The sequence below is a fragment of the Proteus genomosp. 4 str. ATCC 51469 genome (genome assembly GCF_003144375.1).
Lineage (GTDB): Bacteria > Pseudomonadota > Gammaproteobacteria > Enterobacterales > Enterobacteriaceae > Proteus.
The window spans coordinates 57,672-115,342 of record NZ_PENV01000002.1; the positions used below are offsets into that span (position 1 = coordinate 57,672).

At 35.1% G+C, this 57,671-nt stretch carries 57 protein-coding genes and 1 pseudogene (2 of these 58 cut by a window edge); 21 read left to right on the forward strand and 37 right to left on the reverse strand.

Going from position 1 to position 57,671, the window contains the following annotated elements:
• Positions 1-128 carry the start of a LysR family transcriptional regulator gene (locus DK866_RS02445; RefSeq protein ID WP_109407866.1) on the reverse strand. Its footprint begins 751 nt before the window's first position, so only the first 128 of its 879 coding nucleotides appear in the window; its start codon is at positions 126-128; its stop codon lies off the left edge, out of view.
• 170 nt (positions 129-298) lie between these two features.
• On the opposite strand from DK866_RS02445, the gene bla reads away from it, so the two are divergent.
• Positions 299-1,195 carry a class A beta-lactamase gene (gene bla, locus DK866_RS02450; protein WP_109407597.1) on the forward strand — a complete coding sequence of 299 codons (897 nt, stop codon included), beginning with the start codon at positions 299-301 and terminating at the stop codon, positions 1,193-1,195.
• A gap of 506 nt (positions 1,196-1,701) precedes the next feature.
• Here bla and DK866_RS02455 read toward each other — a convergent pair.
• On the reverse strand, positions 1,702-2,166 hold the full coding sequence (locus DK866_RS02455; protein WP_036936508.1) for an Lrp/AsnC family transcriptional regulator: 465 nt from the start codon (positions 2,164-2,166) through the stop codon (positions 1,702-1,704).
• A 161-nt stretch (positions 2,167-2,327) separates the two neighbouring features.
• Between DK866_RS02455 and DK866_RS02460 the strand changes: the two genes are divergently transcribed.
• Positions 2,328-2,939, forward strand: a complete 612-nt coding sequence (locus tag DK866_RS02460) for a LysE family translocator (protein ID WP_109407598.1) — start codon at positions 2,328-2,330, stop codon at positions 2,937-2,939.
• Positions 2,940-2,996: 57 nt separating this feature from the next.
• Here the strand turns inward: DK866_RS02460 and DK866_RS02465 are convergent, their stop codons facing one another.
• Positions 2,997-3,566 (reverse strand): HutD/Ves family protein, encoded by a 570-nt coding sequence (locus DK866_RS02465; protein WP_109407599.1) that lies wholly within the window; start codon positions 3,564-3,566, stop codon positions 2,997-2,999.
• 115 nt (positions 3,567-3,681) lie between these two features.
• The gene (locus DK866_RS02470) at positions 3,682-5,097 is read right to left on the reverse strand and encodes a PLP-dependent aminotransferase family protein (RefSeq protein ID WP_109407600.1); all 1,416 of its coding nucleotides are present in this window, start codon (positions 5,095-5,097) and stop codon (positions 3,682-3,684) included.
• Between the two features lie 130 nt (positions 5,098-5,227).
• On the opposite strand from DK866_RS02470, the gene DK866_RS02475 reads away from it, so the two are divergent.
• The 5 genes from DK866_RS02475 (at position 5,228) to DK866_RS02495 (ending at position 9,843) form a co-directional block, all read left to right on the forward strand.
• A complete protein-coding gene (locus tag DK866_RS02475) occupies positions 5,228-6,562 on the forward strand; it encodes a cytochrome ubiquinol oxidase subunit I (protein ID WP_109407601.1) in 1,335 nt (444 codons plus the stop codon).
• A complete protein-coding gene (gene cydB / locus DK866_RS02480) occupies positions 6,552-7,559 on the forward strand; it encodes a cytochrome d ubiquinol oxidase subunit II (protein ID WP_109407602.1) in 1,008 nt (335 codons plus the stop codon). Before DK866_RS02475 ends, cydB begins: the two co-directional genes overlap by 11 nt.
• Positions 7,540-7,701 carry a DUF2474 domain-containing protein gene (locus tag DK866_RS02485; protein WP_072068259.1) on the forward strand — a complete coding sequence of 54 codons (162 nt, stop codon included), beginning with the start codon at positions 7,540-7,542 and terminating at the stop codon, positions 7,699-7,701. Before cydB ends, DK866_RS02485 begins: the two co-directional genes overlap by 20 nt.
• A gap of 525 nt (positions 7,702-8,226) precedes the next feature.
• Entirely contained in the window at positions 8,227-8,610 is a 384-nt protein-coding gene (locus DK866_RS02490) for a DUF805 domain-containing protein (RefSeq protein WP_088495407.1), read from the forward strand.
• A 387-nt stretch (positions 8,611-8,997) separates the two neighbouring features.
• A complete protein-coding gene (locus DK866_RS02495; protein ID WP_109407603.1) occupies positions 8,998-9,843 on the forward strand; it encodes a siderophore-interacting protein in 846 nt (281 codons plus the stop codon).
• 101 nt (positions 9,844-9,944) lie between these two features.
• On the opposite strand, the gene phoH is transcribed toward DK866_RS02495, so the two are convergent.
• A complete protein-coding gene (gene phoH, locus DK866_RS02500; protein WP_109407604.1) occupies positions 9,945-10,730 on the reverse strand; it encodes a phosphate starvation-inducible protein PhoH in 786 nt (261 codons plus the stop codon).
• A 350-nt stretch (positions 10,731-11,080) separates the two neighbouring features.
• Here phoH and DK866_RS02505 point away from each other — a divergent pair, with 350 nt between their 5' ends.
• Entirely contained in the window at positions 11,081-11,524 is a 444-nt protein-coding gene (locus DK866_RS02505) for a methyltransferase family protein (protein WP_109407605.1), read from the forward strand.
• Positions 11,525-11,539: 15 nt separating this feature from the next.
• Here DK866_RS02505 and DK866_RS02510 read toward each other — a convergent pair whose 3' ends face one another.
• Positions 11,540-12,523 (reverse strand): endonuclease, encoded by a 984-nt coding sequence (locus DK866_RS02510; protein ID WP_109407606.1) that lies wholly within the window; start codon positions 12,521-12,523, stop codon positions 11,540-11,542.
• A gap of 253 nt (positions 12,524-12,776) precedes the next feature.
• Here DK866_RS02510 and DK866_RS02515 point away from each other — a divergent pair, with 253 nt between their 5' ends.
• On the forward strand, positions 12,777-12,959 hold the full coding sequence (locus tag DK866_RS02515) for a hypothetical protein (protein WP_036912881.1): 183 nt from the start codon (positions 12,777-12,779) through the stop codon (positions 12,957-12,959).
• 4 nt (positions 12,960-12,963) lie between these two features.
• On the opposite strand, the gene DK866_RS02520 is transcribed toward DK866_RS02515, so the two are convergent.
• From DK866_RS02520 to DK866_RS02550, 7 genes are all read right to left on the reverse strand, one after another.
• Complete coding sequence (locus DK866_RS02520; RefSeq protein WP_176694679.1) at positions 12,964-13,437, reverse strand: threonine/serine exporter; 474 nt, start codon at positions 13,435-13,437, stop codon at positions 12,964-12,966.
• On the reverse strand, positions 13,428-14,231 hold the full coding sequence (locus tag DK866_RS02525; protein ID WP_109407607.1) for a threonine/serine ThrE exporter family protein: 804 nt from the start codon (positions 14,229-14,231) through the stop codon (positions 13,428-13,430). Before DK866_RS02525 ends, DK866_RS02520 begins: the two co-directional genes overlap by 10 nt.
• Positions 14,232-14,621: 390 nt before the next feature.
• A complete protein-coding gene (locus tag DK866_RS02530) occupies positions 14,622-15,044 on the reverse strand; it encodes a hypothetical protein (protein ID WP_244179642.1) in 423 nt (140 codons plus the stop codon).
• A gap of 240 nt (positions 15,045-15,284) precedes the next feature.
• Positions 15,285-15,722: a universal stress protein gene (locus DK866_RS02535; RefSeq protein WP_109407609.1), complete on the reverse strand. Its 438-nt coding sequence runs from the start codon at positions 15,720-15,722 to the stop codon at positions 15,285-15,287.
• Positions 15,723-15,788: 66 nt separating this feature from the next.
• On the reverse strand, positions 15,789-16,127 hold the full coding sequence (locus DK866_RS02540) for a hypothetical protein (RefSeq protein ID WP_109407610.1): 339 nt from the start codon (positions 16,125-16,127) through the stop codon (positions 15,789-15,791).
• Between the two features lie 114 nt (positions 16,128-16,241).
• Positions 16,242-16,670 carry a universal stress protein gene (locus tag DK866_RS02545; protein WP_036912874.1) on the reverse strand — a complete coding sequence of 143 codons (429 nt, stop codon included), beginning with the start codon at positions 16,668-16,670 and terminating at the stop codon, positions 16,242-16,244.
• 142 nt (positions 16,671-16,812) lie between these two features.
• Positions 16,813-17,697 (reverse strand): NAD(P)H-hydrate dehydratase, encoded by an 885-nt coding sequence (locus tag DK866_RS02550; protein ID WP_109407611.1) that lies wholly within the window; start codon positions 17,695-17,697, stop codon positions 16,813-16,815.
• Between the two features lie 263 nt (positions 17,698-17,960).
• On the opposite strand from DK866_RS02550, the gene DK866_RS02555 reads away from it, so the two are divergent.
• The 4 genes from DK866_RS02555 to DK866_RS02570 all read left to right on the forward strand — a co-directional run bounded on the left by DK866_RS02555 (position 17,961) and on the right by DK866_RS02570 (position 21,203).
• On the forward strand, positions 17,961-18,182 hold the full coding sequence (locus DK866_RS02555; RefSeq protein ID WP_036936466.1) for a DUF2594 family protein: 222 nt from the start codon (positions 17,961-17,963) through the stop codon (positions 18,180-18,182).
• Positions 18,183-18,911: 729 nt separating this feature from the next.
• Positions 18,912-19,274 (forward strand): hypothetical protein, encoded by a 363-nt coding sequence (locus tag DK866_RS02560; RefSeq protein ID WP_006536483.1) that lies wholly within the window; start codon positions 18,912-18,914, stop codon positions 19,272-19,274.
• A gap of 315 nt (positions 19,275-19,589) precedes the next feature.
• Positions 19,590-20,567: a porphobilinogen synthase gene (hemB, locus tag DK866_RS02565; protein WP_072064069.1), complete on the forward strand. Its 978-nt coding sequence runs from the start codon at positions 19,590-19,592 to the stop codon at positions 20,565-20,567.
• A 171-nt stretch (positions 20,568-20,738) separates the two neighbouring features.
• Positions 20,739-21,203 carry an HIT family protein gene (locus tag DK866_RS02570; RefSeq protein ID WP_109407612.1) on the forward strand — a complete coding sequence of 155 codons (465 nt, stop codon included), beginning with the start codon at positions 20,739-20,741 and terminating at the stop codon, positions 21,201-21,203.
• A 107-nt stretch (positions 21,204-21,310) separates the two neighbouring features.
• Here the strand turns inward: DK866_RS02570 and DK866_RS02575 are convergent, their stop codons facing one another.
• The 11 genes and pseudogenes from DK866_RS02575 to betI all read right to left on the reverse strand — a co-directional run bounded on the left by DK866_RS02575 (position 21,311) and on the right by betI (position 34,550).
• On the reverse strand, positions 21,311-21,655 hold the full coding sequence (locus DK866_RS02575) for a low molecular weight protein tyrosine phosphatase family protein (protein WP_109407613.1): 345 nt from the start codon (positions 21,653-21,655) through the stop codon (positions 21,311-21,313).
• Positions 21,656-21,657: 2 nt separating this feature from the next.
• Positions 21,658-21,876, reverse strand: a complete 219-nt coding sequence (locus DK866_RS02580; protein ID WP_109407614.1) for a hypothetical protein — start codon at positions 21,874-21,876, stop codon at positions 21,658-21,660.
• Positions 21,877-22,018: 142 nt separating this feature from the next.
• Positions 22,019-23,209 carry a hypothetical protein gene (locus tag DK866_RS02585; protein ID WP_162556969.1) on the reverse strand — a complete coding sequence of 397 codons (1,191 nt, stop codon included), beginning with the start codon at positions 23,207-23,209 and terminating at the stop codon, positions 22,019-22,021.
• A 26-nt stretch (positions 23,210-23,235) separates the two neighbouring features.
• On the reverse strand, positions 23,236-25,158 hold the full coding sequence (locus tag DK866_RS02590) for a hypothetical protein (RefSeq protein ID WP_109407616.1): 1,923 nt from the start codon (positions 25,156-25,158) through the stop codon (positions 23,236-23,238).
• A complete protein-coding gene (locus tag DK866_RS02595) occupies positions 25,136-27,253 on the reverse strand; it encodes a hypothetical protein (RefSeq protein WP_109407617.1) in 2,118 nt (705 codons plus the stop codon). The genes DK866_RS02590 and DK866_RS02595 overlap by 23 nt, the downstream gene beginning before the upstream one ends.
• A 289-nt stretch (positions 27,254-27,542) precedes the next feature.
• A pseudogene (locus tag DK866_RS02600) lies at positions 27,543-27,614 on the reverse strand (IS200/IS605 family transposase); the annotation flags it as partial.
• Between the two features lie 231 nt (positions 27,615-27,845).
• A complete protein-coding gene (locus tag DK866_RS02605) occupies positions 27,846-29,123 on the reverse strand; it encodes a cytosine deaminase (RefSeq protein ID WP_109407618.1) in 1,278 nt (425 codons plus the stop codon).
• Positions 29,113-30,363, reverse strand: a complete 1,251-nt coding sequence (gene codB, locus DK866_RS02610; protein ID WP_109407619.1) for a cytosine permease — start codon at positions 30,361-30,363, stop codon at positions 29,113-29,115. Before codB ends, DK866_RS02605 begins: the two co-directional genes overlap by 11 nt.
• 365 nt (positions 30,364-30,728) lie before the next feature.
• Entirely contained in the window at positions 30,729-32,408 is a 1,680-nt protein-coding gene (gene betA, locus DK866_RS02615; protein ID WP_109407620.1) for a choline dehydrogenase, read from the reverse strand.
• 39 nt (positions 32,409-32,447) lie between these two features.
• Positions 32,448-33,923, reverse strand: coding sequence for a betaine-aldehyde dehydrogenase (betB, locus tag DK866_RS02620; protein WP_109407621.1), 1,476 nt, complete (start codon positions 33,921-33,923; stop codon positions 32,448-32,450).
• Positions 33,924-33,947: 24 nt separating this feature from the next.
• Entirely contained in the window at positions 33,948-34,550 is a 603-nt protein-coding gene (gene betI, locus DK866_RS02625) for a transcriptional regulator BetI (RefSeq protein WP_109400562.1), read from the reverse strand.
• A 209-nt stretch (positions 34,551-34,759) separates the two neighbouring features.
• On the opposite strand from betI, the gene DK866_RS02630 reads away from it, so the two are divergent.
• Positions 34,760-36,802, forward strand: a complete 2,043-nt coding sequence (locus DK866_RS02630) for a choline transporter (RefSeq protein WP_109407622.1) — start codon at positions 34,760-34,762, stop codon at positions 36,800-36,802.
• Between the two features lie 62 nt (positions 36,803-36,864).
• Here DK866_RS02630 and DK866_RS02635 read toward each other — a convergent pair whose 3' ends face one another.
• Positions 36,865-37,479: a LysE family translocator gene (locus tag DK866_RS02635; RefSeq protein ID WP_109407623.1), complete on the reverse strand. Its 615-nt coding sequence runs from the start codon at positions 37,477-37,479 to the stop codon at positions 36,865-36,867.
• Between the two features lie 202 nt (positions 37,480-37,681).
• Here DK866_RS02635 and DK866_RS02640 point away from each other — a divergent pair, with 202 nt between their 5' ends.
• Together DK866_RS02640 and DK866_RS02645 are read left to right on the forward strand one after the other, a co-directional pair.
• Complete coding sequence (locus DK866_RS02640) at positions 37,682-38,557, forward strand: LysR family transcriptional regulator (RefSeq protein ID WP_109407624.1); 876 nt, start codon at positions 37,682-37,684, stop codon at positions 38,555-38,557.
• Positions 38,558-38,715: 158 nt separating this feature from the next.
• Complete coding sequence (locus DK866_RS02645) at positions 38,716-39,873, forward strand: pyridoxal phosphate-dependent aminotransferase (protein ID WP_109407625.1); 1,158 nt, start codon at positions 38,716-38,718, stop codon at positions 39,871-39,873.
• A gap of 73 nt (positions 39,874-39,946) precedes the next feature.
• Here DK866_RS02645 and DK866_RS02650 read toward each other — a convergent pair whose 3' ends face one another.
• The 8 genes from DK866_RS02650 to DK866_RS02685 all read right to left on the reverse strand — a co-directional run bounded on the left by DK866_RS02650 (position 39,947) and on the right by DK866_RS02685 (position 47,704).
• Entirely contained in the window at positions 39,947-40,846 is a 900-nt protein-coding gene (locus DK866_RS02650; protein ID WP_109407626.1) for an endonuclease/exonuclease/phosphatase family protein, read from the reverse strand.
• 235 nt (positions 40,847-41,081) lie between these two features.
• Positions 41,082-41,642 carry a fimbrial protein gene (locus DK866_RS02655; RefSeq protein ID WP_109407627.1) on the reverse strand — a complete coding sequence of 187 codons (561 nt, stop codon included), beginning with the start codon at positions 41,640-41,642 and terminating at the stop codon, positions 41,082-41,084.
• An 18-nt stretch (positions 41,643-41,660) separates the two neighbouring features.
• Entirely contained in the window at positions 41,661-42,656 is a 996-nt protein-coding gene (locus DK866_RS02660; protein ID WP_109407628.1) for a fimbrial protein, read from the reverse strand.
• A gap of 18 nt (positions 42,657-42,674) precedes the next feature.
• Positions 42,675-45,263, reverse strand: coding sequence for a fimbria/pilus outer membrane usher protein (locus tag DK866_RS02665; RefSeq protein ID WP_109407629.1), 2,589 nt, complete (start codon positions 45,261-45,263; stop codon positions 42,675-42,677).
• Positions 45,264-45,296: 33 nt separating this feature from the next.
• Positions 45,297-45,989: a fimbria/pilus periplasmic chaperone gene (locus DK866_RS02670; protein ID WP_109407630.1), complete on the reverse strand. Its 693-nt coding sequence runs from the start codon at positions 45,987-45,989 to the stop codon at positions 45,297-45,299.
• A gap of 24 nt (positions 45,990-46,013) precedes the next feature.
• Positions 46,014-46,589, reverse strand: a complete 576-nt coding sequence (locus tag DK866_RS02675; protein ID WP_244179643.1) for a fimbrial protein — start codon at positions 46,587-46,589, stop codon at positions 46,014-46,016.
• Between the two features lie 27 nt (positions 46,590-46,616).
• Positions 46,617-47,177, reverse strand: coding sequence for a type 1 fimbrial major subunit FimA (fimA, locus tag DK866_RS02680; protein WP_109407632.1), 561 nt, complete (start codon positions 47,175-47,177; stop codon positions 46,617-46,619).
• Positions 47,178-47,365: 188 nt separating this feature from the next.
• On the reverse strand, positions 47,366-47,704 hold the full coding sequence (locus DK866_RS02685; protein WP_109407633.1) for a helix-turn-helix domain-containing protein: 339 nt from the start codon (positions 47,702-47,704) through the stop codon (positions 47,366-47,368).
• A gap of 780 nt (positions 47,705-48,484) precedes the next feature.
• Between DK866_RS02685 and DK866_RS02690 the strand changes: the two genes are divergently transcribed.
• The 5 genes from DK866_RS02690 to DK866_RS02710 all read left to right on the forward strand — a co-directional run bounded on the left by DK866_RS02690 (position 48,485) and on the right by DK866_RS02710 (position 54,168).
• A complete protein-coding gene (locus tag DK866_RS02690; protein ID WP_109407634.1) occupies positions 48,485-48,952 on the forward strand; it encodes an aminotransferase class I/II-fold pyridoxal phosphate-dependent enzyme in 468 nt (155 codons plus the stop codon).
• 417 nt (positions 48,953-49,369) lie between these two features.
• Positions 49,370-50,119 carry a T6SS immunity protein Tli3 family protein gene (locus DK866_RS02695; RefSeq protein ID WP_109407635.1) on the forward strand — a complete coding sequence of 250 codons (750 nt, stop codon included), beginning with the start codon at positions 49,370-49,372 and terminating at the stop codon, positions 50,117-50,119.
• Positions 50,120-50,284: 165 nt separating this feature from the next.
• Positions 50,285-51,037 carry a T6SS immunity protein Tli3 family protein gene (locus tag DK866_RS02700; protein ID WP_109407636.1) on the forward strand — a complete coding sequence of 251 codons (753 nt, stop codon included), beginning with the start codon at positions 50,285-50,287 and terminating at the stop codon, positions 51,035-51,037.
• Between the two features lie 165 nt (positions 51,038-51,202).
• On the forward strand, positions 51,203-51,955 hold the full coding sequence (locus DK866_RS02705) for a T6SS immunity protein Tli3 family protein (RefSeq protein ID WP_109407637.1): 753 nt from the start codon (positions 51,203-51,205) through the stop codon (positions 51,953-51,955).
• Positions 51,955-54,168 carry a T6SS effector phospholipase Tle3 domain-containing protein gene (locus DK866_RS02710; protein ID WP_162556970.1) on the forward strand — a complete coding sequence of 738 codons (2,214 nt, stop codon included), beginning with the start codon at positions 51,955-51,957 and terminating at the stop codon, positions 54,166-54,168. Before DK866_RS02705 ends, DK866_RS02710 begins: the two co-directional genes overlap by 1 nt.
• Before the next feature lie 94 nt (positions 54,169-54,262).
• Here the strand turns inward: DK866_RS02710 and oppF are convergent, their stop codons facing one another.
• The 4 genes in view from oppF to oppB are tightly spaced (at most 18 nt apart) and all read right to left on the reverse strand, a layout consistent with a single transcriptional unit that may run on beyond the window.
• Complete coding sequence (gene oppF, locus DK866_RS02715; RefSeq protein WP_036936438.1) at positions 54,263-55,270, reverse strand: murein tripeptide/oligopeptide ABC transporter ATP binding protein OppF; 1,008 nt, start codon at positions 55,268-55,270, stop codon at positions 54,263-54,265.
• Positions 55,267-56,253: an ABC transporter ATP-binding protein gene (locus tag DK866_RS02720; protein WP_109407639.1), complete on the reverse strand. Its 987-nt coding sequence runs from the start codon at positions 56,251-56,253 to the stop codon at positions 55,267-55,269. The genes oppF and DK866_RS02720 overlap by 4 nt, the downstream gene beginning before the upstream one ends.
• Positions 56,254-56,263: 10 nt before the next feature.
• Positions 56,264-57,172, reverse strand: a complete 909-nt coding sequence (gene oppC, locus DK866_RS02725; RefSeq protein WP_023581989.1) for an oligopeptide ABC transporter permease OppC — start codon at positions 57,170-57,172, stop codon at positions 56,264-56,266.
• Positions 57,173-57,190: 18 nt separating this feature from the next.
• A protein-coding gene (gene oppB, locus DK866_RS02730; RefSeq protein ID WP_023581988.1) for an oligopeptide ABC transporter permease OppB crosses the window boundary here: on the reverse strand, positions 57,191-57,671 show its 3' portion. It continues 440 nt past the right edge of the window; only the last 481 of its 921 coding nucleotides appear in the window; its start codon lies beyond the right edge, outside the window; its stop codon occupies positions 57,191-57,193.

Here is a 57,671-nt window from a genome sequence, read left to right on the forward strand (position 1 = left end):
AGCATTCTCACTTGTTGACTCACCGCACCTTGAGTGACATAGAGCTCTAATGCAGCTTTGGTGAAATTAAGGTGTCTTGCGGATGCTTCAAAAGCGCGTAGTGCATTGAGAGGAAGATGTGTTCGCATAATATTATGAGCCATTAGATTTTCTATAGGCTAAGGCGATTTATTATCGATTGTCAATAAATCAATTAAATAGGATATTGCACCTAGTAAATAAATAGCGTTACCTCTTGTCGATAACCATCTATTTATATTGAACTTTCTTTATTAAATTAATATGAGCATCAATTTCTATGTTTAAAACAACATACCGTCAAATTGCAGTGATCGCAGTTTCATTAATATCTCTACTGGCTTCACCAATGCTATGGGCTAAAACAAATAGCACTATTGAAGAACAATTAGCGATACTTGAAAAAAATAGCCAAGGCCGTTTAGGCGTTGCGTTAATTAATACTAAAGATAACTCACAAATAACTTATCGTGGTGATGAGCGCTTTGCCATGGCTAGTACCAGCAAAGTTATGGCTGTAGCCGCCGTTTTAAAAGAGAGTGAAAAACAAGCAGGATTGCTTAATAACTATATAACCATCAAAAAAGCCGATTTAGTCCCATATAGCCCAATTACAGAAAAACATTTAGCAACCGGAATGACATTGGCTCAATTAAGTGCGGCTACCTTGCAATATAGCGATAATACGGCAATGAATAAAATCCTAGATTATTTAGGAGGACCTTCCAGTGTTACTCAATTTGCACGTTCAATTAATGATGTAACTTATCGCCTAGATCGCAAAGAGCCTGAATTAAATACAGCCATTCATGGTGATCCTCGTGATACCACCTCTCCAATTGCGATGGCTAAAAGCCTTCAAGCATTAACATTAGGTGACGCATTAGGTCAATCTCAACGCCAACAACTTGTTACTTGGTTAAAAGGTAATACAACAGGCGATCACAGTATTAAAGCGGGTTTACCAAAGCATTGGATTGTTGGAGATAAAACCGGTAGTGGTGATTATGGCACAACTAATGATATAGCCGTTATTTGGCCTGAAAACCATGCACCATTAATTTTAGTCGTCTATTTCACACAACAAGAACAGAATGCGAAATACCGTAAAGATGTTATTGTTAAAGCAACTGAAATTGTAACAAAAGAGTTTTCCAATTTATCTCAAACAAAATAAGTTTCTTTATTGATAATCTAAACAAGAAATCAAATATAGTAATAGAGCTATTTGTTGGCTCTATTACTACAAGCACATAAAAAAATAATATAAATAACTTACAGATAAACAATTAGATTATAATAAACAAGCACAATATACTGACTTCAATTAAATGGATTTATTTTAAGGAAGGAAAATGGCCGATCTTTTGAATTAATTGGTGAATTATTATCGTGCGCGGGTCAAATCACTCTCACTCAGATCAGACTTTGTATCGTTATTCTTACCATATTAATGCTAATTATTGTCTCTTTATGTACTTGGTCGTTTTATCTCTATTTTATTGGTGCCTTATTATTTTTCTGTATGTTATTTTATACACCAGAGATATATCGGTTTATTAAAAGCTGGATAGTTTAGCTTATGCCAATAAAAAAGCCTCTGTTAAGATTTTAACTTGAGGCTTTCTCTATTAAATATGTCTGTGATAATTAAAAATCAAATAATTCTAAATATTTAGAAAATTAAAGTGGTAAAGCAAAACTCACTTTTACCGTTTCCATTGGTACTTCTGTTTTTATACTTTGGATGCTTGGAATTTGTGTTAAATAATCGGCATGAAAACGACGATATGTTGCTAAATCTTTAGTCACTATCCGAATTAACGCATCACACTCGCCGGCCATTAAATGGCACTCAACCACTTCAGGTAACACCTTAATGGCCTTTACAAATTCTTCTATGGTTTCGGCATCCTGTGCTCTAAACCAGATCCTTGCAAATAAAGATAAACCTGCATCAACCATACTACCATCTAATACAGCAACATAACGCGTGATCACTCCCGACTCTTCAAGTAAACGCACTCGGCGAAGACAAGGTGACGGTGAGAGTCCAACTTCTTTTGCTAGCTCAATATTTTGGATTTTGCCATCACGTTGAAGCACCTGCAAAATATGTTTATCTATCTTATCTAATTTTATTGACATCAAAGATTAACCTTAATTCTATTTGTGGAATTTTATTGCCAATTAATTCTTTTTGTTAGCAACAAAGCAACCCGATTTTTTCGAAAACATCATATAATCTTTCCGCTAAATTTCACAGCAAAAACGATGTTTCTCTTAATCTATCTCTATCAGGTGAAAAGATGGAATTTAACACTTTATTATTATTCGCACTGACTGTTCTACCGCTTATCTGTACACCTGGGCCTGATATTCTTTTTATCTCATCCCAAGGATTATCAGGGGGAATGAAATCAGCATGGATTGCGAATTTAGGTGTGATATCCGGTTATTTAACCCATGCGTTATTGAGTGCTTTAGGGCTTGCCGCCTTAGTATCTACATCCCCCATTATATTTCACTTACTCAAATGGGTCGGTGTTGCCTATATCAGTTATCTTGCTATTAAAATGTTGATATCAGCCTGCAAAAAAGGAAAGTTAGTCCTTAATGCCACTAAAACTTCATCTCTATTTCGTAAAGGTTTTTTAACCAGTTTTCTTAATCCTAAAGGCTTATTAGTTTATCTCGCTATTTTACCAAACTTTATTGATAATCATAATGATGTCGCAACACAATCATTGCTATTATCTGGGATATTTATCACGACTTGCTTAATTATTTATGGTCTTCTTGGTAGCTTCTTTGCTTATATCGGCTTAAAAGGCGGTTTAAGTGATAAACGTCGTCGTTATAACGATGGTATTGCCGGTGGATTACTCACTTTTGCCGCCGTTAATCTGGCTTTTAATTAGCCATAATCCTAAGCATCATTTATTATTTCAGTCAGTATTTGACCACAAAAAATACCTTTATTTTAGTGGTCGAATATCTGCCCATAATAATTGGCAATTTGCGGTTAACGGCCTTATTTCGCCTTCTCGAATATCAGGTAACCACCATGCACCTTGCCCTTTTGATAAATGCTGACAAGTAGCGCCAGTTAAAGTCCATTCACCTTGCGTTATATAAATAAGTCCCGCGTGAGAACTTGGTAATATTAGTGGTTGCGTTACTAATGTGGTTTCTGCTTTCCAGCATGTTCTGCGTACCATAATATTTAAACATTTTACGCCCCCTTTAATCAGCTCCGATTTAACATGAATATCACCTGAAAAATCAAAAGGTTGATAAGGATCAGTGACAGAGTGACTCAGGAACCCAGAGCTATTTAAATTAAGTCCATTGCCTTCTAATAGCACCATTTGCCGTTCAATATCAGGAAACTGCCCTAATGAGCCATTATCTTCGATAGATGTTAAACACGCTCGCCATGAAAAATCATTATTCACTGGCCAACACACGATTTCTTGGGTTGTGCCTTTTTGATTACTCCATGGAATAAACGGTAACTCTTGTTGATCAAAACAACGTAGCTTCATTGTATCCTCCTGCAATATCTGGCTAGTCAGTCTGATAATGAGGTTAAGAATTAATCATTGGAGATTACCGTCCATAAATCAATATATAACTTTTAAAAATGTGCGCTAACGTCCGCTATTTACGTCGTAATTTTCTACATCCTTCACCGATAATTTCCATTCCTTTTTCTGTCCTGCTATTCCATTGAAAAGAAGAATTTAAACGAAAGGCATGGTTAAATTGAGAGCTGGTGGAAAACATAGAACCCGGTGCAATACTGACCCCTCTTTCCAATGCAAAATGATAAAGTTTATTTGCATCAAATGTTGATTCAAATTCTAGCCAGAGAAAATATCCTCCTGTTGGAATATTCACTTTTACATCTTCAGGTAAATGTGACTGTATGGCTTGTAACATGCGATAACGCCTTTGTTCTAATAATAATCTTAATCGACGAAGATGCGTATCATAGCCTCCTTGAGATAGGTAGTCCGCAATGGCTTGCTGTGTCGGCATACTCGCAGAAACTGTACTCATCATTTGTAGCTGTTGTATTTTTGTTGCGTGTTTTCCTGCGGCAACCCAACCTACGCGAAAGCCTGGAGCCAAACATTTAGAAAAAGAAGCACAATGTAATACACTATTCGTTTTATCAAAGCCTTTTACTGGCATTGGTGCCTTTTGACTGTTATAGAGTTCTCCATAGACATCATCTTCAATTAACGTTATCTGTTTTTTCGCTAATATCTCCACCAGCCTTATTTTATTTTCATCAGGCATTGTTCCACCTAATGGGTTTTGGCAATGACTCATCAACCAACACGCTTTTATATCGTATTGATCCACTACTTTTTCGAGTTCATCTAAACAAATTCCTGTTACAGGATCTGTTCGAATCGCAATGGCTTTTAAACGTAAACGTTCAATAGCTTGTAACGCGCCATAAAATGCGGGTGATTCAATCACAACCCAATCACCTGGTTCGGTTACAGCCTGTAAACTAAAGCTCAATGATTCCATTGCACCCGCAGTAATAACAATGTCATCTGGAGAGACGTGAATGCCTTGCAATGCATAGCGTTGTGCAATGTTACGGCGTAACTTTTCATTTCCTGGTGGTAAATTAATTACTGAACTTTGAGGTGCTAAATGCCTTGCTGCCGATGCTAATGCACTGCTGAGTTTAGGTTGGATAAATAAACTAGGATCGGGAAATGCTGAACCAAAAGGAATAATCTCAGGATCTTTACATGCTTGGAGCACATTAAAAATGGAGGTGCTAATCTCAACATTTTCACTCATGTGTAGTCCTTTACTGGCTGTCACTTGACCAAAGCGTGTATTACGATGTGCAACGTAATAACCTGATTGTGGTCGCGCGGTTATCCATCCTTGGCTTTCTAATAACTGATACGATTGTAAAACAGTCATTAAACTTAAACCTGATTGTTTTACCGTATCCCGCAATGAAGGTAAACGGTCGCCAGATTGCCAGATATTATCTTCAATCTGCTGGCGTATTTGCGCTGCAAGCTGTTCATATCGAGTCATATAAAACTGTTCACCTCAAAACTGTTATAGTCATTTTTAAACTTATTGTCACTATTATAGCTTACTGTCATATGGTCTACTAATCCACACGATTTACCTGCAATTTACATATCAATAAAACGAGGTTTTTATGCTTGGGTTAAGTGCCTTCGATTTGGCGCGTATCCAATTTGCGTTCACAGTTTCTTTTCATATTATCTTCCCCGCGATTACTATCGGACTGGCTAGTTTTTTAGCTGTATTGGAAGGTTTATGGTTAAAAACTCGCAATAAGGATTATTTAGCGTTATTTCATTTCTGGTCAAAAATATTCGCTGTTAACTTTGCTATGGGTGTTGTCTCTGGTTTGGTTATGGCCTATCAATTTGGAACCAACTGGAGCTTTTTTTCTGACTTTGCCGGCTCAATTACAGGCCCTTTGCTGACTTATGAAGTGCTTACCGCTTTCTTCCTAGAAGCGGGGTTTTTGGGGGTAATGCTATTTGGTTGGAATAAAGTGGGTGAAAAACTTCACTTTTTCGCAACCTGTATGGTGGCATTAGGCACATTGATGTCAACGTTTTGGATCTTGGCATCAAATAGCTGGATGCAGACACCACAAGGATTCGAAATCATTAATAACCAAGTTGTACCCGTAGATTGGATTGCGGTTATTTTTAACCCCTCTTTCCCTTATCGTCTCGCTCATATGGGCGTTGCCGCATTCCTTGCTTCTGCTTTCTTTATTGCAGCTTCTGCAGCGTGGCATCTCCTTAAAGGCAATAAAACATCAGCAATGAAAAAGATGCTTTCAATGTCTTTGTGGATGATTTTAATTTTAGCACCAATTCAAGCACTCATTGGTGATGTCCATGGTTTAAATACCTTAAAACATCAACCTGCAAAAATTGCTGCTATTGAAGGCCATTGGGAAAATAAACCGGGTGAAGCAACACCGTTAATTCTTTTTGGTATGCCTGATATGAATGCTGAAGAAACGAAATATAAGATAGAAATCCCTTATCTTGGCAGCATGATCTTAACTCACAGCTTAGAAAAACAAGTTCCGGCATTAAAAGAATTCCCTAAAGAAGACCGACCTAATTCACTTATCGTTTTCTGGTCTTTCCGCATTATGGTTGGCCTAGGGATGTTAATGATTTTAGTGGGTGTTTGGGGAACTTGGCTGCGATATAAAAAGAGACTTTATGAATCTAAGACCTTCTTACGTTTAACGTTTTTAATGGCGCCATCAGGTCTTATCGCTATTCTTGCAGGTTGGTTTACAACAGAAGTAGGTCGTCAGCCTTGGGTTGTTTATGGCATACAGAGAACACGAGACGCCGTCTCTGCTCATGGTGAAATGCATATGAGTATAAGCCTGCTGATCTTCTTTGTTGTTTATGGCTCTGTGTTCGGTGTTGGATATGCCTATATGTTAAGACTGATCCGTAAAGGTACTTCGGAGGTTCATCATGGGAATTGATTTACCCGTTATTTGGTTCATCATTATCGTATTTAGTACATTAATGTATATTGTAATGGATGGCTTCGATCTCGGTATCGGTATGCTCTATCCATTTATTAAAAGCGACCAAGATCGTGACTTAATGATGAATACCGTAGCCCCAGTATGGGATGGTAACGAGACATGGTTAGTCTTGGGAGGAGCTGCATTATTTGGTGCATTTCCGCTTGCTTATGCTGTTATTCTTGATGCATTAGCAATGCCTTTAACTTTAATGCTTGTCGCGCTGATTTTCCGTGGTGTTGCCTTTGAATTTCGTTTTAAAGCAGATAACAGTCACAAAAGCTTTTGGGACAAATCCTTTATTTTCGGATCAATACTAGCAACCTTTATGCAAGGCGTTGTCGTTGGTAGCGTTGTTCAAGGTCTACCTGTTGTTAATCGTACATTTGCAGGTAGCTATTTTGATTGGCTGTCACCTTTTGCACTCTTTTGTGGTTTTGGTTTAGTTATCGCCTACTCCTTATTAGGATGTGGCTGGCTAATTATGAAAACCGAAGGCCATTTACAGCAAAATTTATATAAAGTTGCTAAACCACTGACACTGGTAATGCTTGCTGTGATCGCTGTTGTTAGTGCATGGACACCACTAGCACAACCTGCCATTGCTGAACGCTGGTTCACGTTACCTAACTTGTTCTTCTTTTTACCCGTTCCACTTTTAGTGTTATACAGCTCATGGCTGATTTTGCGTTCGATAAAAAAACAAGGGCATTATCTTCCTTTCTTTGGAGCATTGGCTTTAATTTTCTTAGGTTTTGCTGGATTAGGCATCAGTATTTGGCCTAACATTATTCCGCCTGCCGTGAGTTTTGTAGCAGCTTCTGCACCACCAGAAAGCCAAGGATTTATGTTAGTTGGTGCGCTCTTTATTATTCCAATTATTCTCGTTTACACATTCTGGAGTTATTACGTTTTCAGAGGAAAAACCAATTATGAAGAAGGCTATCACTGATCCACAAATACAAAGCAAACCCTCATTATTAAAAAAATGGGGCTGGCTAATTACAATTTGGTTTTGTAGTGTTTTAGCTTTATTTGCGGTTTCTTCTCTTTTTCGATTCTTAATGACACTTGCGGGAATGAAAGTGAAGTAAAGGCAAAACACACACAGCAATATAAAACATAGTCCCGCAAACGGTAAAATAAACACAAAGGGCTGATATTATTTTAGCCCTTTCTTATTTTCCATAATTAACTAAAATTAAATCAAACGCATTGATAAAATAACTATAAATACATCATTTTTGATTAATAGTAAGGGATAAAATCTTTTTTATTCTGTTATAACGATAAATAAAGATATAAAAAATCCTATAAAAAGCCATCTTCACTAGAAATAAAATAGAGTACTTGTTGAATTCAATTTCTAAAGTAATTATGATACCCGCCGCTTAGCACTCCACACCTGTATTAGTTTATAAAGACGTATATTGAGCATCATTTAGATATTACCTATTTGATTAACTTAAAAATTAAGCTTATATCCCTATGAAATAGAGGGAATGACCATAATGTCTTTTTAAAAAATATATTTTGATAATTTAGAATTATCTTAATTGCTAAGAAAGATCACCTAAACTAGGCTTACGTATTGTTGCTACTAAATTAAGGATGAAGTCATGAATTGGTATTTGGAAGTCATTAAAAATAATTACGCTAACTTTTCAGGTCGTGCTCGCAGAAAAGAATATTGGATGTTTACTCTGGTAAATACCATTATCATTACTGTTCTATATGCTATTTTAATGTCATCAATAGACATGAACACTGGTGAAACGAGTTCATTAGGTTCGATTGTAGGTATTATTATCGGTATTTATTCTTTAGCTATTATCGTACCTAGCCTTGCTGTAACTATTCGTCGTTTCCACGACCAAGATAAATCAGGTTGGATGTTCTTACTTGCATTTATTCCTGCTGTTGGTGGATTAATTGTTTTTGTCTTTATGTGCCTAGAAGGAACTAAAGGCGACAACAGATTTGGCCCAGATCCTAAAGCTTAATCTATTACTGGCGTCATATAAAAATACAGTGAGTATACTATTTTAAGTTTACTCACTGTATTAATTGATTTTTCTGCCTTTATTTCAACTATCTAAAACTATTTCTTTCTTCAAATAATACCAGCCCCCGCCTACCACATTGTATTTTAGTGTTTTTATTTTCTTCTAATTTCTCTAATTAATGCCTCTGAATTATTACCACAAGCTTATTACATTGATTTTTAAGTTTTTTTCTTTATCGTAATTTGAGCCTAATCACACAATGATAAGTAAAACATACACCTCACTTTACTAAATCAAAGTTAATGTTGATAATGACTATCATTATTAATTGAAAATGATAATATCTACATCGAAAAAACAATTAAATGAGTCAGGTAAAAAAACGTGAGTAACCAAAAAACACCTCAAGAAAAAAACATTTATAAACCAGCGCCGCCTCGCCTAGTTCAAGTAAAACGTATTACTGATGTCACGCCAGGAATGCGCTGTATTACCTTTACTAGTGATGATTTAGATACTTACCCTGCTGATACAGCGGGCGCACATCTAAAAATATTTTTACCATTAGAAGGTCAAGTGAAGCCTACAGTACCGGGTTTTTCTGAAAAAGGCCCTAAATGGCCTGAAGGCGAACCAAGATCGATTGTACGAACTTATAGTGTTCGTGCTATTCGCCCAGAGCAAAAAGAGTTAGACATTGAATTTGCTGTTCATGACGATGTTGGCCCAGCTATTCATTTTGCACTAAATGCTAAGCAAGGCGACTACATTGGGATCACTAATCCAGGTGGCCCTGATCCCCTTTTAGCCCCTGCGTCACATTACTATATGGCAGCCGATCCAAGTTCATTACCTGCTTTAATGGCTTTAATTGAAACCATGCAGCCTAATGTTCAAGGAAAAGTCGTTATCCGAGTAGAAGACGAAACCCATCGTCAAGAAATTAAACGTCCTAATGGATTAGAAATAATATGGCTGATTGGCTCAGTTGAAGAACAAACTGAAAACTTAATTAATGAATTTATGTCATGGGAATTACCTGCTGAAGATGTGGCATTTTGGATTGCAGGTGAAGACAAAATTATTCGTGCATTAAGACGTCATATTCGTCGTGATAACGGTTACGATCGTAGCTTAATTTATGCCATTCCTTATTGGCGTTTTGGTTATGACGAAGAAGGTTATCACGCTGAACGTCACCATGTTATGGATAATGAAGACGTAAGCTAAGCAATAAATTAAAGATTAAACGTTGGCTGTACAGGCTGCATATTAACTCCCTCAATAATATGCAGCCTTTTTTATTTTATAAAAAATTTCTTATGCCCAATTTAATCATTATAAGCAGCTAATACATGATGACATAATGTAGATCGCACACAATCTTCCTGCATAAACTTAATCACACCTACTCGACTATTAGCCTCAAATCGAATAAGAGCATCCGCTAATCCAGACGGTACACCAGAAGGTAAATCACACTGTGTAATATCTCCATTTACCACAACAGTGACATTCTCACCCATTCTAGTTAAGAATAGCTTCATTTGATTCACAGTAACATTCTGTGCTTCATCTAAAATAACAAATGCATTTTCAAAAGTACGGCCTCGCATATAAGCAAAAGGTGCAATTTCAACCTTGCCAATTTCAGGACGTAAACAATATTGTAAGAATGAAGCGCCTAAACGTTTCACTAATACGTCGTAGACAGGACGAAAATAGGGTGCGAATTTTTCCGCAATATCACCAGGTAAAAACCCAAGATCTTCATCTGCCTGCAACACTGGTCGAGTAACAATAATACGTTCTATTTCTTTATTAATTAAGGCATCGGCAGCCATTGCAGTACTGAGAAAGGTTTTGCCACACCCGGCTTCCCCTGTAGCGAAAATAAGATCTTGATGTTTAATTGCATTCATATATTGGCGTTGTACTTCATTGCGAGGAGATAACAAGCGTTCATCACGCTTTTCTCTCGCCATACCAATGGTATCAATATCCCCAAATCCTGGTAAAACCATAACATTATCTCGATGCGCCCCATTACGTTGTTCTTTACGTGAGGTGCGTTTATTTTCTCGGCGTAAACGTGTTGCTGCTTTTTGTCTACTCATAGTGGTATTTACCCTTGTTAGTCTTCAAAAAGTCATCGACATCTCTATTTGTATTCCATTCGCTTACCGATGAGTCCCCTTCAGACTCTGTTTAGTCGCAGAAAACAAAAAAACCGGTCACAATCCTGAACATTAAACATCAATGAACGGTTGTTGCCGGTTTTCTGTGAGTAACGAGATATTTCCATTGCTTCTATCATTCATATTCCCCATCATGGAGTTAGAGTGAAAATTAACGAAGCTTTATGACAGTATAATGACAAAAGAAAAATATTTTCAATACTGAGTCGATCTATAACGAGATGAACTTAACATAAAAATAACAATAAATGTTATTTTAGGGGGAGTAAATGAATTTCTTACGATTACCTTTTATTTATTGGTTACTACTTAACCTAATTCCATTTATTGGTTTTGAACTTCATTCAGGCTCTCTGAATATGGGTTTCTTTTTTTATTTAGGTTTACTCACGATTACTACTTCTGGGATCTGGCTTTTTTATTGCCTCTCATTTTTTATTAAACAAAAAACATCTCCTAATCCCAATCACACACCTCGACAACTAGTGACAAGTGGCCCTTATAAAATTAGCCGTAATCCTATGTATCTCGGTTTTTTGGATATCAGTATTGGGCTGTTTTTTATTTTTGGTAATTGGGGATTTTTGGGTGCTGCGATTGCGTTTTACTTTATTACTGATCGCTATACGATAGTACGTGAAGAAAAGATCTTAAGTGAGTTATTTCCACAAGCGTGGCAACAATATTGTCGCCACGTTCGTCGTTGGATGTAATATCAATAATAACCCTTAAGGCTGTTTGCAATTATTTGCTAAACGATAACCAGCCTTAATAGCCTCATTTTCTGTTTTAAAGAAGACAGCATTTTTATCTGACATGGTTTTATAACCAGAGCAATGGGCAAAATGATAAATCTTGCTATTTATATTACCCTTAATACTTTCAGATTGTTCTGTACTTACTTGTTTAGGTGTTTCAGTTTTAGTTTTAGTGACAGGTGCATTATTTGTTGCAGATAATCCGGCACCACTATTTTTATGTCCTAATTGCCACTTCACTTCTCCCGTTACAAAAGGATTATGATATCCAACGACACGAGCAATGCGATTATCACGCTCTTTTTCCCATACCGTTGGTGGATAAGCCTTATCCCAAGCCATTAATAATTGTTGTTGCTGACGTGACATTGAAAGGTTATAGCGGTCATGTAAATAGAAATAGACCCTTGCTACTTGACCTTTCACTTCATTACGAGGCTCAAAGGTGCGTGAAGCAAAATCAACACGGCTACGACATTGGCCATATTGGTAAGGCGCTTGAGCAGGTAATTGCCCAAAGCTGAAATTACTACGATCGCCATTAACTTCACCAATAGAAGGCGCTAAATTATGTAAATCAGCTTCGATCTTGCCAAACACAGGATCGTTTTTCACACAATTAGCTCTTCCTCCATTTTGCCAGCATTGACGCTGATGCCCAAACACCCATGCAGGAACAATATGTTCCCACTCAATACGTGCAGCTCTTGTTTGTTGTGTTCTTACTTGATAGCCACAACTAGCTAAATCAACACGACCACCTGATTTCCCTACCCATTCCCAATCACAGCCACAATAAATCGTTCCTTGTGATTTTTGATTTTGATCATAATAGATACGTTCTTTTGCTATCTCTTTTGCTTTTGTAAAATTTTCTGGCGCTTGTGCTTGAACATTTAATGTAAAAATAAATAAACCCAACACAACCGCAGTATAGTGTAATATTTTTCTCAAAGTGGTATCTGCCTTACGCTTTATTTTATTAAACCCAATAAGAATTATCTTTAATAACCAACTGATAATCTTATTTTTATTTTTATTTATTTTACCTTTTTTAAATTTATTTTGGGCAATCTTTCTTACTATTTTTTATGTAAAAAATAAAACAATAAGCGTGAATGGGAATAGAAAAAGCCGTTATTCTCGACATTAACGCAAAAGGGATTTGCTATGGTTTAGTCCATCAATGATTTGGAGAAATTTAAAAATGAATGAGAATATGCTGAATTTGATGGATGAATTAGTCGAGATCACAAAAAAGCATGCGAATAACGAAGATGTTAAAGCGCATGCAAGTTTGGAGTCTGAAAACAAATTACGAATTCAAATTATTATTTCTGACAAAAATGAACTGGATATTACATTAAATTCACTACAACACGCGATGTAAGAAATTATACACTCGGACGCTTGCGATATAACCATAATCCCGGCAAGGATAGCCCGATAGAGAGCGCACCGACAATAAATGAAGCTTTAAGGAAATTAGTAACTAAAGCTTCAAAAATCTCCTCGCTATAACCGATTTGTGTTAATTTCACCACAGAGATCATCGCGATATAAGCATTAATTCCGGGGAACATTGGAATAACAGCCGCGACAGTGAAAACTTTAGGATGCGCAAGCCACCAGCGTGACCATTGAATGCCAATACAACCGACTAAAATTGCGGCACAGAAACTTGCCCATTCAATATTCATTCCACTCATAATCAGTACAGTACGTGAGCCATGCCCTATTGCCCCTAATAACGCGCAATATTTTAAAGCACGTAAAGGTACATTAAATACCATTGCGAAACCCACCGCAGGAATGGCTGCTAAAATCATATCTTCAATAAGGGTAAGAATAATCGTTATTATGCCCAATCTCTTAACTCCCATACTGCCATGGCTAAAATAACCCCTAAACAGGTTGCCAATGTTAACATTGTTGCCATTGCCCAACGCGCTAAGCCCGTATTAACATGACCTTTAAACATATCAGCAACAGCATTAATTAAAGGAAATCCGGGAACCAGTAATAAAACACTGGCGGCCATTGAAATAGTTGCGGTTGTTTGAAAATAAGAGAGTTTTAATAATAAACCTGAAACAGATGTGGCAACAAAAGCAGTAATACAGAAATTAATTAGTGGATTCATTTGGCGATGCGTTAATACTTGGCGTACAAACATACCAAGACCGCCACCAATAGCTGAAACTAAAAAACCATCCCAATTGCCACCATTTAATTTAGAGAAACAGCCACAAGATAAGGCAACCATAAAAATAATCGCCCAACGTGGATAACGTAATGGTTTTATGTGCTCAAAGCGTTTTCTTGCTTCATGAATATCTGCGAGGTGATGTTCAACTAAAATAACAATATGCTGAACTTCTGTCACAACATGCATATTAATGCCACGATCAACTATCTTTCGTGTTGATGTCTGGCAATGTCCATTAACTATCGTCGTTAATACAACTGCATTAGCAGAAATTGCACTTTCGACTTGATGTACACCTAAAGCTAAACCTAAACGGGTTGAAAGCTGTTCAACCAGCATACTTTCTGCGCCATGTTGCAATAGCAATAACGCAGTTTGAATACATAACTTGGTAATTTCACGCTGTTTATCTTGTGAAATGGCAGTGCAGTCCGCCATTATCTCATTATCCATACCATGCCTTAGTTTTAATCACAAACGAGCCACTGCTAATATAAAGTTTATCAGCATAGCTTGTTTTTCGCTCTATTATCTTTCAATACTATTATGAACAAATAAAATATTTAAGGCAGTAGGTAGATCAATCTTTATTTACTCACTCGCTCATTCGTAGATTTCTTCTTTAGAAAAAACCATTAAATAATATGTACTCTAAATCATTCTAGGTATAGCTAGCCAATAAGTAGCGCTTTTAGGATACGAGCAATGGTATATAACTTGCGCTAATAGACGCCGCCGTCTATAACGCTGTAATTTGAAGTATGACAAGTATATAAAATAATAAAGGTGCCAAAATCGCTGGCACCTCAAATAGCTTTTTCGTCATTTTATAATGAAGTTTAATTACGCAACCAACTCATTAGCTTTAACATACGACTCATTCAGAGTTTCCGCAACAAATACGGGAACACCATAAACAGCTGAAATAACAGAAGAGAGTTGTACCAGTTGCTCTTTATCATTTTTTTGTGGATCAGCAGTCATTATCATACCAGCACAATATTCACTAAGAAGTGCCTTACCCTCTTTTAGCCAGCGTCTTACTGCTTTCATCCCTTCCATATCTTCTTTTTTATGCTCTTTCTCTTTTTTATTAATGGACGGATATACCAAAACAAATTTTTTCTTTTCGTTTAGTACTACATCCATTTCAGCTGTCCAATTGTTGGCATCTTCCAAAGTTTCTGGAAATATTTTCATAGTAACAACAGGAAATTGTCCAACATCCATGACAACAAAATTTTGGTTATTCAACATAATACTCATCTCTCATTAAAAAATAACAGACTCTACTTTAGAATGCCTATCATTCTCAATCAATAAAGTTCCTTATGTTTGCATAAAAACCGCATTAATAAACAATTGCGCCCTATCTATATTTTTTTATCTAGTATTGAAGTGAAAATGTATATCCAAAATAATAAATAATTTTTTATAAACTAAAGTAAAAAAGCCCCTAAATAAATAATTTAGGAGCTTTTACTATTTTTACTTTTATGAGAAATTTTAGCGGACAACTAAAACAGATTGCTTAGCATAAGCAACGATACCTGACGCATTTGAACCTAATAAGTGTGTTGAAATACTTGGACGACGTGAACCAATCACAATCAAATCAGCATTAATTTTTTCAGCTAGCTCTAAAACTTTATCTCTTGCAGAACCAAATACGGCTGAATACTCAACTCGTTCATTAGGCAAATCGATACTATTAGCTAATTCTTGCAGTTGTTCTTGTACACGTTCAAGTGCTTTGTTGGCAAAAGAACTTAACATGTCATAGTGATAGCTATAGCTAATAGAAAAACGTGAAATATCAGGAATAGCATGAAAAAGATGCAGCTTTGCCCCTTCTAGTTTGGCAATATAAACTGCGTGTTGTAAGGCTTTTGTCGTTAACTCATCTTCTGAAATATCAACAGGTACTAGAATTGTCTTGTACATAGCAACTCCTCATTATCAGATTATTGTCTGTTTATTATTGTAGCGTTAAACCCACAGCTTGCTTATTTAATCTTCCTCAAGATGCCATTTATGCAATTGTCGATGAATAAACGGTGTGACTACCAGCCCAATTGATAAAATAAAAACACACTGAAGAAACAAACCATAAATTGCAATAAAAAAGCGCCCTGTTGGGGTTGCAGGTGCAGGCTCTACAGGTTGTCCACTCAGCATAGAAATTGCATTTAATGCGGACTCCATAAAGCTATGCCCTTCAATTAAATAGAATCCTAATACACCGGGTAATAACCCTAAAAAAAAGAAAATAGAGCCTATTACATAATAGCGTAAGATGCGTAGAATAAAATGATCGAGCCTTAAAAGTTCTTGGGTAAATTTTTCCATTCTTATTCACTCTATAGAGTGTTGATTCAATAAATGGCTTATTAAATAAATAAGATAAACTACGCAAAATAAAAATATGCTACGAGGAATACTCATAGCATATTAATGAATATATTAACGAACAACTAGCACTGAAATTTCCGCGTAACGAACTACGCCAGCAGCTGTAGAGCCTAATAAATGAGTGCTAATATTAGGTCTACGTGAGCCAATGACAATTAAGTCGGCTTGAATATCTTTTGCTGTAACTAAAATCTCATCACGAGGTGAGCCAAAAGTAACCGTATAAGCGACCTTTTCAGCAGGTAAATCCACCGAATCTACCAACATTTGCATATCATTTTCTGCTTTCACTGTCGCTTTATCTTTAATTTCTGGATAACCCAGTGAATAAGCATTAATGATTGCCGAAGAGATAGGAAGAACATGAATTAAATGTAAGTTAGCTCCCGTTTCTTTTGCTAAATACACAGCATGTCGTACTGCTTTACTGGTTAACTCTTCTTCTACAATATCAATAGGTACTAAAATCGTTTTATACATAATAACTCCTCTCAACTCTCCATTTGCCTTAATCCTACCGCAATAACCCAAAGATTACTGTGAGTGAATTAACTAAAAACAATCTAATCTTAATATAAACCTACTTTAATTATTAATACGTTATACGAAAAAACAAAAGAGCTTATTCAAAATAATCGACATTATGTTTTTGTGTTCTCGCCCATATTTGATTACGAACATCGCGGACAGTATCAATCAATTCTGAAGCTGTTAAACCTATTGGTCCAATACCTTTTTCAACTAAAATATCGGCAGCTATACCATGTATCCAAACCGCACTTTTAACCGCATCAGACATGACCATTCCTTGCGCTAAAAAACTCCCCATGATACCAGTTAATACATCCCCACTTCCTGCTGTTGATAATCCACTGTTACCTGTTCTATTAATTATTATCTCCCCTGTAGGAGAAGTAATAACTGTATGTTGTCCTTTGATTATTGCCCAACAGTGGTAAAGTTTTGCCACTTCTTTGGCTGCTTGTTCTCGGTTATTTTGAATATCACTCAATGTACAATTAAGTAAAATAGCAGCTTCTTTGGGATGTGGCGTTAATACACAATGTTGATTAAGTGAGATTTGTGATTTTAATTTTGCCATCAACACTAGTGCATCTGCATCAAAAACATAAGGCTGATTTTCATTCCGCTGAGCTAATACATTTAATAAAATATTTTCAGAATTTGCTGACAACCCCAACCCACAACCAACCGCCCAAGCAGAAATATCTTGCCTATCCACTAACTCAGACGCTGTTTTTAGCATGAGTTCTGGTGCACTATCAATAAAAGGAAGAGGAAGTTGTAACTGTGCGAAACCAAGAAAAACTTTTCCACAGCCTGCTTTTAATGCACTTTTACCAGCCAAGACAATGGCACCACTCATTCCTTCAGCGCTACCAATAATACCAATTGTTCCAAATGTACCTTTATGTGTATTTCCTGTTTTACGCTGATAAAGTGCAGGGTAATGTGTTATTGCATGTAATAGTTGCTCTTTTTTCATCTTATTCTCCCCCACCATTTCCTGCATTTTTTCTTATTATTAATCACAATAGATATACAAACTCTCTTTTATGATTGTTCTTCAAAGTATAGCGTGATTTTAGTAAGTAAATGTGTGAGCTTACTATTTTGCCTAATTGTCACTCTAACGATCTCAATCTGATAAAATGCTTAAGGCTATACTATTCATCCCTCATCAAGACTTTGCTATTCTATCGGCCTAATTTGATATTATTGGCCAATTAAACACAAAGGAAGTAGATAATGAACGAAAAATTTAAAACACAAGCAGATGTTGAAACATTGGCAGAAGAAGTGGCTTGCTTAAAAACTCTTGTCACTTATATGTTAAAAGCATTAGGCCAAGCAGATGCAGGACGTATTATTTTAAATATTGAACGCGCGATTGCAGAAGTTGATGACGAAAAACAAGCAGAAACATTCCGTAATACTATTAGCCAAATTAAAACTGTTTATCGCCAATAATTGATTTATTTTGGATTGGGTACTAGTACATATTTTTATTCTATTTTCTGAACTTTTTGTGCTGCACAAATAAACAAAAATTAGTTTTAAATTTCTATATACTTAATCTCGAAATAAACCATTCTTTATTCATTTAGCTACCCCTCTATCTTTATAGAGGGGATTTTTTTCTCTTTCATCCCCATTTTTTAACTCTCTCATTAAAAAATTTTTCATATTTTATAAATGATAATTATTTTGTTTATTCATTATTTTAGCTAATAATCTGAATAATAGATTCTTTTTGTTAAGAGTTTTTAATGTTATTTGAATTAGAGAAAAAGATAAAAAATCTTATACCTTTAGTGTTGTGATTACAAATTAATCTATAGAATACAGTAAATTAAGTTTAACTTAGTATTATAGGTTATCATTTTATCCTTATTTTTATATTTAATTCTCTATTTTTTATTATTAACGTAAATAAAAATCAACATCATAAAATGTAAATAAAGATAAATCCTAATATTATTAAATTTATGTTATTTTATTTATTGTTAATTATAATTTTCCTTTGAAAATAAAAAGCTAGCTTATTGTCCTTAAGCACAATTATAGCTATGAAATTAGATTCAATCGGATTAAAAAAATTAACGTTTTATATTTTTTACACTTATTCTGATTTATCGTCATCCCTGTTTATATGTTACACTCAATGAGTACGTACCAAAAAATAAACATGAGGCTAAAATGAAACCACTTCTCTTATCTCTGCTATTATTGCCCGCAGTTGCTTTCGCTAACCCAACAAAAATGGCTGATGATTACTGCGATACCTTTAAAGATATCTCAATTAAAGCTTATGATACAAAAGAGCCAGCAGAGAAAATTGCCAAAGATGCAGTAGCCTCTTTAAATGCAAAGAAATTTGATTTTGCAAAATTAGAAGCAACTGAAGCACAATTTACTGAAGGCACTATCGAAGTTGTTAACTCTTTACGTGATGCAAAAGCTGAAATTGGTTCTCGAGCAGAATTCCAAGAAGGCCTAACTCAAATTGTTGCCGCTTGTAAAATTCAAATGATTTCTGCATTAGAAGAGCAAAAAAAATAATCTTCTCATTAAGAAATGAGTAGTAATCAATTTAAAGAGTAGAAATTATCCTGCTCTTTTTTATTTTGCCCTCTCCATCACTTCTTCTTCTTACCTTTTGCTTTTACCTTGCTTTTTTCTCTTTCTCTATAACTAATTCTCTATACTCTAAATAATTCGAGGAGGCGCTAGGAGCATACAATACGAATGGAACCAGTCACAACGCTACGGCTTGAAGTATGGCGAGTATCAATTATAGAGTATCTATCTATCAATATTAAGGTTTATAATACCTCGGTAAATACTTGTTAGTACTGGCCATAAAAAGGAGATATTGTGAGCAACGAACAATCCATCCAGCGTTTAAGAAGACTACGCCAGTCAGAAAACCTGCGCGCTCTCTTTCAAGAAACAACCTTAACTAAAAATGATCTCGCTCTGCCTATTTTTGTTGAAGAAGGGCTTGATGATTATCAGCCTATTAAAAGTATGCCGGGTGTGGTTCGTATTCCTGAAAAACGTCTTGCTTATGAAATTGAACGCATTGCCAAAGCTGGCATTAAAACTGTCATGACTTTTGGGGTATCCCATCATCTTGATGAAACTGGGAGTGATGCTTGGAAAAGTGATGGCTTAGTTTCTCGTATGTCTCGTATTTGTAAAGATGCAGTCCCAGAAATGATTGTGATGTCTGATACTTGTTTTTGTGAATACACTTCACATGGTCACTGTGGCGTTTTACATGGTGAACATGTAGATAATGATGAAACTATCTATAATTTAGGTCTTCAAGCTGTTGCAGCTGCGCAAGCTGGTGCAGATTTTATCGCTCCATCTGCAGCAATGGATGGACAAGTCGCCGCCATTCGCGCAGCACTTGATAAAGCAGGCTTTAGTGATACAGGCATTGTCTCTTATTCAACTAAATTCGCCTCCGCCTTATATGGTCCTTTCCGTGATGCAGCAGGCTCTCGTTTAATAGGTGATCGCAAAACTTATCAAATGAATCCAATGAACCGCCGTGAAGCTATCCGTGAATCATTAATTGATGAACAAGAAGGCGCTGATATGCTGATGGTAAAACCCGCGGGCGCTTATTTAGATATTATTCGCGATGTGCGTGAACGTACATTATTGCCTTTAGCTGCTTATCAAATCAGTGGTGAGTATGCCCAAATTAAATTTGCGGCATTAGCTGGTGCAATCGATGAAGATCGTGTGGTCATGGAAACTTTAGGTTCAATTAAACGTGCTGGAGCAGATTTAATTCTGTCTTACTTTGCACTTGATTTAGCTGAAAGAAACCTACTTTAATCATCTTATGCTCAAAATGATCTAAGGTGTATAAGGTACAGCTATACACAATGTTTCATTTGTGTACATACAGTAAACAACTTGTTGAAGATGCTCTAAATAATTCAAGGTGTAGCTAGTCAACAACGCTACACTTTGAAATATGGCGAGTAATTTTATTATGGGGCTACTATGGATAACTGTATTTTCTGTCAAATCGTAGCGGGAAAAGCACCTTGCCATAAAATTTGGGAAGATGATCACCACCTCGCTTTTCTCTCTATATTTCCTAATACCAAAGGCTTTACTGTTGTTATCCCTAAAAAACACTATCCAAGTTATGCGTTTGATTTAAGCGATGAAGCCTTAGCCTTACTCGTTATTGCGACCAAAAAAGTTGCTAAAATTTTGGATAAAACATTCCCTGATGTGTCTCGTTCAGGAATGTTTTTTGAAGGCTTTGGTGTTGATCATGTTCACAGTAAACTTAGTCCAATGCATGGTACTGGTGATATGACTAAATGGGCACCTATTGAAAATAAGCAGAAGATTTTCTTTGATAAATATCCGGGTTATCTTTCATCTCACGATTTTGAACGTGCGAGTGATGAAGAGCTTGCACAATTAGCAGCCTTGATCAGAAAAAACAATAAATAAATACAACAAATAAATATTTGATTTATTTTTTATACTCAGGCTTTCAAATATAAAAAAACGCTCAGCCTTATATTTTAAGTTGAGCGTTTTTGATCAAGATAAATAAATTATTTAGTTGAAAGCTTTGCTTCCATCGGTAAATAAGGCTGAACTTTCTGTTCAAGGAGTTCAATTAATGCCGGATCATTAAAGCGATAATTATCAGGTATTCCCAATATATGGGCTTTTTTATAGCGCATGATTGCAGGAAAATGTGCAGATAAACGATTTAAATGTTTAGATTCCATGACAAGCACTAAATCAGCCCATTTTAGCAATTCATTATCAACAACACATTGTGCATCTTTGCGCGTACCTGCTGAAAGTGTATTAATTCCTTCTCTATCTGCAAACAATAGTTCAGCGGTTGGGCTTCGCCATTGGTTTTTACTGCAAATAAATAAGATATTCATTATTACTCACTATCAGATAATGCATTTAATCGACGCTGACTACGAGAAATTCTTGGATATTCAATTCCTAGTTGTGCAGCTCTGGTCATTTTGAGTGATCGAGTATATAAATTAGACCATTTTTTTTCTGGTTTAAACATCACTCGTGAACACCCCATTTCTTGATGTTTATTTTTGCGGTTAACACATTGGCGCCAACAACGATCTCTTTGTGTAGACATAAAAACCTCTCAGATTAAAGGGATAGCAGCCGCAGTAATACGGAGAGGGTCTAACCATATGTATAATACATGATAAAAATTAATTTCGATACCAAATAATACAGTATGACTTTTTATCTCTATAGGTAGTTAGCTCTATTTTTTAATTAAGTAATCCATATTGTTTTAAAATAAGAAAAATAATTAGCACCGTTTGAATAACTAGAAATATATTTAAAAATAAAAATCTATTTTTGCTCTTTTTATCATTATAAGCTATTTTAGTAATGATATTTTCTCTTTCTTGCTTGCTCTTCTCAGTAGAGATTAGAAATATATCATTGCTAATTAACTGTTTTTCTTCAATTTTATTACCAAGCTTATCATTTTTTTCATCTACCTTTCTATCACGTTCTTTCAGGTATTGGAGTAAATTTTCTTCAATTAAATAAACACCATCATTAATGTGACATTCCAATAAGTGCTTGTGTTCTTCTGATTTACTTGTGAGTATTTCAGCAAGATGAGTTAATTCTTTATCAAAATAAGCATTATGTTCATATGATATGTCATCAGCTTTGTTAATAAGTTCTTTACGTATTTCATTAAAATGAGTATCAAGGTAATTTTTTAAAAGATTAATATTCTCTAATATCTCTTTTTTATTCTCAACAAGCAGAACATCACTCTCTTTAACTTTACAAATGATTTTATCATTTTGAACTATAGCATCTTCTTGTAACTTATTTACCTGTCTATTTATTTCATCCGTTTTGCTATTCAGATTCTCTTGAATCAATTGATGCCTTTTTTCTTCTTCAAGAGAGATAGAAGTTAATGAAGATTTTATTTCATCTGTAGTAGAATTTAATTCTTCAGTGAATTCGACGAAACTATTTTTATATGCGTTGATTTTTTGATCAACTTTTTTTATCCCATTGCCACAAGTAAAAACCAAATCATCAATTTTATAAATAACTTTGTCAGTTTGAACTACAGCATCTTCTTGTAACTTATTTATCTGTTTATTTATTTCATCCGTTTTGCTATTCAGAATCTCTTGAACCAATTGATGCCTTTTTTCTTCTTCAAGAGAGATAGAAGTTAATGAAGATTTTATTTCATCTGTAGTAGAATTTAATTCTTCAGTGAATTCAACGAAACTATTTTTATGTGCGTTAATTTTTTTATCAATACTTTCTATACCATTATCACACGTAAAAATAAATTCATTAAGTTTTTCCATAATGGTATCTGAGTTATTTTTAAACTTTCCATCAATAGAACTAATAAAAATATCTTGAACTAGCTCATCTAGCATTTTTTCTGATGGGTCTTTTTTAATATCTTTCATTTTATTTCTCATAATAAACGATCTCATTACATTAATGGTTCTAAGTTTTTTATATACAGAAAATCTTTTCTTAAAAGATGAATTAAAAAAAGGTAAGCAAGTTGCTTTTCTTTACTCTTAACACTATGCTTAAAAAGCATATTTAACTGATACATTCTTTTTTCATATGATTCATAAATATGCTGACTAAACGAATTACTGCTGTTGATATTATCATCAAGCTTCAAAACCCTCATATTTAATTTTTCTTTTAATTTTATAATCTCTTCTAACTTCCTTGAATGAAACTCCCTATTCTTATTAAGAATAGTATTATTATTTCTTATTTTAAGACTTATAATATTAGATAGTTTTTTATTTTCATTCTTCTTTTTATTTAAATACCTATCAATATATCCCTTTGTTTTATTCAACAAATAATCCTGTGCATTACTAATCGATGATATAACATCAGAAAAATCACTATTATAATTACTATCAAAAAAATAACTGTCTAGAGTATAACTTTCCAACTTTGATGATATATTATAAAAAAAATCTAATAACTCAGATAAATCATCATTATAATTATCTCTATCAGTGAGTAAACTATTATTAATTGATACCCAATCATCATAAGCATTGATGATTATTTCTTTTTTATGCGCAAGGATTAATTGTAAGCCTTTAACCGATTTATTACTATTACTAATATTTTTTTCATCCTCAAAATAAATAGCTTTAAGCTCTTCATTCTTACTTGAATAACTTTTTTTCTCTTTTTTATTTATATCTATTAAGTCACTAATTTCTCTTATTTCTTCTGTTAATATTTTTAATTTTTTATTATTTTTTTGGATATATTTCTCTTCTTTATTAATTAAATTATTAATCCGTTCCATTTCAGATTCTAATTTTTTTATATAAAATAGATAATCTTCAACCTCTTTGTTTTTTTGTTGTTTTAAATACTCAGGTAACATATATCCTGTTTTCAAACGGGATAAAGGATTCATTGATAATTCGATATCTTGGTATAATTTATCAAAAATAATATTTCTAAGATGGAGACTTTTCTGCTTAAACTGGTCATCCTCTTTTATAAGAGCGTTCCAACTCCGCCCACATTCTATGGGATAAATTTGTTCTTTAATGGATACAGGTAATTTTAATTCCATTGTATTTATTTGCTCAAACAAATACTGATTAAAAGAGTCTAACGAATTAATTTTATCATTGCTAATTTTCTTTTTTATCGTTGCATTCGAAAAGCTATGTGTAAGTATAATCTTATAAACTGTTGAATTAAGATACCAATTAGATAATAGTTTGTTATCTAACTCATTTTCTTTTAAAAAACCCAAACCGTCAATTTTCCCTACCAGAAATATCATATCAGCGGCACTGATATAATTCCCAATAAGCTCTTTTACATAGCTATTTTCATTTTCGTTTCTTGCATTAACACCTGGTAAATCATGAATAAGCAAATCTATCCTGTCATTAGTACCGGACATAAAATAGATATTTGGAATAAAAATATCTATTGTTGATATATCTGTTATTTTTCCTTCTTCAACATTCGTTCGTAATTCTTTTAATATTGCTAGAGCTTCCTCATCATCAAACTGTTCTTTACCCTTTTCTCTGTGGCTAAAATGCCAATATTGATCTGCAGAACAACGATAACGTGATGTTCTCGAAGTCGCAGAATTACCTAATGTTTGCCCTGCACGCAATACTTTATCGACTTGAGAAATTTTATTTTCATCAATTCCTAACAATGTCAATATAAATGTTGTTTTCCCCACTTGAGTGGAGCCATAAACAATTATTGATGCCTGCTTCTTATTATTTTCATTTAATTTTATTAGCCTATCAGAATCAAATTTTTCAATAAAACTCTGATAAGCATTTTCGGCCCATAATAAGCGTTCAGAATAAATATCACGCCAAGATGTTTTGTGCATCAATTAAATATCCTTTAAATACTTTTTGAATTCGTTCTAAACGTGATTTAGCTAATGTAATATCGCTTTTTAAAGACAAGCTGTCAGGGATATCATAAATACTTTTAATATTATTTTCGATAATTTCTCTAATGTCATTTATTGCATTTTCATAGATATCAACCACACTTTGTATATAACTTGTTTCAAAATTCATCATTGTATTTTTGATAAATGTAATTTGAACTTGATCTGACTCTCTGATTACAGATGTAATTTGATATAACGTATAAGCAGCAGTCATTGCCAATGCAGCTTTACCCAATACTGCAATAGGAGAAAATTTAGCATCAGGATTAGGTTCATATTTCCCGTCAATCTTACCATCAGACATATCTAATCCTAGTAATGCCATCATTGAATTTCTTATTGGTGTGATCTTTTCTGTACCATCAAATAATTTTTCAAGGAACATTTGTGGTGTTATTTCACAGGGATGAGAAATTTCTGTATTTTTTTCTGAAAGAATTAAGCATCCTCGAGCAAATTCCATAGCAAGAACGGGTATTAATTTTAATGCTTCTTCTTTATCAGATAAATTTATATTATCTAACTCTTGGTTTTTACCATACAAATAACCTTGTAAAGCTTTTAATGGCATCTCTTTTTGTGGTAAACCTTCAATATCTCCGCTACTATAATTCAAAAGCTGAGTTACAGATGTAGATTTATTTTCAATAAGAAGATTATCAAATTTATTGATAAAAAAACCATTTTTCTGAAATTCTTTTCCATTTAAATTTGTTATTACATTACCTGTAATAATATAAATATTTTTTTCATTATATTTACTATTCCAAGCACTCTCAATTCTTCCAAGTCTTTCTCTTTGAATTTCCTGACCTTGGAGAAGTAATTTTCTACCAAAAATCTTAATATTATTGATAAAGCCTTCTTCTTCATTCTTATATTTTGTTTCACATAAATTTATTGCTGATAAGGTATGAGTACGTATTCCATGTCTTAGATCTTTACGTAATTTTTTATTATAATCACCTGCAGATTTATCAAATACACTTAAAATATCATTGATAATTTCTAATTTTTCATCATGACTTTCAGTACAATTGCTTCTTAAAGTGTCTAAAATAAAAACTATTTTTTCAATATCATTCTCTAATAAATCTTGGAATGATTCTAGTAAATAGGTTTGTATTTTTGAGGAGGAGTAAGAACAATTATTAATTGTCTCCTTTAATTTATCTGACCATTCATTTTTATTACCATGCCCAGTTAAAACAATATTGTCTGTTTTAATTTCATTATATCTATCATTGTACCTTTTATTAAAAATACTCGATGCAGTATTTGCTAACTGTGTTTTATCTTCTTGCGACATATTTTCAGTTTTTGTGACAGCTATAACCGGATTTCTATCAGCAAGGAATTTGCTAAGATCTTGAGTAATATCATTTTGATTATTATTAGCAAGTAAAACACCATCCGTTACAATAATAATTCCGTTAGCATTTACAAAAATATGCTTCATCAGATTTTGCCAAGCATTGTTCTTATAATTTATTTTTTCATAACCTGGTAGTAATACCCAATTTAAATTTTTATTAATAAAGGATTTTTCACTAGGTATATATAGTTTTGGATAAAGTATACTTAAATTTTCATTGCTAAATTCAGTATTGAGTTGTTCCCAGCCTTGTAAAACCTGTTTTAATTCCTCTTTAGTTATATTGTCTTTTTCTATAATATTTCTTGTTTCTTTTTCTAAACAAACAAACACAGCTTTAGGCTCTACAAGTGATTCATCTTCAGATTGTTCAATAAATAGTGGAACCTGTTCACCACGTCCAGGATTACCCTCTAACCAATCATCCGTTATATTTAACATTTCTTTAACTAAAGTTGTTTTGCCTGCACCTTGTGTTCCACCAATCGCATAAATGTCTTTTTCCTGTAATAAAATAGTGAGTTCTATTTTTCTAATAATATTAACAAGATGCTTAACATCATCTTTAGACGCTTTATTTTCAATATAGATTGACAAAGTAAAGTATAGTGTTTTTCTTAACTCTTTTAATAAAGACGGATCAAGCTTCATTTTATTATTACCTATAGTTTCTCAAATCATTTAGTCGAAAAAATACGCCAATGTTATTTTTTTGTTAAATATATTGGTCGTACTACTGCCGATTACTTAAAATATTTAACGAACAATACCCTATAATATATCGCATACAGGAAAAATAGTAATCTTAAAATAAAGTAGAATAATATTGCTATTTTAAACTAAATATCTTTAATTTCACTGATAGAATTACATATTTTTAGTTCACTTAATGAAAAGTATTTTTATTATTTATTTTTGGAAATTTAGCTTAATAAAATACAATCACTTTCCGTCTATATTTTGGCGAAAAGACGATATAGTATTTACACTGCCACTTTTTATGTGCTGAGCTTTATGCTTTAATGCTCATAAACACCTTTCCTTATTTAAGTTACGAATATTAGCTTGAATATCTATATCGTAACGGAAAGGTGTATAACCTTTAATATAAAACCACCCGCATAGCAGGTGGTTTTATATTAAAGACGCTGACGCGACTTAAACTGGCTAAAGCCCATAAAAAAGGGTGACCGATAATAGTCACCCTTAATTTATTTTTGTTATTGTGATAAATAGGTCACAATTATTTATAATTAACCAGTGTCGGCTTATCTAACATAATTTCTGTTTTTGCTGGCTCTGTTTGTGCAATAACTTTACCTTGGCGAATAGAATAACGCACAGGCACTTGGCGACGTAAAGCGTCAAATCCATTATCCGCTGGCAGAATAATAAAGTTTGCGCTATTTCCTACTTCAACACCATAATCCGTTAACGCCAATGTTTTAGCACTATTATGACTAATCAACTGTAATCCATTATCAATTTGGCCATAGCCCATTAATTGGCAAACATGCAATCCCATATGTAAGACTTGGAGCATATTTGCCGTACCTAATGGATACCAAGGATCAAAGACATCATCATGACCAAAACAGACATTAATATTACTTTCTAGCATCTCTTTTACGCGAGTAATACCACGACGTTTTGGATAAGTATCAAAGCGTCCTTGCAAGTGAATATTAACCAAAGGATTAGCCACAAAGTTAATGCCAGACATTCTTAATAGTCGGAATAAACGTGAAGTATAAGCCCCATTATAAGAATGCATTGCGGTTGTATGACTTGCAGTCACTCTTGAACCCATATTTTCTTTATGGGCTAAAGCCGCAACAGTTTCAACAAAGCGCGATTGTTCATCATCAATTTCATCGCAATGAACATCTATTAAACGATCATACTTTTGTGCTAAAGCGAAGGTTTTATGCAGAGATTCAACACCATATTCACGCGTAAATTCAAAGTGAGGGATCGCACCAACAACATCTGCGCCTAACTTTAATGCTTCTTCTAATAAAGCTTCGCCATTAGGGTAAGATAAAATACCTTCCTGAGGAAAAGCGACTATTTGTAAATCAACCCAAGGTTTTATTTCTTCTTTTACTTCCAACATTGCTTTTAATGCTGTAAGTGAAGCATCTGAAACATCCACATGTGTTCTAACATGCTGAATACCATTAGCAATTTGCCATTGTAATGTTTGCCATGCACGTTGTTTAACATCATCATGTGTTAACAATGCTTTTCGCTCTGCCCAACGCTCGATACCTTCAAATAACGTACCTGATTGATTCCAGCTCGGTTGCCCTGCAGTTTGTGTAGTATCTAAATGAATATGAGGTTCAACAAAAGGCGCATGAACCAATCCGCCTTGAGCATCTAAGGCATCAGGATGAAAATCATTTTCAGGTTGAGATGCAATGGCTTCAATTTTGTTATTTTTTAGCGTAATGCGCCATAAACCTTCTTTTCCAACTAGACGAGCATGGTTAATTTGTTCGATATTTTTACCCAGCATGACTTATCTCCGCTTGTCGAGCTGTACGACGATTTAATATTGGATTTAACACAGCGTAACTTATTGCTCCCCCCAACACGGCATTAACAGGCACGATACCCGGTAACCAATGCCCTGCCATAATGCCAATGGCAACAGCGAGTAGTGCTACCCAGTTAACCGATTGCATTGTAGCAACATTAAAGGAGTTATAGCGTGCTTTATTCATCAGATAATCTGCAATAATAACACCTCCTACTGGTGGAATTGCTGCAGATAAAAAGGTAAGCCAACCGACAAAGTTATTATAAAGCCATAATGCACACAGCGTACCAATGATACCGTTTATTACTGAAAGTTTTTTGCTTGATAAACCAGTGATATTGGCAAAACCTAATCCTGATGCATATAACGCGTTGTCATTCGTTGTCCAGATATTTAAACCTAGCACCACGATAGCCGGAAGTAATAATCCTTGCGCAATCATCACATCAGAAATATCTGCCATTCCCAGTGAAGCCGCACCAGCCGCACCAAAGACAAACATCAAGGTATTTCCTAAGAAGAAAGCAATAATGGCGACAATGACAGCAACTTTAGGGTTTCGTCCAAAGCGGACAAAATCAGCAGTCAGTGTACCCGCACTAATAAACGATCCAACAACCATTGCTAACGCTAAATTAAAATCTAATGGCTGAGTCGGTTTTATCGCCATTAGTGTCGAAAGTCCCCCCATATCATGTACCGCAAGATAAACAGAGTAACTTCCGAGAATAGCGATAGCAGGAACTGCGATGATAGAGAGAATAGTGAGAGCAGAAATACCGAAGAATACTGTGATGGTCATTAAAATGCCGGAAATGGCGATAAGAAGATTGATATCAATACCAGTGGCTTTTCCTACCGGAATGGAAAACATTGCCACCCCCACACCAAACCAACCAACTTGAGTACCACCGAGTAAAAATGAGGGAAGCCAAGAACCTTTAATACCGAAAGAGTAACGCGCGAGGAGATGAGTAGTAAGACCTGTTTTTGAACCAATAAAACCAAGAAATGCGGTGTAGATACCAAGAAGAAGATTACCAATTAGAACTGCGAGGAAGAAATCATTAAAGGAAAGACCAGTACCAAGAGCGCCGCCAGTCCACATACTGGCTGAAAAAAACGTTAATCCCAACATCACAAAGGTTAACGCCAATCCACCCTTTCTTGCGGATATGGGCACTGGGCCCTGACTATAATTGTTGTCCTGAGACACTTTAACCCCCTATTAATTTCACTAGGCCAAAAAAATCTGACGAATTCTATCTGCATAAAAATATTATGCAAACGTTTTCGTCGTCTGTTTATTATAATTAATGGAATGCTTCAATTATGGAGTGTTGATATTCATCACAGAAATGGCAGAAAAATTGTTGTTTTACTTGAATTTATCCCGTTATTTTGAATTTCTTTTATAAAGTGATTTTATTTAGAAATACTTATGATAAAAATTAATCATATTTTTTCCTGAATATTTAGATTTTATATAAATAATTTTTATATAACTTCAAGGTCAACAAAGAGAAAATAATGATGAAAAGACAAAAAAGGAATTTACATTCCTCTTTTGTCTGCCCTAATTTATAGGCTTAGATTTGTTTTTCTTGCAGCTTGATCACCTGCAATATAATATTTAGCATGACTTTTAGGTAAAGATTTAATTCCTCTCACCTTATCAGCTAATTTTTCTGCAATCATAATTGTAGTCGCATTCAAATTCCCAGTGATTATTAGCGGCATGATAGATGCATCAATAACTCTTAAGTTTTCTATGCCGTGTACTCGACCTTCCCCATCGACAACTGCCATTTCATCCGTTCCCATTTTACATGTGCCACAAGGATGAAATGCTGTTTCAGCACGTTCTCTAACAAAAGCATCAAGTTCTTCATCATTTTGAATATGTTTACCTGGGCTAATTTCTTCGCCACGATAAGCATCTAATGCTGGTTGTGCCATTATTTCTCGCGTAATACGGATAGCTGAGCGAAACTCTTCCCAATCTTGTTCTGTGGACATGTAATTAAATAAAATATTGGGATGTTGATGAGGATCTGTAGAAGCTAATTTTACTCGCCCGCGACTGGGTGAACGCATAGAGCCTACATGAGCTTGGAAACCATGCACTTCTACTGCATTGGTGCCATTATAATTAATGGCAACGGGTAGAAAATGGAATTGAATATTAGGCCACGCAAACTTTTCGCTAGAGCGAATAAATCCCCCCGCTTCAAATTGATTGCTTGCACCGATCCCTGTTCCTTGAAATAGCCATTGCGCACCAATCTTAGGCTGGTTATACCATTTTAAAGCAGGATAAAGTGAAACGGGCTTTTTACATTCATACTGCAAATACATTTCTAAGTGATCTTGCAGATTTTCCCCAACTCCGGGTAATACATGTACTGGCTGAATATTAAATTCGTTTAATACTTTTTCAGGCCCAACACCAGAACGTTGCAAAATTTGGGGCGAAGCAATTGCACCCGCGCAAAGTAATACTTCTCGATTGGCTTTAACACGATGAGGTGTGGTATTTTCGCCTGAAAAATAACGGACACCCACTGCTTTTTTACCTTCAAACTCAATAATATCAGTCGTTGCATGTGTCTCTATCGTCAAGTTTTTACGTACTTTTGCTTGATCAAGATAGCCTCTTGCTGTACTTGCTCGACGACCTTTAGGTGTGACGGTTCTATCCATCGGGCCAAAACCCTCTTGCTGATAGCCGTTAAGATCAATCGTTTTTGGGTATCCTGCTTGTACACCTGCCTCAATCATTGCTTGAAATAAGATATTATTGCCTTTTTTCGGCGTAGTCACACTTACAGGACCTTTATCACCATGATAATCATTAGCGCCAATATCTCGACTTTCTGCCTTACGAAAATAAGGTAAACAGCTTAAGTAATCCCACTCTTCAAGGCCAGGTAATTTAGCCCAACCATCAAAGTCCATCGCATTACCACGGATATAGCACATACCATTAATTAATGATGAGCCACCAAGCCCTTTCCCACGGCCACATTCCATGCGTCGGTTATTCATATAAGGTTCAGGCTCTGTTTCATAAGCCCAATTATATCGCCTACCTTGTAATGGATAGGCTAATGCCGCTGGCATTTGTGTACGAAAATCGAACCTGTAGTCCGGACCTCCAGCTTCAAGGAGCAGCACAGTAACTTCAGGATCTTCTGTCAAGCGGGTAGCAAGAACGTTACCGGCTGAACCAGCACCGATAATAATGTAGTCATAGACCATTGTTATCTCCTCTGTTTCAGTCATTAAAAAAAGAATGGATTAAAAAACGGATGAAAACTCCCCAAGTTCAACTTGAATAGATTTTATTTGAGTATAATTCTGTAGTGTAACAAGCCCATTTTCACGTCCCACACCAGAATGTTTATAACCACCAACTGGCATTTCTGCAGGAGACTCGCCCCATGTATTAATCCAACAAATTCCTGCTTCTAATTGGTGAATTACACGGTGAGCTGTTGTGAGATCTTTGGTGACAAGACCTGCAGCCAAACCATAAACGCTATTATTTGCGCGTAAAACCACTTCATCTTCAGTTTGATAACTAAGAATACTCATCACAGGACCGAATATTTCATCTTGTGTGATATTCATATCATCGGTGCAATCTGTGAAAACAGTAGGTGCAACATAAGCACCTTGAGCAAAATTTCCTTCTAATAAACGATGACCACCACAAAGTAATCTTGCCCCTTGAGCTTTGCCTAACTCAATATAACTCAAGACTTTTTCAAAATGAGGAAAACTGACCAGTGGGCCAAAATTGGTGTCCATTTCAAGAGGTGAGCCGATCCTAATACGTGATACGCGCTCTATAATTTTCGCTTCAAATGCAGGTTTTAATCTTTCAGGAACAAAGACACGAGTGCCATTGGTACACACCTGCCCTGAACTATAAAAATTCGCCATCATCGCAATATCAGCAGCAGTATCTAAATCTGCATCATCAAAAATAATTAAAGGTGACTTTCCACCAAGTTCCATGGTTACTTCTTTCAAACTTGAAGCAGACGCATTTGCCATCACCTTTTTACCCGTTTCAATTCCACCAGTAAAAGAAACTTTCGCGATATCAGGATGCTGTGTTAACCATTGCCCCACATTCGCTTTTCCTGTAACAACGTTAAAAACGCCCTTTGGCACCCCTGCCTCGGTGTATATTTCGGCAAGTTTTAATGCTGTTAATGAAGTCATCTCACTTGGTTTAAAGATCATTGCATTACCCGCGGCAAGTGCAGGTGCAGATTTCCACAACGCTATTTGAATGGGGTAATTCCATGCACCGATACCAGCAACAACTCCCAATGGCTCGCGGCGAGTGTAAGCAAAAGCGGTTTCTCTAAGTGGAATTTGCTCTCCTTCAAGTGCAGGAATAAGACCTGCGTAATACTCTAAAACATCAGCGCCCGTCACAATATCAACATAGCGTGTTTCAGATAGCGGTTTGCCTGTATCTAAGGTTTCTAAATGAGCCAATTCATCATTACGTTCACGTAAAATATCAACAGCGCGTCGTAAAATTCGAGAGCGTTCCATCGCCGTCATCGCACGCCAAATTTTTTGCCCTTGTTTTGCGCTCTCTACAGCCCAATTGATATCTTCTTCACTTGCAGACTGTAAATGGGCGATCACTTCGCCATTAGCGGGGTTAATCGCTTCAAATTGTTCACACTCCGGTTGTGCGCAATCAACATATCCACCATGAATATAGAGTTTATGTAACGGTGGGTTTGGCATAGTTTCTCCTTTATTATTAGTTTCTTAAGTCTTTATTTGACTCCGATTTGTCAGTTGCATATCGATATATTCATTAGTAATGGTTTTGGCCTCTTCAAGAGAGAATGGTGCATTACTTAACGCACTTCGTAGCCATAAACCATCTATTAATGCGGCTAAACCTTTCGCAGCCAAACGTGCTTGATCTTTAGTAAGAACGCGCCCAAACTCGTAACTTAAATTGGAATAAAGCCTTCTATCATTGACCTTTTGTAGACGATTCAAATTAGGCTGATGCATACTACTTGCCCAAAATGCTAGCCATGTTTTCATTGCCGCTTCACTGGTTTGAGTAGTATCAAAGTTACCTTCAACAATAGCTTGGATACGTAGCTTAGGTGTTGCATCGCTTAACATTCTTAAACGTATCGCCACCGCAAAACCCAATTGATACTGGATATGGCGCATGGCAGCTTCCAACAATCCATTTTTATCACGAAAGTAGTGACTAATAATGCCGTTAGAAACACCGGCTTTTCGAGCTATCAATGCGATGCTCGCCTCTTGCATTCCAACCTCATTAATCACTGCTAACGTTGCTTGGATTAATTGCTGTTTACGTATCGACTGCATTCCTATCTTCGGCATGTTTTAAAGACCTAAAAAATACATTGAACACATTCATTAAACGTTTTTTTAATTGAACATTCAATCAATATTAACTATTGTTTATCACAATTAATTTACATTTAGATATAGGAGGATATTGTGAAAATTTGAATCTTTGCAACTAATTCAATTAGTTAACAAAGAATGCAACTTTTAACTTTTAGGTAAATAATTTTTTGGAATTTCTGATGACAACTCTTAACAGCACAAAAAAACCACAGAAAGACAAGCTCAATTCTGTCGTTTTTTTCGCTTCAGCAACGCTGATTTTAGCGTTTTCTTTTTTCACTATTTTGATGACAGAAACAGCAAATACATGGATTGTGGCAACACTGGGATGGGTATCAAAAACCTTTGGTTGGTACTATCTATTAGCAGCAACGTTATACATCGTTTTTGTTATTTTTGTTGCCACATCTCGTTTTGGAAATATCAAATTAGGGCCTGAACAATCAAAACCTGAATTTAGTGTTTTAAGTTGGTCTGCGATGTTATTTGCAGCCGGTATTGGGATTGATTTGATGTTTTTCTCTGTAGCAGAGCCGATTACACAATATATGTTACCGCCAACCGGCGAAGGTGAAACAATAGAAGCAGCCCGTCAGTCGATGGTGTGGACTTTATTCCACTATGGCCTGACGGGCTGGTCTATGTATGCACTTATTGGTATCGCTTTGGGCTATTTTAGCTATCGTTACAATTTGCCATTAACCATACGCTCTGCACTTTATCCTATCTTTGGAAATCGTATTTATGGCCCAATTGGTCATACAGTTGATATTGCTGCGGTATTAGGCACCATTTTTGGTATTGCAACAACGTTAGGTATTGGTGTTGTACAACTTAATTATGGGCTAAAAGTTCTTTTTGATTTACCCCAAGGATTGAGCGTTCAAGGCGGATTAATTCTATTATCTGTTATTATGGCCGTTATTTCTGCAACATCGGGCGTTAACAAAGGGATCAGGATTTTATCTGAACTAAATGTATTACTCGCATTGGGGCTTATTTTATTTATCTTATTTGCAGGTGATACTGAGTTTTTATTAAATGCACTGGTATTAAATGTCGGTGATTACACTAATCGTTTTTTAGGCATGACATTAAATAGTTTTGCATTTGATAGACCAACGGATTGGATGAATAGCTGGACACTGTTTTTCTGGGCTTGGTGGGTTGCATGGTCACCTTTTGTTGGACTCTTTTTAGCTCGTATTTCAAGAGGACGAACAATTCGACAATTCGTCATAGGTACCTTAATTATTCCCTTTGTTTTTACACTGTTATGGTTATCCATTTTTGGGAATAGCGCTTTATATGAAGTGATCCATGGCAATAAAGCACTCGCACAAACAGTATTAGAAGCACCCGAAAAAGGATTCTATTCATTATTAGAACTCTATCCCGGTTTTGGTTTAACGGCTTCTGTCGCCACAATTACGGGATTATTATTTTATGTCACTTCTGCCGACTCTGGCTCATTAGTATTAGGCAATTTCACCTCTCAATTAAGCCATGTTAATAACGACGCCCCCAATTGGCTTCGCATTTTCTGGTCTATTGCTATTGGTTTATTAACGTTAGGTATGTTAATGGCGGATGGTATTTCGGCCTTACAAAACACAACTATAATAATGGGATTGCCCTTTAGCTTTGTTATTTTCTTTATTATGGCTGGACTTTATAAATCATTAAAAGTCGAAGATTTTAGACGTGTTAGTTCGCTAAATACCAATGCGCCAGCACCACTTTATGGTAATACTACGATGAATTGGAAACAGCGTTTAGGGCGGGTTATGAATTTCCCAGGAACGACCTATACACAACGCATGTTAGATTTAACCTGTATGCCAGCAATGCAAGATGTGGCTAAAGAACTTTTATTACGTGGAGCAAAAGTTGAATTCAATTATTATCCAATTGAAGATAATGAACGTTTACATCATTTAGAGCTTGTGGTCGATCTTGACCAAGAGCAAAATTTTATTTATCAAATTTGGCCACAAAAATATTCAGTGCCTGCATTTACCTATCGTGCTCGTCGAGGTAAATCAGATTATTACCGTTTAGAGACTTATTTATGGGAAGGTACCCAAGGAAATGACTTAATGGATTACACCAAAGAACAGGTAATTACTGATATTTTAGACCAATATGAAAAACATCTGAACTTTATTCATCTTAGTCGTGAAGCTCCAGGATCGACATTAACGTTCCCTGAGTCAAATTAAATCCTCACTTAAAATAAAAAAGGAGATCATTATTTGATCTCCTTTTTTATGCGATTAATTTTCTATTTTACTGAAATAAACAGCAATCCCACACCTAAAAGAATTAATAACACCCCAATAATCTTATCGGCGACTTGCTGATGAGAAAGTATTTTTGCTCGTAAAAGCGGAGTGGAGAAAAAAAGTGCAACACAACTAAACCATATCCAATGGGCGATTGAGATAAACATTCCATAAGAAAGGTTTATCCAAAGTGGGTTACTTAAGTTGGCAACTTGCGTATAAAGTGCAATAACAAACAACATCGTTTTAGGATTTAAAGCATTAGTAAAAAAACCAACCCTTAATGCTTGGAACATATTAGGTGCTAAATTAACTGCATTCTCAATGGTCAGCTGTGTTTTATTCGTTAACGATTTAACCCCAAGATAAATTAAATATCCAACACCTAGTAATTTCATAATAAAAAAGAGCGTTGGTGATCCCATAATAATAAAAGAGATACCAAATACAGTGTAAAAAACATGTACTTGTACTCCAATCACAATACCAATTGCTGTCATTAACCCTACTTTTACACCATAGGAATAACTATTTTTTGTCACCATAGCAAAATCAGGGCCAGGGCTAATCACAGCCAAAACCGTGATCATCGCGACAGCAATTAGCTCACTCATTTCTTTCCTTACTTTCACATTTGAGTTGATTACATGTAATAAAAAGTGACATAAAATAAGATTTTATTTGAATAAAAAACTTATTTAATCCACCTAACCTCTCTATTTTGCTAATTTGACTAAAAATAAAAAGCGATTTATCTTCCAGTATATCTGTAATTTTTCATCGTCTATTTTATTACTCACTTTATGGCTTATTTTTATGAAAATGCCTTCTTTAACATCCTTACGTTTTTTTAATAGCGCGGCAAAAACAGGCAGTTTTGTCAGTGCTGCGGAGCAACTTCATGTTACACACAGTGCAGTAAGCCGACAAATTCGGCTATTAGAAGATGAATTAGGCATTGCTTTATTTGAGCGCCGTAATCGTGCAGTTTATTTAAATGAAGCTGGTCAGTATTTATATAAAACAACGTCAGCAATATTTGAACAACTTGAAGAAACCGTCACCCATTTGCGCTCTCCTTTAAATAACCCCGTGTTAGTGGTTTCATGCGAACCTACTATTGCCATGAAATGGCTAATTCCGCGCCTTTCTCATTTTTATGCGTTACACCCTGAAATCACGTTGCACTTAGTTGCCGCTGGTGGTGCAATTGATTTTAATAAAGAAGGTGTCGATTTAGCGTTTAGACGAAATGATTTTTTTTGGAGCAAGAATATTTATGCAACCAAGATTTGTGATGAAAAAATAGGTGCTGTCATAAAACCGAATAACCTTCATCACTCACATAAGCAATTAATAACATTGTCACGGCCTCAAGCTTGGCAAGATTGGTTTCAATACTCAGGAGTTGTATCAAACTATACAAAAACCAGTGAATATGAGCATTTTTATCTAGCTATTCAAGCAACATTAGCTGGATTGGGAGCAACAATTGCCTCTTTTCTCATGGTACAAGATGAATTACATAATCAGCAATTAGTGACTATAAATGGGTTTGTAAAAGATAACTCAAGTTATTATCTACTTTCTCCAATAGAAATCGCCCCTGATTCTAAACAGGAAAAATTTAAAAACTGGATAATCGCCGAAGCTGAAAAGAGTTCAAAAGAGATTGATGAACGATCGTTCTAATACTGTTTTCACAAAAATACAACCATTCTCAGATTTATCCCTTTAAAAAAATATTGAATAAATAGCTATTTTTTACGCATACATATTTACTTTGATCTATTTTTTAGTAATCTATGTGAACTAATAAAACATAGAATAATTTACTTGGGAAACATCACATGAATCGTCGTTCATTCTTAACATCATCAAGCTTAGTGATTGGGGGTCTTTCATTAAGTTCTTTTGTTAGCTCTGCTTATGCCAATGAATCATTGAAAAACAAATTGGTTTTTAACGCAGAAAATCCGCTATTACTTAACTTTAATGAAAACTCATTAGGCATGTCGCAAAAAGCTAAACAAGCTATTATTGATGCCTTACCTAATGCATTTAGATATCCAGATGATGCACGTAGCGCATTAATTAGCGAATTAGGGAAAGAATTTAAACTTTCAGATAAACATATCACTTTGGGTAATGGCTCATCTGAGACAATTCAAGCAGCCGTTCAATTTGTAGCCAACAAAGCTCAAAAAGAAGGTAAAGCGGTTCAACTTATTGTTCCTGATCCAACATTTAACTATGCCGAGCTTTATGCAGAACCTTTAGGGGTAAAAATCGTTAAAATTCCTGTTGATAGTACTCTGGCTTTTGATTTAGCTACTATGCAAAAAAAAGCACAGGAGTTTGATGGTATTAGCATGGTTTACTTATGTAATCCAAACAACCCTACAGCAATGCTAACGCCTACCTCAGAATTATCGAACTGGGTAAAATCAGCAAAAGAGAATGTCTTTTTTATTATTGATGAAGCTTACGCTGAGTTTGTTTCAACACCTGAATTTATCAGTGCAATTTCGTTAGTTGTTGCAGGATATAAAAATCTGATTGTCGCCCGTACTTTCTCAAAAATTTATGCCTTAGCCGGATTACGTGTAGGTTATGGCGTTGCCGTCCCAGAAGTAATCTCACAAATTAATGCCTTTGTTTCTATTGATAATACTAATACTGCAGGTGCAGTTGCCGCATTAGCCTCACTGAAAGATAAAGCTTATGTGGAATATAGCCGTAAATCGATTGATGTTTCACGTCAGATGGTCGTGGATGCCTTAAAAGAGTTGAATATTGAATACGCACCTTCTCATGCAAACTTTATATTCCATAAAGTTAAAGGCGATGTAAAAACCTATCAAAATAGAATGAAAGAGGCGAATATTATGGTCGGCCGTGAATTTCCCCCCGCTTTTGGTTGGAGCCGTTTAACATTAGGCACACCTGAAGAGATGGGCTATTTCATCACTACATTAAAAGCCTTTAGAGCTAAAGGTTGGATTTAGTCTGATTTAACGCTTAATTAGCAGTTGATGAAAATAATGCCCTTGGAAATACTATCAAGGGCATTTTTATTTATTACTGTTCTTGTAACTCTAGTTCTGCAATAACAGGAAGATGATCACTTGCATCTGACCATTTAAATGTTGCTGAATCTTGTGGGATGGTCATATTTTTGATATCCCAAACCTGACCTTTAAAGGTAAAGATATGGTCGATATCTATAGCTGGATTAATGGCTGGCCATGTACGTTTATCGCTATTTGGCTTTTCAACAGGGTTCCAAAAATAATTAATTTCTTGGATTGGTTGTTCATTGGCTGTGGAGTTAAAATCACCCGCCAATATTTTTATTGATGTTGAAATATTATCGAAACCTGTTTCTGTATCACCAATTGCAGCATCTAAAATATGTCTTACTTGACCGATACGAATAGTGGGATCTTTTTGCCAATCAAGGTGTGTTCCCATAATAATAATCGGTGAATCAAACCCTGGTTTACTAATTTGTGATAATAAAACAATACGTTGTTCTGCATCACCTGACGGCAGATTAACGACTTGTGATTTATCAATTTTATATTTCGATAGAATACCGACACCATATTGCCCACCATCAAAATCGAGTGCTTTCCCAAAAGCAAACTGCATATTATTCGCTTTTGCTAACTCTTCAAGCTGGTTAATATTTTTACTACGTGCCGTTTTATTATCAACTTCAGTGACAACAATGACTTCTGCATCGATATTTTTGATTGCTTGGTTAAGCTTGTCAAAATTGGTGACATCTGCTGAAACTTCATTTTTACCGATATTATAGGTAGCCACTTTCAATGTCGGTTTATTATTTTGATACACCTTATTGGGTGTACCGCCTGATTGTACAGCAAGGATTTCTGATCCTGTGGTATTCGCTACTGCCATTGATGACAGTAATACACCAGTGCTGACTAGGATAGATATTGCACTTTTTTTCATGATTTCCCCGAAAAATAAACTGAACATCAATGAATATTGAACAATAAACTATCACATTGAAAATATAACACAGTGATACAAACCACAAAGTTATTTCGAGATGCAAAAAATCGACTTGGTATGGTCACACTAAGAATATTTAGCATTAAAAGTTGGATTTAGTTTGATGAAAAAATTGCTATAAAATAGAATTAGTATTGTAAAATAAAGAGAACATTACTGTCCCCTTTATCATTTATAGATATTCTAATGTGAACACAACTTCACTATTTGCGCTTCCACTCGTCACAAATTCATTAATAGCTTGATAGTAAGCATAAAAATCAAGTGTGATAGTATTATTTGCACCTGTCGGGTACATAATGCTTCCTTTACCTGGTAGCACTTTGCTTTTATTTTTGTCTAAAATAGCAATACCGACATTAGTTGCAGAATTATTTCCCACCAGTTTAAACAAACTATTATCAGTACCGTTAACATCTCCGTTAAATGTCACTTTGACGCCCTTCGTTACCACACTACAATCCGTTAGGTTAAGTGTAAATTTAACCGGATCAGTCATATTATTTTGTTTAAAATTTTTCGTTGCCCATGTGCCTAAATCAACAAATTTATTTATTGAATCAGGACTAACTCTACAAGTATTCGCAACAATATTCGCCTTTATAACAATATTGACGTTCGCTAATTCTGCATTTGCATTTTTAATGACAAAAGTAAAAGCTATAAAGAGTAAGGATATCCATAGCAATATAATTCGTGCTATTTTTTTATAAAAATACGATAACTCATTCATAATGTGAGCCTATAGAGATTAGGGAAAATCAACGCGCAAAAAACCACTTGAAGTGACAGAGCCTTCACTTGGTATGTTTCCATCAGTACTAACAGGATAAACATTAATAGTGACATTAGCATCCGAGTTTCCATTGAGTTTAAATGGAATAAAACTTGATATATTATTCGGTGTTAACTCTGATCCAGATAAACTCGCAATAACAAACCCAACACTTTTATTATTAGAGACAATAGCATTGCCTTTAACGGAATCGGCTTGTAGTCGCATAGTTAAATCTGCACTTGCATCTATATTGTCACATTTAACACTTAGATTACGAGAAATTGAACTAACGCCTTCTGCCTTTTTACCCGCTACTTTAAAACTTGAAGACGGTATATTCTCAAAGTCAATATTAATCACTTGACCAGAATTAATAGTACAAGATTGGGGGACTGTCATTGACAGATTTAAATATAATTTAGAAAGAACAACTTGTTTAGTTGAACAATCTTGAGGTTGACAAAAACCAAACTCTCCAACAAATATATTCTTTACATATGTTCCGCTTATTATTGCTTTATCAATTCTTATTCTAGTTTGATATTTTCTTGTTGAAACCACTGTTTCTTCACCATCATTATAGCTTCGGACACTACAAGTATTATCTAATGTTGAAACATTGTAAGGTACATAAAGTGTTCTACAATTATTTACAACACTCAATGCGACAGAAATATAATCATCTATTTTTGAATAATTCCAAGTTCCACTACTTGTATTAGAAGAAGGTATATTCTCATTTAAATATGTTGCCCATGTTTGAGCCCGTCCACTATTCCATCTTAGCTTTGCTAAATTAGTTAAAATAATTTCAGAGGCATCTTTTGTCATGCCAACTCTATTTTCAGACTTTGATAATTGTCCGCTTAAGGTTGAATATTCGCTGACATTACAACCACTCACACAAGAAACGGCAAATGCACTATTCGACATAATTGCAATTACTGCAAATAATAATACTCTAATCATAATAGACTCACTAAGTTGCTATTTATAATGTTGGCAAGTTGAAGATATAAAATAGATCCCTTTCTCTTTAGATGATGTCTCATTAATTTCATAATTAAATAAACATTGCTTATCTTCTGTTTGTCCCCATTTGGCTTTTAATCTACCAACTGGTGCTAATCCAGAAATAAACACACGACCATCATCACCGACAATTCCACTAACAGAACGCGCTTCATCAACAACGATTGCACCAAATGGGATCGCAGAACCGCCCTTTTTTGATAGAGTTAGCATTGCTCGATAGCCAATATTTGTTTTAAATTCAGCTTGTACCAAGGCACCTTTTGTAGGAACAACATTTAAAATTGAATTTTCTAATTCAACATTCTCACCTAATGAATTTACATCTAATGAAACTCTATTATTTTTATAAGTGGAGGCATAAGGTAAAATGGCATACCCTTGGTTATCAGTAAGTACCCCATTTGCATTTTCCACTTTTATATTATTTGCGTTATTAGCCTTAATAAGAATATTTGTATCACCTAAAGGTTGACTTAATGTAACACCACCTGAATGAGCAACAATACCGCCATTTAAACTATAATTTAATTCATGCCAATCATTATTATAATTATATCCCGTTCCAACATTAGCATATTTTCCTTTATAATTACCATAAACCACTCCAGAATACCCTCCACCATTACGGGCATATCCTTGTTGAATATTATAATTTAAATTATTATCTTCAAGTAATGTTCCAGTTAAGCCTGCTTGCTGTATTAATATATTATCATTACTTCTATTCATTGAATAAACAGCATACATACTGTTCTTATTATATTTTAAATCATTAACTTTATAGGAATTAAACAATTCATCAATAGGAATAGAAATATTAAAGGCAATATTTTTATTGTCTTCACTCATACCAGGTGATTTTATTTTTGATAAGCTAAGGTTATAGTTAATTCTTTTAATATCCCCACTATATCCAATTTGCCATAACTGTTCAGTTTCAGTAGTTCTCCAATAATTCTGGTAAGATCCTAAAATATATAAAGAGCTATTATTGGTTATTTTTTGGCTAATATTAATTTGAAAACGGCCTTTTTTAGAATAGTTTAAATCATGGTAATCAGAAAGTTGATCTTTACCTTCAAATAATCCATCAGGTTGTCTTATCTCATACCCTTTCATTCTTTTATAGCTAACTTCATTTAACGTATAATAGCCTTGAGTTGAATATCGATACCCCATAATCTGGAAATTAGTACCGAGCTCATTTATTGACTTAGCATAGAGTAATCGAACAGATTGCCCTTTCTTATGCTCTTCATTAGGTAATATACTATTTGCTTGTATAAGATCTGCAGAGATTGCCCCTAATATTCCTAAGTTCCCCCCCAATCCAATAGCATATGATTGATAATTATTTGAAAACTGACTACCACCATAAAGAGTTGTATTATAAGGTAAACCATAAATTAGGCTGAATTGACCAAAGTTAGGTTTATCATGTTTACCTGAACCACTTCTAAACTCACCCGCGATAAACTCATATTTTAATCGGCCTTCTCTTTGTAAAATAGGCACATTGGAATATGGAACAACAAATTGAGTAATCTTCCCATTATTTTCTTCCACAGTAACATCTAAATTACCACTACTTGAAGTCGCATAAAGATCTTTTATTTCAAAAGCACCAGGTGGCACCGAAATCTGATAAATCACAAAACCATTTTGTTTCACGGTTACAATAGCATTGCTATTTGCAACCCCTTTAATTGTCGGAGCAAAGCCACGCATGCTATCGGGTAGCATATTGTCATCAGATTCTAATTTTGCGCCTCTAAAACCAAGGCTATCAAAGATAGCACCATTAGAAAATGAATCACCTACCGTCAAATCGGCTTTTAATGAAATAATCGGCTTTTGTGCATATGTTCTAATATTTCGCCATTTATTTTGATCATCTTGTCCTCTCGAATAAATCCATGAGCTTTCATTTCTAAAGCGCCATGAACCTATATTAATGCCAGGTGTTAAATTCAAATAATAATTATTATTATTTGAACCATCTTTATCATTTTTATTGTTTCTGCCAGTGAAATTATAATTTAATAAAATAGCATCAATCCCGTTATCCCATTTTTCTGGTGGAATATAGCCACGGATATTATTTTTAAACATTACTTGTGGAATACTTAAAAATAATTTTTGACGTTCAAAATCAAAACGAATACTAGACTTTTCTATCTCACCTAATAAATCAATACAACTATTATTTACATCTTCTTTTTTATGAATCAAATTCACACCAAATGCGATTAAATCATCAGAATTCAAACAAGGTAATAACCCTGTATCATCTGAAGCACCTTCACTTTCATAAAAATGAATATTTTTTGTAGAGACATATTCATTATTAATATATATTTCTACTGAATAAGTTCCCTCAGGTTGTCCCTGCCCTTTATCATATCTTGATAAATCAGCAACCTCACCCTCTACACTAGAAATTAAGTTAGGGTTAAAAAAACCATCTGAATAAGAAAAACTTGAATATACTGACCCTAATATAATATAAATATTAAAGATTATAGTTCTAGATTTCAGCATAAGAAAAACCTTATATTGTCATATTTAACTGATTTATTTTTCAATCGTTTTTATTATTACTGGAGTACTTGCACCATAATCATTCATTGTTTGATAAGATATTTTATTATGATCTTGATTATTAACTCTTATATTGACCGTTTCCATAGGAGGAACCATCACACTATTTAATTTTTCATTGCCTAAGTGCAAATTCACTAAAGTCACGTAATAAGGTGATGGATTTTTGATTACCATGTCATGGCCAGAGAATTTAAACTCTAAGCTATTAGGAATATCATTTAAATTAAATTGTAAACCATCAGGTCTTACAAATATTTTTATTCTGGACAACACTGCCAATTGAAGTACATTTTTATCTTTAATTTCCTCTCTTTCAATTTCAGGTATTGATTTTGTATTTAACCAAAATAAACTTTCTCTATCTTTCGGTAGCTCTTTCCCTGCATAGATTATTCTTAGTGTATTTTCACTATTAGGCTTACTAACAAAAAGAGGTGGTGTAATGATAAAATCATTGCTCTTTTTATCATCACTATTATCAACCCATGATTGAATTAAAAAGCGTAATTTATTATCAGTATTACTAAGAGTAATTGATGTTTGTTTAGCCTCTGATGGATAAATAATTCTAGTGGCCGCTAATGCAACTCCTCCAGCATAAGATAATGATGAATAGCAAAAAATAAAAAATAAAACAATATAATTTCTATATGCTAAATACATATTAACCTCTAGTGATAGACCTAATTAGTTATAATTTAAAACAAACCAAACGACAGCATCTGCTTTGCCACCTTTAACATGCTCTTCCGTAGCTAAATAACTTGCTTTAAATTTTAATTTTGATTCATTATCTTCAAAAAATTTATATTCACCAGTAATATTAGGCTTTATAATTTCGTTTTTATCATCGAATAATGCAATACCAATACCGGAAGCTGAATTTATCTGCTCTGTGATATTGAATAATCTTTTATCCTTACTATTTTCATTTCCTAAAATAATAAAACTAACTTTATCACTTATATTTTTATTACAATCAGTCAGTTTAATAAAAAAAGGTATTTGAATAGAATGGCTTCCTACCCCATGAAATTTATTACTACTTACAACACCTAAATCAACTATTTGATTTTCACTTTCAGCTGATACAATACATGCAGGCTCAACAATTCCACCCCTAATATAAAAGATCCCATCTTCAATAAATCTTTTATTCAAGCCATAAGCTTGAGAGTAGAAAGAGGTAAAAAATGATAGGACAATAAAATATATTAAACTATATTTCATATTTTCCTCGATATAGAAGTATGGCTCATCCAAGCCATACCTCCAAATAGCTAATTAAAATTAGTCGTATTGCATTTTGAAAGTAACGTTAGCATCAGCATGACCTGGAGTCACTGTGTCTAATGTTGATTTGTAACGTGCAACGAAATCTAAAGTATTAGCTCCATCAATAAGTTGTTTCGCTGTAGAGAAAACAGAACCGTCTGGTGTTAGGACTTTTCCTGTATGGTCAATAAGCTCAATACCAACACCTGTTGCTGCACCTGCCCCCCCCGTGGTGATATTGCTAACTGCTAATATTGTTTTATCATTAGAGTCACTAACACCAGAAAATGATGCTGATGCATTTTTTGCAACAGTCGTATCACAGTCTTCTAAATCAATAGAGAAACTCGTGTCTCCAACTGTTTTACCTACGACATCAAACTGTGCAGTTCTATATTGACCAATATTAATTGTCTGGTTCATGGATTTAGCACTAACCGCACAAGCCGCATTAACAATTTGACCAGTGAAGTTAATTTTACCACCATTAACCACTGTCGCCGCAGAAGCTAAACTACTAGCAGATAAAATAGACACTGCTAATACAGTTTTAATTAGCATATTTTTTTTAAACATTTACTTTTCCTTTTTTATATTACAGGTATACAACGACTTCACTTAAATTCTGAAGAATAGAAATGATATTGATTAATAGTTGATTAAAAAATCATCTTAATATGAATTACTTTAATTAATAGCGTTAATTAAAAAAAATTAATATAACATTAGTAGTATGTAATTATGATATTAACAAAACATTATTCTCATTGAGGACAATTTTCTAAAAAAGAGAAGTTATTATCATTTTCATACTTGGCTTTATATTTAAATGTAATAATTCTTTTCGAAACCTTTTCGAAAAACTCACTAATTGAAACATCAAATATACTTAATACATAAATTAATATATCAATTGGTATTTTATTTATTCCTCTTTCATAACGAGATATTTGTTGCTGTGAGACTTTTATTCTTTCTCCTAATTCAGAGCCTGTCATTGAATTACGTTGTCTTAATAGAGAAAGTTCATAGCCAATAGAATGTTGAAGTATCTTTCTTTCACTTATGAACTCATAGTTCAATGAAAAAACATTTATATCCAAAACTTTCTTCCTCAAGTTTATTTTTAATTAATTTACGTGACCAAATTAATAAAATCAAATATTCCTGTTCATCTAACATATTAATCAATCAATAACTAAACACGCAAAAAGCGTAAGAAAATATATAAAATTCTTCTGGAGTATTGACGTTTATGTATCGTCATTTTTAGATAGTCGTTTTAGGTCAATATAAAATTCTGAAAATATAGCATTCAATGTTTAAAAAAAACATAAATCACTAATATTAACACTGATTCAATATGCAGATTTACTCGCTCAGCATGTTACTACTTAGCTAAATAAAAAATTGAAGAAAGGTTTGATAATTACTGTTTAGCCCATTATTACTTTTTGGAGTTGAACACTATAAGAATATTCTTTATATCTGACTAGAGATTATTAATTTTAAATGAGCTCTTTTTAATAAAGATCAATTTATTTACACATATTGATTAAAAATAGAACAACTTAGTGGCTATTAAATAGATAATAAAGCCTGAATAAATTCAGGTCTTGTATATTGAAGTTGACCCATCCTAAGTGAGGATTTGTGCCTAATAAACGGGCTTATCATTGAACATGAGGAATTCAGTATTGTTCTTCGAATATCGAGAGATGCATATAGAACATAATATTCAATTCGCTATCACTAATAAGTATGATTGTTATCAAAATACCTTAGCAGAAAGTATTGATGGGATATTAAAAATGGAGTATCTACTGATAAAATCGAGTAATCTGAAACAAGCAAATTAGTTAAAGAATCAATACAGCTCTATAATGAAAAACAACCACACGTTTATTATTGATGAAGCTTACGCTGAGTTTGTTCCAACGCTTGAATTTATCAGTACAATTTCGTTAGTTGTTGCAGAATATAAAAATCTAATTGTCGCCCGTACTTTCTCAAAAATTTATGCCTTAGCCAGGTTACATATAGGTTTTGGCGTTTCCGTTCCAGAAGTAATCTCACAGATTGATGCTTTGGTTTCTATTAATAATACTAATACTGCAGGTGCTGTTGCCACATTAACCTCACTAAAAAATAAAATTTATGTGGAATATAGCCGTAAATCGATTGATATTTCACGTCAGATAGTCGTGGATGCCTTAAAAGAGTTGAATATTATGGTCGACCGTGAATTTCCATCCGCTTTTGGTTGGTGCCGTTTAACATTAGGCACATCCGAAGATGTGAGCTATTTCGTCACTACGTCAAGAGCTTTTAGAGCTAAAAATTGGATTTAATCCCAAAATAGCTCTATAAAATAGTACCAGTTTTATTTACTTTTAATTTTCAACTAACATTCCATTGCGTTATGAATACTTAATATTATTTAAAATAAAAACATCTGTGTATTCATTATTTTTATTCAACCGATTAAAGGTTAATAATACCAATTCAATTACGTATAATTACCAATGTGAGGATTTATTTTTGTGAATTTTACCTTAAGAATAAAATCAACACATTGATAATTAGCATCTTGCTTGCTATAACTAAATTTATCAAATAAAAATATAACATCTAGTTATAAATACAATAAATAAATTTTATTATCTTTAAAATGAATAAGTAAGATCTTTTTTATCATCTTCTGAAGCAGGGTTATAACAGACAAGGACAGCAATATTATTAAATTAGTATCACGAAAAGGATAACCCATGTTATTACATCAACTGAAATTTCCCTTACTGTTTATTTTAAGTGCCACCCTATTAACTGGCTGTCTATCCTTAAAAGAAAAAGCCGCGATTAAAGCGGAACAAGATAGAGCCGAACAACAGCGTTTAATTGACGAAGAAATTAAAAGTTATGGCCCTCCCACCGTGATTTACCGCATTGATGACCACCGCTTTTTTACCTTAGAGAAATATAATGAAAGGCGCAGTGGCTCGACTTATTACAACAATACTCAAAAAGGAATACATCAGGAAATTATCCGAGCTTCCGCTTGCCGTTATCAAGGTCGCCTAATCTGGGCAACCGAACGCGACGATGCTTTTGCTTTTCCGGGGGTATTGAGTCGTGTGACCAGTCGTTGCGCAGGAACAAAAACAGGTTGCGTTAACGTTATTCTTGTTACCCTTGATGGTGGAAAAACCTTTATGCCCACAAATGGCGGGTTTGGTGGCAATACTGATTATCCCGGGCCTAGATCTGCTAAATTCGATATTATCGTGACTGATAATAGCTTCTATTTAGGAGAATCTCCATTTTCTCGTTTAAAAAATGACGGACTTGATGATCCTTGGTGGCGAAAATTTTATTTTGATCCTACCGATTCTAATTATGTTCATAGTAGTGTGGGGGATAAAGAATCTCCCTCTCCAACACTAAAAACTCCCTCAGGACAAACCCGTTTTGATTGCAGTTCCCCTTCTATTTACCCTATTTCACAGGCGGAAAAATGATGAGCAATCGAGACCAGCCCCGTAAATTAGCACCACCAAACTTTCTAAGAAAGAAGAAGGCAAAAAGTCAATAAAGCCATTCACGATAACAGCTAACGTCAATCGCTTTATTTAATTATTCACTTTGTTGTCTTCAATAAAACGGCATCACGAAAAGGATAACCCATGTTATTACATCAACTGAAATTTCCCTTACTGTTTATTTTAAGTGCCTCGTTATTAACTGGCTGTCTATCCTTAAAAGAAAAAGCCGCGATTAAAGCGGAACAAGATAGAGCCGAACAACAGCGTTTAATTGATGAAGAAATTAAAAGTTATGGCCCACCCACCGTGATTTACCGTATTGATGACCACCGCTTTTTTACCTTAGAGAAATATAATGAAAGGCGCAGTGGCTCGACTTATTACAACAATACTCAAAAAGGAATACATCAGGAAATTATCCGAGCTTCCGCTTGCCGTTATCAAGGTCGCCTAATCTGGGCAACCGAACGCGACGATGCTTTTGCTTTTCCGGGAGTATTAAGCCGTATGACCAGCCGCTGCGCAGGAACAAAAACAGGTTGCGTTAACGTTATTCTTGTCACTCTTGATGGTGGAAAAAACTTTAGACCCACAAATGGTGGATTTGGGCAAAATACAGATTATCCTGGTTTCAGATCGGCTAGTTTTGATATTATCGTCACAGATGAAGGATTTTATTTAGGAAAGACTTCTGTTAGCCGTCGAGAAATTAATGATGAATTAGCCAAACCTTGGTGGCGAAAATTTTATTTTGAATCCTCTCGCTCAAATTATGTCCATAGCAGTGTTGGGGATAAAGAATCCCCCTTTCCAACACTAAAGACTCCCTCAGGGCAAACCCGTTTTGATTGCAGTGCACCTTCTATTTACCCTATTTCACAGGCGGAAAAATGATGAGCAATCGAGACCAGCCCCGTTAATTAGCACCACCAAACTTTCTAAGAAAGAAGAAGGCAAAAAGTCAATAAAGCCATTCACGATAACAGCTAACGTCAATCGCTTTATTTAATTATTCACTTTGTTGTCTTCAATAAAACGGCATCACGAAAAGGATAACCCATGTTATTACATCAACTGAAATTTCCCTTACTGTTTATTTTAAGTGCCTCGTTATTAACTGGCTGTCTATCCTTAAAAGAAAAAGCCGCGATTAAAGCGGAACAAGATAGAGCCGAACAACAGCGTTTAATTGACGAAGAAATTAAAAGTTATGGCCCCCCCACCGTGATTTATCGTATTGATGACCACCGCTTTTTTACCTTAGAGAAATATAATGAAAGGCGAGAAGGGATCACCTATTACAACAATACAAAAAACAATATCCATCAAGAAATATTATACGGATCAGCTTGTTTATACCAAGGACGCCTAATTTGGGCAACCGAACGCGATGATGCTTTAGTTTTCCCTGCGGTACTGAGTCGAAGAACAGATCAATGCGCAGGCACTAAATGGGGTTGTGTTAACGCAATCCTTGTTACCCTTGATGGTGGAAAAAACTTTAGACCCACAAATGCAGGTTTTGGTATTCATACTGATCATCCCGGTTACTACTCTTCTTTTTTCGATATCATTGTCACTGATGAGGGATTTTATTTAGGAAAAACAACTGTCAGTCGGCGGAAAACTAACGATGAATTAGCCAACCCTTGGTGGCGTATCATTTATTTTGATCCTACTGATTCTAATTATGTCCATAGTAGTTGGGGGGAAGAAAAAAGCCCACCTGAAGACTTAAAAACCCCCTCAGGGCAAACCCGTTTTGATTGCAGTGCCCCTTCTATCTATCCTATTTCACAGGCGGAAAAATGATGAGCAACAGTAACCCAACTCGTTGGCTAAAACCTAAAGAGTGCCTTGATGGTAGTCAAGAATGGCGTTCTATCACTCATGCTGCCAATATTGGTGGAGAAATCCATGTTAACCCCCACTTACCTGGAATTATTATTTTTGTTCATGGGGTAAATTCAGAAGGAGAGTGGTATAACGATGCCGAACGAGAACTTTGTGCTGGTCTTAATGAACGGTTAAATTTAACTAATACAGATTATCAATTAAAACAAAATGAATATTATGAACCCAAATTTATTTTAGATGAAAAAAATTATGATAATAGCCATTATATTTATGAAGAGCCTATTCGAACATTAAAAAAGTTAGGTAATTCCCCCGTGATCCGTTTTTATTGGGGATATCGTGCAACCGATGATGATTTAGGTCAATACTGTATTCCACTAAAAAATAAAGAAGGAGAAAGCTATCACCGCTTAGTTAATGAAATACTTAATCCTGAATACAGTCATAAAGATGAAAAATATTGGACACCCGGAGATATAAAAAAATACAATATTGTACAAGAATACCATTCTCTGCCTTACCGTAAAAAACGTCTCTTTATTAATGAACAAATTAAACATAAGGGCCCTTTTTTCTGGGGTGGAGGGCCATTTCAAAATGGCTGTAATAATTTAGTCAGTTTATGGAGCAAACACGGTTTTAGTAATCTCGCCATGTTATGGACAGTGATCCCTACCCCTATCCCTTTTAATATACAAGCCTTTAACCCTGAATCAGATCGGTTATTAACAAAGTCTCCTCCTCGTCGCTATTATGCTCATGCTGTAAAACGGCTAGCCAATTTAGTCAAGAAAATACGTGAAAATAACCCCTATGATACTGTTACTGTTATTTCACACAGCCAAGGCACGATGATTGCCTTAGCAGCGGCAGCGATTGAAGCCCCTGATAGCCTCTTTGTTTTAAACTCTCCTTATGCCACAAAAGATAATTCCTTAAATAGTTACTCTTATGTTTACAATGAAAACATTAATGAAGCACATCGAGAAGCAACCCTAAAAGAAATTATTGATAAAATCGCAAAGAATAAAAATCGATTAAAGGGATCGCCTTGTGGATATTCAAGTCTAGTTGTCGGAGAAAGTGAAGAGCAAAAAAGTTGGACTCCTGATGTAATAATATATAAAGGGAATAAGCTTGGTATTAGAGATAACGAGAATAAAGAAAATAAAGAGAATATCGAAATTAATAAAGAAAAATTCACTAAAGGTGAGTTTATTAAAGAAAGAGATAATCACGGGCGGTTCTATATTTATTGTAATCCACACGATCGTGTAATGGGATCATCACCGTTAGAAAGTATTGGTTGGTGCCCACTTCCTAATATTAAAGAAAGAGGACAAATACAGCATCACCCATTATTTGCCCTTGAACATCCACCCTATATCAGAATGTTAGCACGTAATACACCTTGTGGTGGAAAACCTAATCCAAAAACTATATTTACTGATGCAAATAGACGATTCAGTGATGGTAATATTTTTTGGGACAGCAATACCAAAACATTAGAAGGCTTCGCATGGCCTGAGCCTTCAGCTAATATTTCACTAAATATTAATGCTCCAGAAGTACCTCACCCTATTACAGCAACAGAATTGGCAACCTTTGATGAAGATTTTGCCGTAATAGAAAAAAAAGTGGAGAAACCAGCCCTTGAAATTAATATAGATGCTGATAAACAGAAAAAAGAGATACCTTTAGGTCAAGGTTATGGACAATTAATATATAACCCCAAAAGTAGGAGCTATGAGCCCAAAGATGCCGAATATTACTTCTATAAAGATCTCTATTCTTATCAACATCGTATTTGGGTTGAACTCACCCCAGAAGAGAAAAAAGTACTCAAGAATAATCCACTATTAGATCCTCAAGATCAAAATGCAACCACAAAGTATGAAACCTTAGAAGAGATGAGAAAACGCATTCGCGAATACAACCAACGTCCTACTGACCATGGTACATTGCCAAGAAATTCACTGTTTCTTCGTCGCGTAGTCACTTATGACTTACCTATAGGTTATTGTGAAATCGGCAGAAGCCCAGAAAAGATGGATGAGTTAAGAAAATATGCGGATTGGCTAAGTGGCTCAGATATCTATATGGAAAAAGGTGAATTAGATTTACCAGAAATGCCAGATATCATCGAAAACCCGTTAAAGAAAAAATAACAATAAATGCCCAATATTCTAAATCTTAAAAATAAGAAGTCCGCTTGAATTTATTCAAACGGACTTCTTCTCTTATCAATACTTATTTATTACATTAAAGCGGATCTACTTTTAAACAAGAGACTGCGTGGCGAAAGCTTCCTTCTAATAAAGGACGTGTTTTTGCACATTCTTCATCAGCCATCGGACAACGTGTACGGAATATACAGCCTGATGGTGGATTAATCGGAGAAGGTAATTCTCCCTCTAATAAATCAATATGCTTGTTACGCTCTTTATCGGGATCAGGAATAGGCACTGCTGACATCAGCGCTTTGGTATAAGGGTGTAATGGATGATGATAAACTTCATCATAAGTCCCTAATTCCACCGCGTGTCCTAAATACATCACCAATACACGATCTGAAATATGTTTTACCACTGCCAGATCATGCGCAATAAAGATCAAAGATAATCCCATCTCTTTTTGAATATCTTTCAGCAAGTTAACCACTTGAGCCTGAATTGATACGTCTAATGCTGAAACAGGTTCATCACAAATCACTAATTTAGGCTCTAGAATTAACGCGCGAGCAATACCGATACGTTGGCATTGTCCACCAGAGAATTCGTGTGGGTAGCGGTTGATTAAGTTTGGCAATAATCCGACTCGCATCATCATTGCTTTGACTTTTTCAACCACTTGCGCCTGTTTCATTTTAGGATGATAGGTTTTAAGCGGTTCGGCAATAATATCGCCAATCGTCATTCTTGGGTTTAAGGAAGCCAGCGGATCTTGGAATATCATCTGGATATCTTGGCGAATATCTCGCCATTGCTTATTCCCCATTCCCAGTAAATCATTACCTAACCATGAGACAGTTCCACCAGAGGCTTTGACTAAACCAATAATGGCACGCGCAAACGTTGATTTACCACAACCAGATTCACCAACAACACCAAGGGTTTCGCCTTCATATAGGCGCAGTGTGACACCGTCGACAGCTTTTAGACTTTTTTTCGCTTTCCAAAACCACTGCTTATTATCTTGAACATCGAAATAAACCTTTAAGTCATTCACTTCAAGAATAACTTTTCTATCTTGTAATGTGGCCTGCGTCATACCAATTCCTCCACCGCTTTAAAACAGGCTCGTAATCGCCCTTGTGCAAATTGCGCTAATTCAGGCTCATTCGACAAACATTGCTCTGTTGCATACTGACAGCGTGGTTGGAATGGGCAACCTTTTGGTAAACGCAATAAGTTAGGAGGATTACCCGGAATGGTCGCTAGTCGCTCATCTTCACCGTCTAAACGCGGAACGGCTTGTAGTAACCCAATAGAATAAGGGTGTGAGGGTTGATAGAAGATATCACGCGCTTTCCCGTACTCCATAGTACGCCCTGCATACATTACCAATACTTTATCGCAAATCCCTGCAACAACCCCTAAGTCATGGGTGATCATAATAATTGCAGTGTTTAAATCATTTTTAAGCTCATTTAACAGTGTCATGATTTGTGCTTGAACCGTCACATCAAGTGCTGTTGTTGGTTCATCTGCAATTAACAGTTTAGGCTTACACAGCAATGCCATTGCAATCATGACACGTTGACGCATCCCGCCTGAAAATTCATGAGGGTACATACTCATTCGTTTATGCGCTTCAGGCATTTTTACGGCATCTAACATACGCACAGATTCCGCATAAGCATCATTTTTACTCATGCCTTTATGTAGCATTAATACTTCAATCAGCTGCGCGCCCACTTTCATATAGGGATTTAATGAGGTCATTGGATCTTGAAATATCATGGATATTTCTTCAGCGCGCATTTTATTTAATTCGCTTTGGCGAAGATTTAAGATCTCACGTCCATTAAAATTGGCACTACCCGCTGTACGACCATTTTTCGCTAATAATCCCATCAATGCGAATGCTGTTTGCGATTTACCTGAACCCGATTCACCAACAATCCCTAAGGTTTCACCTGCTGATAATTCAAAGTTGAGTTTATTAACGGCAGTAACATCACCATCTGCGGTACCGAAAGTCACGCTGAGATCTTTAACACTTAATAACGACTTGCTTGTTGAATTTGTCATTTTGTTCTCCTTAACGATCTTTCGGGTCTAATGCGTCACGTAAGCCATCACCGATAAAGTTAAAGCAAAACAGTGTGACAACTAAGAACGAAGCCGGGAAAAGTAATAACCAAGGAGAAACTTCCATTGAGTTTGCACCATCACTTAATAGTGCTCCCCAACTACTTAATGGCTCTTGTGTTCCTAAACCTAAGAAGCTTAAGAAGGATTCAAATAAAATCATACTAGGCACTAGTAAAGAGGCATAAACCACCACCACACCTAATACGTTAGGTACGATATGTCTTAGTACGATATTACGTGATGACACACCACAGACTAATGCCGCTTCAATAAACTCTTTACGTTTTAGACTTAAGGTTTGTCCTCTTACAATACGCGCCATATCGAGCCAAGATACCATTCCGATCGCAACGAAAATCAGTAAGATATTTTGACCAAAAAATGTCACCAATAAGATAACAAAGAACATAAATGGGAATGAGTTTAAGATTTCCAGCAAACGCATCATCACAGAGTCAACACGTCCACCAATATAGCCTGCCATTGCGCCATACAGCGTACCCACAATAACAGCAACAAAGGCAGCAGCGATACCGACCATTAATGAAATACGCCCACCAATCGCAACACGGACGAGTAAGTCGCGCCCAGATGAGTCTGTACCAAAATAGTGAGAAGAGGCAAAATCAGGTGCCATCGACATCATTTCCCAATCTGTATCGTCATAAACAAATGGCGATAACATTGGGGCAAAAATAACAAATAATAAAATAAAGAAAAGTAACACAAGACTCGTGATCGCAGCTTTATTGTGCATAAAACGACGACGAGCATCTTGCCATAAACTACGACCTTCAATATCTAGCTGCTCCGAGAAATTCCCCAGAGCTTCGCTGTTTTCCTTCAGTGATAACATAACGCGCTCCAGTGTCTATTAATAACGAATTTTCGGATCAATAACAGCATATAAAATATCGACAATTGCATTAAAGAAAATCGTTAATGCACCTACGATAATGGTCAAACTTAATACTAGTGAGTAATCTCGATTTAAAGCACCATTAACGAAAAGTTGTCCGATACCCGGCAATCCAAAGATGGTTTCAATAACCATTGAGCCCGTAATAATACCGACGAATGCAGGCCCCATATAAGAGATAACAGGTAGCAACGCAGGTTTTAAAGCATGACGCAGTACAATTCTTTTCATCGGCAAGCCTTTCGCTTTTGCCGTTCTGATAAAGTTTGAGTGTAATACTTCAATCATTGAACTACGGGTAATACGCGAGATGCTAGCAATGTAAGAAAGTGATAATGCAATCATTGGCAACAACATATATTGCACCGCGCCACCATTCCAACCTCCAGCTGGTAACCACCTTAAGGTAATAGCGAAAATGAGCACTAACAGTGGT

Bases quoted from the DNA above. Each gene is read 5' to 3' on its own strand.
- bla (WP_109407597.1), top strand. From the start codon at position 299: ATGTTTAAAACAACATACCGTCAAATTGCAGTGATCGCAGTTTCATTA.
- DK866_RS02455 (WP_036936508.1), bottom strand. From the start codon at position 2,166: ATGTCAATAAAATTAGATAAGATAGATAAACATATTTTGCAGGTGCTT.
- DK866_RS02460 (WP_109407598.1), top strand. From the start codon at position 2,328: ATGGAATTTAACACTTTATTATTATTCGCACTGACTGTTCTACCGCTT.
- DK866_RS02465 (WP_109407599.1), bottom strand. From the start codon at position 3,566: ATGAAGCTACGTTGTTTTGATCAACAAGAGTTACCGTTTATTCCATGG.
- DK866_RS02470 (WP_109407600.1), bottom strand. From the start codon at position 5,097: ATGACTCGATATGAACAGCTTGCAGCGCAAATACGCCAGCAGATTGAA.
- DK866_RS02475 (WP_109407601.1), top strand. From the start codon at position 5,228: ATGCTTGGGTTAAGTGCCTTCGATTTGGCGCGTATCCAATTTGCGTTC.
- cydB (WP_109407602.1), top strand. From the start codon at position 6,552: ATGGGAATTGATTTACCCGTTATTTGGTTCATCATTATCGTATTTAGT.
- DK866_RS02485 (WP_072068259.1), top strand. From the start codon at position 7,540: ATGAAGAAGGCTATCACTGATCCACAAATACAAAGCAAACCCTCATTA.
- DK866_RS02490 (WP_088495407.1), top strand. From the start codon at position 8,227: ATGAATTGGTATTTGGAAGTCATTAAAAATAATTACGCTAACTTTTCA.
- phoH (WP_109407604.1), bottom strand. From the start codon at position 10,730: ATGAGTAGACAAAAAGCAGCAACACGTTTACGCCGAGAAAATAAACGC.
- DK866_RS02505 (WP_109407605.1), top strand. From the start codon at position 11,081: ATGAATTTCTTACGATTACCTTTTATTTATTGGTTACTACTTAACCTA.
- DK866_RS02515 (WP_036912881.1), top strand. From the start codon at position 12,777: ATGAATGAGAATATGCTGAATTTGATGGATGAATTAGTCGAGATCACA.
- DK866_RS02525 (WP_109407607.1), bottom strand. From the start codon at position 14,231: ATGGATAATGAGATAATGGCGGACTGCACTGCCATTTCACAAGATAAA.
- DK866_RS02530 (WP_244179642.1), bottom strand. From the start codon at position 15,044: ATGAGTATTATGTTGAATAACCAAAATTTTGTTGTCATGGATGTTGGA.
- DK866_RS02535 (WP_109407609.1), bottom strand. From the start codon at position 15,722: ATGTACAAGACAATTCTAGTACCTGTTGATATTTCAGAAGATGAGTTA.
- DK866_RS02540 (WP_109407610.1), bottom strand. From the start codon at position 16,127: ATGGAAAAATTTACCCAAGAACTTTTAAGGCTCGATCATTTTATTCTA.
- DK866_RS02545 (WP_036912874.1), bottom strand. From the start codon at position 16,670: ATGTATAAAACGATTTTAGTACCTATTGATATTGTAGAAGAAGAGTTA.
- DK866_RS02550 (WP_109407611.1), bottom strand. From the start codon at position 17,697: ATGAAAAAAGAGCAACTATTACATGCAATAACACATTACCCTGCACTT.
- DK866_RS02555 (WP_036936466.1), top strand. From the start codon at position 17,961: ATGAACGAAAAATTTAAAACACAAGCAGATGTTGAAACATTGGCAGAA.
- DK866_RS02560 (WP_006536483.1), top strand. From the start codon at position 18,912: ATGAAACCACTTCTCTTATCTCTGCTATTATTGCCCGCAGTTGCTTTC.
- DK866_RS02570 (WP_109407612.1), top strand. From the start codon at position 20,739: ATGGATAACTGTATTTTCTGTCAAATCGTAGCGGGAAAAGCACCTTGC.
- DK866_RS02575 (WP_109407613.1), bottom strand. From the start codon at position 21,655: ATGAATATCTTATTTATTTGCAGTAAAAACCAATGGCGAAGCCCAACC.
- DK866_RS02580 (WP_109407614.1), bottom strand. From the start codon at position 21,876: ATGTCTACACAAAGAGATCGTTGTTGGCGCCAATGTGTTAACCGCAAA.
- DK866_RS02585 (WP_162556969.1), bottom strand. From the start codon at position 23,209: ATGAAAGATATTAAAAAAGACCCATCAGAAAAAATGCTAGATGAGCTA.
- DK866_RS02590 (WP_109407616.1), bottom strand. From the start codon at position 25,158: ATGCACAAAACATCTTGGCGTGATATTTATTCTGAACGCTTATTATGG.
- DK866_RS02595 (WP_109407617.1), bottom strand. From the start codon at position 27,253: ATGAAGCTTGATCCGTCTTTATTAAAAGAGTTAAGAAAAACACTATAC.
- DK866_RS02605 (WP_109407618.1), bottom strand. From the start codon at position 29,123: ATGCTGGGTAAAAATATCGAACAAATTAACCATGCTCGTCTAGTTGGA.
- betA (WP_109407620.1), bottom strand. From the start codon at position 32,408: ATGGTCTATGACTACATTATTATCGGTGCTGGTTCAGCCGGTAACGTT.
- betB (WP_109407621.1), bottom strand. From the start codon at position 33,923: ATGCCAAACCCACCGTTACATAAACTCTATATTCATGGTGGATATGTT.
- betI (WP_109400562.1), bottom strand. From the start codon at position 34,550: ATGCCGAAGATAGGAATGCAGTCGATACGTAAACAGCAATTAATCCAA.
- DK866_RS02630 (WP_109407622.1), top strand. From the start codon at position 34,760: ATGACAACTCTTAACAGCACAAAAAAACCACAGAAAGACAAGCTCAAT.
- DK866_RS02635 (WP_109407623.1), bottom strand. From the start codon at position 37,479: ATGAGTGAGCTAATTGCTGTCGCGATGATCACGGTTTTGGCTGTGATT.
- DK866_RS02640 (WP_109407624.1), top strand. From the start codon at position 37,682: ATGAAAATGCCTTCTTTAACATCCTTACGTTTTTTTAATAGCGCGGCA.
- DK866_RS02645 (WP_109407625.1), top strand. From the start codon at position 38,716: ATGAATCGTCGTTCATTCTTAACATCATCAAGCTTAGTGATTGGGGGT.
- DK866_RS02650 (WP_109407626.1), bottom strand. From the start codon at position 40,846: ATGAAAAAAAGTGCAATATCTATCCTAGTCAGCACTGGTGTATTACTG.
- DK866_RS02655 (WP_109407627.1), bottom strand. From the start codon at position 41,642: ATGAATGAGTTATCGTATTTTTATAAAAAAATAGCACGAATTATATTG.
- DK866_RS02660 (WP_109407628.1), bottom strand. From the start codon at position 42,656: ATGATTAGAGTATTATTATTTGCAGTAATTGCAATTATGTCGAATAGT.
- DK866_RS02665 (WP_109407629.1), bottom strand. From the start codon at position 45,263: ATGCTGAAATCTAGAACTATAATCTTTAATATTTATATTATATTAGGG.
- DK866_RS02670 (WP_109407630.1), bottom strand. From the start codon at position 45,989: ATGTATTTAGCATATAGAAATTATATTGTTTTATTTTTTATTTTTTGC.
- fimA (WP_109407632.1), bottom strand. From the start codon at position 47,177: ATGTTTAAAAAAAATATGCTAATTAAAACTGTATTAGCAGTGTCTATT.
- DK866_RS02690 (WP_109407634.1), top strand. From the start codon at position 48,485: ATGAAAAACAACCACACGTTTATTATTGATGAAGCTTACGCTGAGTTT.
- DK866_RS02695 (WP_109407635.1), top strand. From the start codon at position 49,370: ATGTTATTACATCAACTGAAATTTCCCTTACTGTTTATTTTAAGTGCC.
- DK866_RS02700 (WP_109407636.1), top strand. From the start codon at position 50,285: ATGTTATTACATCAACTGAAATTTCCCTTACTGTTTATTTTAAGTGCC.
- DK866_RS02705 (WP_109407637.1), top strand. From the start codon at position 51,203: ATGTTATTACATCAACTGAAATTTCCCTTACTGTTTATTTTAAGTGCC.
- DK866_RS02710 (WP_162556970.1), top strand. From the start codon at position 51,955: ATGAGCAACAGTAACCCAACTCGTTGGCTAAAACCTAAAGAGTGCCTT.
- oppF (WP_036936438.1), bottom strand. From the start codon at position 55,270: ATGACGCAGGCCACATTACAAGATAGAAAAGTTATTCTTGAAGTGAAT.
- DK866_RS02720 (WP_109407639.1), bottom strand. From the start codon at position 56,253: ATGACAAATTCAACAAGCAAGTCGTTATTAAGTGTTAAAGATCTCAGC.
- oppC (WP_023581989.1), bottom strand. From the start codon at position 57,172: ATGTTATCACTGAAGGAAAACAGCGAAGCTCTGGGGAATTTCTCGGAG.